The organism is Sphingobium algorifonticola (assembly GCF_004005485.1).
GTDB classification, from domain to species: Bacteria; Pseudomonadota; Alphaproteobacteria; order Sphingomonadales; family Sphingomonadaceae; genus Sphingobium; species Sphingobium algorifonticola.
On record NZ_RZUL01000003.1, the window covers coordinates 515420 to 571500 of the forward strand.

A 56081-nucleotide genomic window follows, 5' to 3' on the forward strand; every position below is an offset into this window, starting at 1 on the left:
GTCCAGGTACTTTGATACCACCGCATAGGAAGCGACTATCGCCAGTACTGCGCACAGGGTTCCACCGAGTATGTGGCGCAGAGTTACATATTCGAAATGGCCGATGCCCGACCGGTGTCGAGGACGTTTTGGCCGCGGATCGTTCATAGCGAAATGATAAGTTGAGATGATATAAATAGCGTTAATTTTTATGATGTTATGTGATTATTTGCTCGGTTTGCTTGGAACCTAGCCGAGGCTGGATCGCGCAATTGTCCATCATATCGATTGGCCGACATGAAGAAGTGAGATCGCTGTCTTCGCTGGGATTACCCCAGTGGGCTATCCGCTTTACTCTATCCCCTTCAGGGGAGAGGGTGGCGAGCGTAGCGATGTCGGGAAAGGGGGATGTACGGGGATGGATGCTGTGCTCCGTATCCGGTTACAGCCCCCTCTCCCCGGCCCTCTCCCCTGAAGGGGAGAGGGAGAAGTGGGTCAGCCGTGGAAATAGTCGTAGACTTGCTGGGCAACGGCCTTGGAGACGCCGGGCGCTTTCTGCAGGTCTTCCAGCGCCGCGCTTTTCACGGCTTTGGCCGTGCCGAAGTGCATCAGCAGCGCCTTCTTCCGCGCCGGACCAATGCCGGGGACTTCATCCAGCGAGCTGACTGTGATCGCCTTGCTGCGCTTGTCGCGATGCGCGCCGATCGCAAAGCGGTGCGCTTCGTCACGCAGGCGCTGGAGGTAGAACAGCACCGGATCATTGACCGGGAACATCATTTCGCGGCCATCGGGAAGATGGAAGACTTCGCGCCCGTCGCGGCCATGGTGCGGCCCCTTGGCGACACCGATCAGGGTGACGTCCTCGACGCCGATTTCCGCCAGCGCAGCTTTCGTTGCGCTCACCTGCCCCTTGCCGCCATCGACCAGCACGAGGTCCGGCCATTCGCCGCTGTCGCGATCGGGATCCTCACGTTGGGCGCGGCCGAAGCGCCGTTCGAACACTTCGCGCATCATGGCGAAATCGTCGCCTGGGGCGGTCTCCGGCCGTTTGATGTTGAACTTGCGATAGGCGGATTTGCGGAACCCCTCCGGCCCCGCGACGATCATGGCGCCCAGCGCGTTGGTGCCCTGAATATGGCTGTTGTCATAGACTTCGATGCGATCGGGCACGCCTTCCAACCCGAAGGCGTCGGCCATGTCGCGCAGCACCTTCGCCTGTGTCGTGGTCTCGGCGAGGCGGCGGTCGAGCGCCTCGACCGCGTTGCGCTGCGCCTGTTTGATGAGGCGGGTACGATCGCCGCGCTGAGGCATTTCGATGCGGACGCGGGAACCGATGCGCTCGGTGAGGGCCTGGGCGATCAGATCGCAATCGGCGGGCTGGCGGTCGGCGAGGATGAGTTTGGGGGGCGGCACTTCCTCGTAGAATTGCGCGAGGAAACTGCCGAGGACGTCGGCTTCGTCCACTTCCGCCGTGTGGATCGGGAAAAAGCTGCGGTGACCCCAGTTCTGGCCGCCGCGAATGAAGAAGGCCTGGATGCACATCGCGCCGTTCTTTGTCGCGAGCGCGAAGATGTCGGCGTCACCCAGTCCTTCGGCGTTGATCGCCTGGCTGCCCTGAATGAACGTCAGCGCCTTCAGACGGTCGCGGATGACGGCGGCCTGTTCGAAATCCATGGCGTCGGACGCGGCCTGCATCGATGCCCCCAGCTTCTGCTGCACCTTGGTGGATTTGCCGCCGAGGAAATCCTGCGCATCCTGCACCAGATCAGCGTAAGCCTCCGGCGTGATGCGATCGACGCAGGGGGCCGAGCAGCGCTTGATCTGATACAGCAGGCACGGGCGCGACCGGTTCGCGAAGAAACTGTCCGAGCAGGAGCGCAGCAGAAACAGCTTTTGCAGCGCGTTGATCGTGCGCGTGACCGATCCGGCGCTGGCGAACGGGCCGTAGTAGCGCCCCTTCGCCTTGCGCGCGCCGCGATGTTTCTGAATGCGGGGAAAGGCGTGATCCTCCCGCAGCAGGATGAAGGGGAAGCTTTTGTCGTCGCGCAGCAGGACATTATACGGCGGCCGGAACCGCTTGATGAGCTGCGCCTCCAGCAGCAGGGCCTCCGCCTCGCTGTTGGTGGTGACGATCGTCATCGACCGGGTCTGCGCCACCATGCGTTGCAGGCGGCGGGGCAGCCGGTCCACTTGCGTGTAGTTGGTGACGCGATTGCGCAGCGCGCGCGCCTTGCCGACATAGAGCACGTCGCCGCGTGCATCCTGCATCCGGTACACGCCGGGACGGGTCGGCAGCGTTTTCAGGACATTGCGGATGGCATCCACCCCCGCGTCGATATCCGGCGCACCGGCCCCGCGCACGGTGTAGCTGGCCTTGTCCTCGTTGAAGCGGTCGGGGGATTGGGGGGACGACATGAGGCGGAGATAGGGGAGTATGCAGGGGTTGCAAAGGTTGGATGGTGTTTTCGCTTCGCTGTTCCACCGGTATAGTAGTCGTTCTGAACCCTTGGCTATACCTCCCTAAATCTCAATCACTACTGTCGGAAAATATCCGCTAGCAGTTGGATGTCGGCATACCGGCAATGCCTTGGCAGGCCGTCGAACGGATGTGCCACCTGCGCCCCGCCTAAATCTCGACCTGGCTGCCCAGTTCGACCACGCGATTGGTGGGCAGGCGGAAAAATTCCATCGCGCTTTCCGCGTTGCGCAGCATCCAGGCAAAGATTTTCTCGCGCCAGATCGGCATGCCGGGCCGGGCGGAGGGGAGCAGCGTCTGCCGGGCGAGGAAGAAGCTGGTTTCCATCATCTTGAACGCCTGTCCGCACTGGGTGACATTCTTCAGCGCCGCGGGCACATCGGGTTCCTGCATGAAGCCATAGTGGAGGACAAGGCGGAAGAAGCCGCGACCCAGATCCTCCAACTTGGCGCGCTGCTCTTCTGGCACCGCCGGCACGCTGAGGATCTTGACCGTCAGCAGCACGACTCGCTCGTGCAGCACCTTGTTGTGCTTGAGGTTGTGGAGCAGCGCATGCGGCACGCCTTCGGGCGTCGAGGTCATGAACACCGCCGTGCCGGACACGCGCGCCGCACTGTTCGCGGCGGACGCGATGAATACCGGGATCGGCATCGCCGATTCGCGCATCCGCTCGATCATCAGCTTGCGGCCGCGCGACCAGGTGGTGAGCAATGTGAAGACGATGAAGCCAATGAACAGCGGGAACCAGCCGCCATAGGGTATCTTGGTCAGGTTCGCGGCGAGATAGGCGCCGTCGACGATGTAGAATATGCCCAGCAGCGGCACCGCCCACCAGCGGTTCCACTGCCACAAGCGGAACAGCAGCACCGTCAGCAGGACATTGTCGATGAACATCGCGCCGGTCACCGCAATGCCATAGGCCGCCGTCAGATTGGAGGATGTGCGGAAGGTCAGCACCAGCGCGATGACCATCACCATCAGCGCCCAGTTGATCGTGGGGATGTAGATCTGCCCCGCGGTGGACGCGCTGGTATGGGCGATCCGCAGACGCGGCATGAAGCCAAGCTGGATCGCCTGCTGCGTGACGGAGAAGGCGCCGGAGATCACAGCCTGCGAGGCGATGATCGCGGCCAACGTCGCGATGCCGATCAGCGGAAGCTGGAACCACTGCGGCGCCAGATTGTAGAACGGGCTGGACAGCGCCTCGGCGCCCTCGCGAAACAGCAGCGCGCCCTGCCCCAGATAGTTGAGCATCAGCGCCGGGAGAACGAAGAACAGCCACGAAATGCGAATCGGATTGCGCCCGAAATGGCCCATGTCGGCATAGAGCGCCTCCGCGCCCGTCACCGCCAGCACCACCGCGCCCAGCGCCAGAAAGGCCGGCAGCGGGCTGGAAACGAAGAACATGAACGCCCAATAGGGGTTGAACGCGACCAATATGCCGGGCGTCTGCCAGATGCTCAGTACACCCAGCGTTGCGATCACCGCGAAATAGGTCAGCATGATCGGGCCGAACAACGTCGCCACCCGGTTGGTCCCCGCGCTCTGTATCCAGAACAGGCCAAGCAGGATGCACACAGCGGCAGGGATGATGAGCGGCGTCAGCGCCGGATTGTAGACGGCCAGACCCTCAACAGCGGAAAGGACCGACACGGCAGGGGTAATCATCGAGTCGCCGTAGAACAGCGCCGTCGCGAACACGCCCAGCAGCACGATGCCCGATGTCCACCGCTTCGTCTTGGTCTGCCCGCTGATCAGCGCCAGCAGCGCCAGGCTCCCGCCTTCGCCCTTGTTGTCGGCGCGCATGATGATGGACACATATTTGAGCGTGACGACCAGCATCATGGACCAGAACATCAGGCTGATGACGCCAAGGATATGGTCGGGGCGCAGTGCGAGCGGATGGTGCCCGGCAAAGGTTTCGCGAAAGGCGTAGAGCGGGCTGGTGCCGATGTCGCCGAAGACGATGCCGATCGCCCCGATGACGAGCTTCAGCGTCGCGCTTTCGTGGCCATGATGACCGGCCGTCTCATCCGCCACTGTCCCGCCGGTGGCCGCCCTTTCGGCAGGCAGAGCGCCCGGCCCGGTGCCCTGATCGGACCCGCTGTCACCCATGGCGGTAGAGGGATGCTGTCATGCGAAGTCTGGCCCGGTTGCGGATGCGGAATGCCCGGTCTTGCCGGGAATGGCGCGGCGCGTATCACGCAGGGTGATGCAGTGCAACATCGCCCTGCCCTAGCCTATCCGTCACGATCCGCCAAGCGGCCCTTCGCCCTGCCCGCCAAGGCGGCTGTCGATCATCGCGACATTCTGTTCCAGTTCCGCGCGCAGCTGGCTGCCTGCGGGAAGGCGCGCAGCGAGCGGCGCCCATATCTTGCGCGCACCCTCCAATTGACCCGACTGTGCCAGCGCCATGCCATAGAAATAGGGCGCGGCCGGGGCCTGCGGGTCGATCGCCATGGCCTTGCGAAACGCATATTCGGCCGATGGCGACATCACCCCGTCACCATGCGCCACCAGCGCATTGCCAAGGCCCAGCCACAGGGTCGCGTTGTTCGGTTCCTGCTTCACCGCGGCGACCAGCACATTGGCGGCCTCCTGCGTCTTGCCCTGTCGCCCCAGCCCGTCGGACAGGACCAGCCATTGCCCGGCCTTGCCGAACCGCTCGCCGATCGCCTGCCGCTGCTTGGCCATGTCCTCATCGAACGGCGCGGCCTGCGCCTGCCCATTGCGGGGCGCCCCGGCCAGCGTCGGATTGCCCTGCCAAGCATAGCCCGCAATCCCGAACAGCAGCGCCGCGCCGACCAGTTCCCAGGTGCCGCGCGGTGACCGGCCCGGCCACAGCATCAGCCCCAGCGTCGCTGCCGCCAGCAGACCCGCGATTGCCCAGCCCATCAGACTTTCCCCTTCCGTCGCCTGATCCGCCCGCGCATCAGGACGAAGCCCAGCCCCAGCAGCAGCACCGGCGCGGCCCACAGCGGCCACAATATCGGCGCGGCGGTCGGCTCGTAACTCACCCAGTCGCCATAACGGTCGATCAGCCAGGTCCGTATCGCTTCCGGCTCCTCGCCCGCCGCGATCCTCTCGCGAATCTGCGACCGCATGTCGCCCGCCATGCTGGCGTTGCTGTCGGCGATCGACTGGCTCTGGCACGTCAGACACCGGATCGTCAGCATCAGGTCGCGCGCTTTCGCTTCCAGCCGTGGGTCGTCAAGCTGCCGGTCGGCATAAGGCGCAGGTGGCAGCGCGGTCTGCGCCACCAGCGGCGTTGCCAGCACCAGCAGGATCAGGGCGATCAGGCCACGCACCGTCACCGCGCCTCCGCCAGCTTGGCCAGTATCACCGGCACGTCCTCGGCGCGGATGTCACCGATATGCTGGTGGCGGATCACGCCCTTGCCGTCGATCACGAAGGTCTCGGGCACGCCGGACGATCCCATCGCGATCTGGAGGCTGGACCGCGCATCCAGGCCGATACGGCTGTAGGGATTGCCCCAGCGGCCGAGAAAGCGGTCGACATCGGGCCGCGCGTCGCGGATCGCCACCGCGTCGATCTGCGCCCCTGCCTGTTTCAGCGCCATCAGTTGCGGCGCTTCGGCGGCACAGGGTACGCACCAGCTTGCAAAGACGTTGAGCAGGCGCGGCTGGCCGGTGGCAAGGTCTGCACTCGACAGCGCGGGCCGGTCGCTCGCTGCGGCCGGCAGGGCGAATTGCGGCACCGGCTTGCCTACCATCTTGGACGTGATGAGGCGATCGTCGGGCTTGAGCAGCCCGCTCGCGAACAGCCCGAAGAACGCCAGGAACAGACCCAGCGGCAACCAGATTGCCCAGCGCTTCATGCCGCCGCCACGATGGCGGGCCGCCGCCGCAGCTTCTGTATCCAGCCGCGCCGCTCACGCCCCAGCAGCGCGAGCGCACCGCCGAGCGCGATCATCATCCCGCCCAGCCAGATCAACGTCACGAGCGGCTTCCACCAGATGCGGATCTGCCACCGGCCTTCACCGGCCTCCTGCCCCAGCACGACATAGAGCTGCCCGTCCCAGCGGGTCAGCAGCGCCGCTTCGGTCGTGTTGGTCGGCGGCGAAGTGAAGAAGCGCGCCTGGGGATGAATGGCGATCGGATCACCGCCGCGCCGCGACACCTGCATGTCGGCCTGCAACGCCGTCCAGTTGTCACCCGCGACCGTGCTGATGCCATCGAAGCGCAGCGTCCAGCCTGCCGTCGTGACCGTCTCGCCGGGCCGCGCGGCAACCAGCTTCTCGACCGTGAAGGCCGAATCCGCCGCCATGCCCGCCAGGCTGACCGCACATCCCAGATGGGCGATCACCATGCCATAAGTGAACAGGGGCGTGCGGCGCAGATTGCGCTTCCACAGCGGGGCGAGACTGCCCACCGCGACGCCCGCCGCGATCACGAGACCCAGGAACGGCAGCAGGCCGATCCGCCCCCATGCCAGCACGCTGACGGCAGCCAACGCCAGCAGCAGCACGGCAATCGGCACGATCATCCGCCCGGCCACCGCCTGCGCCTGATCCTTGCGCCATCGGGTCAGCGGGCCTGCCGCCATGAACATCACAAGCACAAGCGCCACCGGTCCGGCGATCCGGTCGAAATAGGGCGGGCCGACAGAAACCTTGTGCCCGAACGCCTCGGTCATCAGCGGATAGAGCGTGCCGATCAGGACGAGGCCGAGGATGACCGACAGCAGCAGATTGTTGACCACCAGCATCGTCTCGCGGCTCACCAGCTCGAACTGCGCGCCTTCGCGTACCGTGCCGATGCGCAGGCCGAACAGCGCCAGCGCGCCGCCGATATACAGCGCCAGCAGGCCGAGGATGAAGGTGCCCCGCTCCGGGTCGACCGCAAAGGCATGGACGCTGGTGAGGATACCCGACCGCACGAGGAAGGTGCCGACCATGGACATCGAGAAGGCGACCACCGCCAACATGATCGTCCACGCCCGCAGCGCGTCGCGCGTCGCCAGCACGGTGACGCTGTGAAGCAGCGCCGTCGCCGCCAGCCACGGCATCAGCGAGGCATTCTCCACCGGGTCCCAGAACCACCAGCCGCCCCAGCCCAGCTCATAATAAGCCCAGTAGCTGCCCGCCGTGATGCCGAGCGTCAGCAATATCCACGCCGCCAGCACCCATGGCCGCATCGCGCGGGCGAATGTCGCATCGACGTTGCGAGTCAGTAGCGCGCCGACCGCAAAGGAAAAGGCGACCGAAAGGCCGACATAGCCCAGGTACAGCGTCGGCGGATGAAAGGCGAGGCCAGGGTCTTGCAGCAGCGGGTTCAGCCCCTGCCCGTCCGGCGGCGCGGGATTGGCACGGGCAAAGGGATTGGAGGAGAACAGGAGGAACGCATAGAAGCCCAGGCTTATCATCGCCTGCGCACCCAGCGTCGCCATATGCGTGTCGCGCCGCAGCGCCCGCTCGAACAGGGCAACGGCCGCGCCCGCAATGCCCATCACCATCACCCACAGCAGCATGGAGCCTTCATGATTGCCCCATGTCCCTGCAAACTTGTACAGCCAGGGCTTCGCCGAATGGCTGTTGCTCGCCACCAGCGCGACCGACATGTCGGACCGCAGGAACAGCGTGACGAGCAGCGCGAAGGACAATGCCGTAAGCACCCCCTGCATCACGGCCGTGGGGCGCACCGCAGAGAGGAGATCGGGCTTGTCGGTCGTCAGCCCGAACCAGACCAGCGCGAGTTGCAGAAATGCCAGCGCCGCCGCCAGCCACAGCGCGGCCAGGCCTGCTTCCGCGATCATGCCTGCGCTCCCCCTGCAAAATACCCGTCATCCCGGCGTAGGCTGAGCCTTGGTGAAAGGGAAAAAGCAAAAATTGTCGTCATTCCCGCGAAGGCGGGAACCCATATTGCCATCCGCGACTTAGCCGCGTGACGTGAGTTGGGTTCCCGCCTTCGCGGGAATGACGGGCATGCACGGATGTTTGCCAATTCCGCAGATGTCTTGCGCAGGCCGGGATTGCGCTTTTTCCTCTGTCCTACATCCATGCAAAACCTTATTCCCCTTGGCATAGAGGAAACGTGCGAAAAAACACGCGCGCGAAAATTGCTCACTTCGCCACCGTCATTGTTCGCGCCATATCGTCGCGTGCCTTGTCATCATAGGTCATGCCTTCCAGTTCCGGCGGCATATAGCGTTCGTCATGCTTGGCCAGCAGGTTGGTGGCGACGAACGTGCCCTTGGCATCGAATGCGCCTTCGGCCACCACGCCGGTCCCTTCCTTGAACAGGTCCGGGGCGATGCCGCTGAACGTTGCGGGCACGGTCGCCTTGTTGTCGGTGACCGCAAAGCGGATCGTCACGCCGTCGGGCGCGCGGCGGATGCTGTCCTTCACCACCATGCCGCCCAGCCGGATCGCGCGGCCCGGCTCCATGCCCTTGGTCCGCGCATCGGTGGGCGTGTAGAAATAGGCGGCTTCGTCCTTCAGCGCCGACGCCGCCAGCAGCCCGGCACCGATCAGCGCGACGAGGGCGACGAGGGCGAGGACAAGCCTCTGGTGTTTCGCTTTCAGCGTCATGGCCATGATGTCAGCGATCCCGTTTCAGGCTGTCGGCCCGCTGCTCGGCCGCGCGCATCGCACGCCAGGCGGCGATGGAAAGGCCCAGCGTACCCGCAAAGGTCAGGGCATAAGCGGCAATCACGAACGGCCAGGGGTTCACGGTCGCATCATCCCCGCGCCAGCCGCTGCATCCGCGCCTCGACCTTGGTTTCGGCCAGGATCGCGCGCATCCGCATCAGCACGATCGCCCCGAACCACAGGGAAAAGCCCAGCACCGTCAGGCCCAGCGGCCACAATATCGCACCGTCGATGCTCGATCCGCGCAAGGTGATGCTCGGGCCCTGATGCAGCGTGTTCCACCACACGACGGACCGGTTGATGATCGGAATGTTGACTGCGCCGACCAGTCCGAAAATCGCCGTCACCCGGCTGACGCCGCCTGCATTGCCATTGCTCGCGCTCGCATTGCCCAAGGCGATGTAGCCCAGATAAAGGAAAAACAGCACCAGCATGGACGTCATCCGCCCGTCCCACTGCCAGTAGGTGCCCCAGGTCGGTCGCCCCCACAACGACCCGGTGACGAGGCAGATGGCCGTGAACAGCGCGCCCGGTGCGGCGATGGCGCGGCCTGCGATCGCCGCCAGCGGATGCCGCCAAACCAGCTGCATCACGGCGGCGATCGCGATGCCGGTCCAGCCGCCCATGCCCAGCCAGGCGGCGGGCACGTGGATATAGAGAATCCGCACCGTCTGCCCCTGAAGATAATCGGCGGGCGTCAGAAAAAGGCCGCAGGCACACCCCAAGACGATCAGAACAAGACCGCCCCAGAACAACCACGGCGTGACGGGCCGCGCAATCGAAAGGAACCGGGCAGGATTGGCGTAGGCATGCATTGGCATCGTCTTTACCCCCGCCCAAGCGCCAAGGCCAGTGGCCAGTTGCCCGAAGTGCACAATAAAGTTGGACATATACGGCGTCAGGCAAAACGGACATCGCGCGGCAACGCTCTGTTCCGTCGCGAGACATGATTTTTTGTTGCGGGGGTTTTTTGTTACAGGGAGGCGACAAACCGGCATCTAGCCCCTATATGCCGCCCGAACGATGCCCGCAGGGCGTCAACGCATTGGCAGCGGGTCCCTTAGCTTATGCTTACCACAAACCCTTTCGATGACGACAAGTTGCGGGAGGAATGCGGCATTTTCGGCATCTCCGGCGCCGAAACCGCCTCGGCGATCGTCGCGCTCGGCCTTCACGCGCTTCAGCACCGCGGTCAGGAAGCGGCGGGAATCACGAGCTGGGACGGGCATGACTTCCACACCCATCGCGCGATGGGCCATGTCGCGGGCAATTTCGATCGCGACGAAGTGATCCGGGCGCTTCCGGGCCATTCCGCCTGCGGCCATGTGCGCTACTCCACCACGGGTGAAACATCGCTGCGCAATGTTCAGCCGCTCTATGCCGAACTGGCATCGGGCGGCTTTGCCATTGCGCACAACGGCAATATCTCCAACGCGGGCAAGCTGCGGCGGGAGCTGGTGCGGCGCGGGTCAATCTTTCAGTCGACGTCGGACACCGAAGTCATCATCCATCTGGTGGCGACATCGACCTACCGGACGCTGCTCGACAAGTTCATCGACGCGCTCAAGCATGTCGAAGGCGCTTATTCCCTTATCTGCATGACACCCGAAGGCATGATCGCCTGCCGCGATCCGCTGGGCATCCGTCCGCTGGTCATGGGCATGCTGGGCGATTCGCCGATCTTCGCGTCGGAGACAGTCGCCCTCGATGTCGTCGGCGCGGACTATCTGCGCTCGATCGACCCCGGCGAGCTGGTGATCGTCACGAACAGCGGCGAAGTGCGCAGCCATCGCCCCTTCGGCGACGTCGCGCCCCGGCCCTGCATCTTCGAGCATGTCTATTTCTCCCGCCCGGATTCGATCGTGGACGGCAACAGCGTCTATTCGGTCCGCAAGGCGATCGGTGCGCAGCTGGCGATCGAAAATCCGGTCGATGCCGACTATGTCATTCCCGTGCCCGACAGCGGTGTTCCCGCCGCGATCGGCTATGCGCAACAATCGGGCATCCCGTTCGAACTTGGCATCATCCGGTCGCATTACGTCGGCCGCACGTTCATCCAGCCGAGCGACAAAGTGCGCCATCTGGGCGTGAAGCTGAAGCACAACGCCAATCGCGCGCTGATCGAAGGCAAAAAGATCGTCCTGATCGATGATTCGATCGTGCGCGGCACCACCAGCCTCAAGATCGTGCAGATGATGCGCGAGGCCGGCGCGGCGCAGGTCCACATGCGGATCGCCAGCCCGCCGACCAAGCACAGCTGCTATTATGGGGTCGATACGCCCGAGCGGACGAAGCTGCTGGCGCACAAGCTCGATGTCGGCGGCATGCAGGATTTCATTCATGCCGACAGCCTCGCCTTCATTTCGATCGACGGCCTCTACAAGGCGCTGGGCGAAGCGAAGCGGGCCGACATCCGTCCGCAATATTGCGACGCCTGCTTCACCGGCGACTATCCCACCACGCTGACCGACCAGGACGAAGCCGCCGTACGCGACCAGTTCGAACTGCTGGCGGAACGGGTGGTCTGACTATCACGATGGAATAGCCCCGTTCGGGCTGAGCGAAGTCGAAGCCTTCTGCCAAGCGCAGCGAGGCACTAGCCTTCGCGGCGCTCCGGCGGGCACTTCGACAAGCTCAGTGCGAACGGAACCTATATGTCTTCTCTTCCCCTCCCCCTCACCGGAAAACTCGCCCTCGTCACCGGGGCCAGCCGCGGCATCGGCGCGGCGACCGCGCGCACCCTCGCTGCCGCGGGCGCACATGTCATTCTGACCGCCCGCACCACCGGCGGGCTGGAAGAGGTGGAGGACAGCATTCACGCGGCCGGCGGCAACGCCACGATCGCCCCGCTGGACCTGACCGACGGCGACAGCATCGGGCGTCTCGCCAATGCAGTGGCCGGGCGCTGGCAGGCGCTGGACATTCTGGTGCTCAACGCCGCGATGCTGGGTAGCCTGGCCGCCGTGCCCGCGATCGATCCCAAGGAGTTTGCCAAGGTGCTGACCCTGAATGTCGGCGCGCAGCAGGCGCTGATCGCCGCCTTCGATCCGCTGCTGCGCGCCAGCAGTGACGCACGCGTCATCGCCGTCACCAGTTCGGTCGGCGGCACCGCGCGGCCCTATTGGGGGGCCTATGGCGCGTCGAAGGCGGCTCTGGAGATTCTGGTCAACAGCTATGGCGAGGAAGTGAAGAACATCAGCGCCATCCGCACGCACATCGTGGATCCTGGCGCGACCCGCACGGTGATGCGCGCGCGGGCCTATCCGGGGGAGGATCCCGCGACGCTGAAAGGCCCTGAAACGGTGGCAGACGCGATATTGGCGTTGGTGCAGAACGACGCGCCGAGCGGACATCGTATCAGGGTGGGTTAGGGTTGAAGGTTATGTCGGTTCCCCGGCGAAAGCCGGGGTCCAGGGCGACGGAGCGCAGCCCTGTTAGGCCCTGAGCCTCGGCTTTCGCCGGGAAACAGCGAAAAGCAAGTCGGCACCAGCCGACATGTTATCAGTCCTCGCTGCGACGCTCGCCGTTACGCCGGTCGGCCACGCGTCGTTCCGGGCCGGTATAGCTGTCGTCCTGCTTCTTGCGGCGCTCGCTCTCGCGCCGTTCCGCGGCACGCCGCTCGTCCCCGCTCTCCTGATCGGTGCTCATCCCTGTTCTCCCTGTCCCGTCCGCCGGGGATATGTCCCTTCGTGCGACAAGCCGAGCCAAGCACGGCCCGGAAGCTTCCAGTATATTGCAGAAAAATTAACATTTTGCCACTTTGTATACCGCAGCATGATCGCACGGGTGGCCGACCTAACCGCCGCGCAAAAGCGTAACCGCGGCATCCCGTTCGAACAGATACAGGCAGGCGCGGGCCGCCTGGCCGCGCAGTGAATCCAGCCCGCCATCCCGGTCGATCAACAGCCGGGCGTCGTCGCGCGCCGCATCGATCATATCGGCCAGATGTTCCGGCGTCGCCAGCTTCATCTCGGCATCGCCGGACTGGCGCGTCCCCAGCACTTCGCCCGCCCCGCGCAAGTCGAGATCGGCCTCGGCAATACGGAAACCATCGTTGGTCTCGCGCATCAGCGCCAACCGCGCCCGCGCAGTTTCCGACAGGGCATTGCCGCGCAGCAGCAGGCACACCGACGCCTTGTCGCCGCGCCCCACCCGCCCGCGCAACTGATGCAATTGCGCCAAGCCAAAGCGGTCCGCGCCCTCGATAATCATCAGCGTCGCATTGGGCACATCGACGCCTACTTCGATCACCGTGGTGGCCACCAGTATCTTGGTCACGTCGCGGGCGAAGCCGTCCATTACCGCGTCCTTGTCCGGCCCCTTCATCCGCCCGTGGACCAGCGCCACCGCATCGCCGAAGCGCATCCGCAGCGTCTCTGCGCGCACCTCCGCAGCGGTCTGGTCGCTCATCTCGCTTTCCTCGACCAGCGGGCACACCCAATAGGCCTGACCCCCGCCCGCAACATGCCGCCCCAGCGCCTCTATCACCTCATCGACCCGATCGATCGAGAGCACCCGCGTCTCGATCGGCTGGCGACCCGGCGGCATCTCGTCGAGGCGCGACACGTCCATTTCGCCATAATGCGTCAGCGTCAGGGTGCGCGGGATCGGGGTCGCCGTCATCACCAGCAGATGCGGCGCGCGTTCCGCCTTGGCCGCCAGCATCATCCGCTGCGCCACGCCGAAGCGATGCTGCTCGTCGATCACCGCCAGCGCGAGCGCCTTGTACTGCACGGCCTCCTGAAAGATGGCATGCGTGCCGACGAGGATGTCGATGCTCCCGTCCGCCAGCCCCATCAACGTCGATTCGCGTACCTTGCCCTTTTCGCGCCCCGTCAGGATCGCGATTGTCACCGGCAGGCCCGCCAGCATCTTCTGCAACGTCGCAAAATGCTGCCGCGCCAGTATCTCGGTCGGCGCGAGCATCGCCGCCTGCCTGCCTGCCTCCACGGCATTGAGCATCGCCATCAGCGCCACCAGCGTCTTGCCCGATCCCACATCGCCTTGCAGCAGGCGCAGCATCGGCGTGCCCTGCGCCATATCGCCGTCGATCTCCGCCGTCGCCCGCCGCTGCGCCCCTGTCGGCGCGAACGGCAGTTTCAGCATCGCGCGCAGCCGCCCGTCGCCCGCGATCGGCACACCGCGCCGCCTGCGCCCCGCCGCGCGCACCAGCATCAGCGCGAGTTGCCCGGCGAAAATCTCGTCATAGGCCATCCGCTCGCGCGCCAGCGCCTCGTCCGGCTGCCGGTGGACCATGTGCAGCGCATCGTGCCATCCGGGCCATTGCCGCTTGGCCAGCAGGCTCGGCTCGATCCATTCGGGCAGAACAGGCGCCCGCTCCAGCGCCTGCGTCACCAGGTCGCGCATCCGGTTGTTCGAAAGCCCTTCGGACAGGCGATAGACTGGCTCGCGTGCAGGCACGCTGGCGGCCTCCTCGACTGGCAACACATGGTCGGGATGCACCATCTGCAAGTCCTGCCCATAAAGCTCCAGCCTGCCGGACACGAACTTGCGTTCACCCAGCGGCAACAGCTTGCGCGGCCAGCCGCTGTTCTTCCCGAAATAGATCAGCGAAACATAATTGCCCGCCGCATCGGTCGCATGGACGCGAAACGGCGCCCGCATGCCGCCGCCGGCCTTGTAGTCGACGGGCGTCAGCACCGTGCCCACGATCCGCCCCGCCTGGCGCATGTCCAGCGCGTCCACGATCAGCCGGTCGATCCAGGCCACTGGCAGATGAAAGGCGACATCGACCGCGCGCGCCAGCCCCAACCGCTCCAGCGGACGCGCAAGCGCGGTGCCGACGCCTTTCAATGCCGATATTTCGGCAAACAGTGGATTGAGAATATCGGGGCGCATGACTATCTGGGCAGCACTATCGCAGCGGGCCGGGCTTATCAAACGCCCCGTCCGCCAATCCTCGTTATGCCTGAAGGGCCAGCATCATGCACCAAGACCCCCGCCTGCGCCGTATCGGCTTTCGCGCATCGCATCGCGGCACGAAGGAAGCGGACCTGATGATCGGCGGTTTCTTCGATGCCCATGGCGCGACATGGGATGAAGGCCAGCTTGCCTGGTTCGAGGCCCTGCTGGAGGAGCAGGATGTCGACATCATGGCGTGGGCGTTGGGCACACAGCCGGTGCCCGATCGCTATCAGGGGCCGATGATGGACGCGATGCGCAGGCTCGATTTCGTGCCGGTTGAGGATTGAACGATCCTCCCCTTCCAGGGGAGGATTTCCGAACAATAATGGAATGATGTGACCGACCTTCAGACAATCCTGCGCGCCACAGCGCCTCTCACGCTGTCGGGCGTTCCGGCGGGGTTCCAGCCCTGGCTGCTGGCGGACATTGCCCGCGCCGCATCCTCGCGCGCGGTGTTCATCGCGCCGGACGAGCAACTGATGCAAGCCGTGGCGGACAGCGCGCAGTTCTTCGCGCCCGATCTGGAGGTGATCCGCATCCCGGCATGGGACTGCCTGCCCTATGATCGCGCCTCGCCTTCGCTGCGCGCGGCATCCGACCGGCTGGCGGGGCTGCACGCCCTGCAACGCAAGCCGGGCAGCGCGCAGCTTGTCGTCACCACGATCAACGCGCTCACGCAACGGACACTGACGCCGTTCCGCGTCCGCCAGCTTGTTGCCCGCCTTGCCCCCGGCGAACGCCTCGCCATTTCAAAGCTGGCGGAGTTGCTCCAGGCGAACGGCTATGTCCGCACCGATACGGTGCATGATGCGGGCGAATATGCGATCCGCGGCGGCATTGTCGATCTGTTTCCCGGCGGCGAGGCCCAACCCCTGCGGCTGGACTTCTTCGGGGATGAGATCGAGACGCTCCGTCGCTTCGATCCGGGCGATCAGCGGACGACAGGCGCGGTCGACAGCTTCACCTTGCTCCCGGCCTCCGAAGTGCTGCTGGATGCCGAGACGATCAAGCGGTTCCGCAGCCGCTATCGCGAGATATTCGGCGCGACGGCGACAGGCGATCCGCTGTATCAGGCGGTCAGCGACGGGCGGCGGCTGGCGGGAATGGAGCATTGGTTGCCGCTGTTCGAGGAACGGCTGGTGCCGCTCACCGACCATCTGGGCGACGACGCGATCCTGATCCGCGACCATGGCGTGACAGCGGCGGCGGAGCAGCGGCTCGAATCGATCCGCGACTATCACGCCAACCGCATCGAGGCGCGCTCCTCCGATCCCGGCGCCTATCGTCCGCTCGACCCGGCCCAGCTTTATTTGAACGATGCGGAATGGCATGGCGCGATCGCGGCGCGCGCCATCCACATCACCAGCCCCTATCACGAACCCCAACGTACGACGGTGCTGGACTTCGGCGTTGACGGCCCGCGCGACTTCGCCCCTGAACGGGCGCAGAACGTCAACGTCTACGAAGCGGTAGCGAAGCACATCGCGAAGCTGGGCAAGGGCCGCAAGGTCGTCATCGCCAGCTATTCGCCCGGCGCACGCGAACGTCTATCCGGCCTGCTCGCCGATCACGGCGTCAAGCGAACGGCGGCGGCGGACAACTGGCAGGAGGCGCTGGGCCTCTCCGCCAGCGGTGCCATATCCCTGATCGTCCTGCCGCTCGACCATGGCTTTGCCGCGCCGGACGTGGCGGTGCTGACCGAGCAGGACATATTGGGCGATCGTCTCGTCCGCCGCGCCAAGCGCCGCAAGAGCGCCGACGCATTCCTCTCCGAACTGGCGACGCTGACACCCGGCGATCTTGTGGTCCATGCCGATCACGGCATCGGGCGCTATGATGGCATCATGTCGATCCCGGTCGGCAATGCCCCCCACGACTGCGTGGCCCTGGGCTATGCGGGCGGGGACAAGCTCTATGTCCCGGTCGAGAATCTCGATGTCCTCTCCCGCTACGGATCGGAGACCGACGGCGTCCCGCTCGACCGGCTTGGGGGCGAGGCATGGCAGCGGCGCAAGGCGAAAATGCGCGAGCGCATCCGCGAGATCGCGGGCGAACTGCTCAAGACCGCCGCCGCCAGGGCGCTGCGCCCCGCACCGATCGCCGAGCCGGACAGCGCAGGCTATCCAAGCTTCGTGGACCGCTTCCCTTATCAGGAGACGGACGATCAGGAACGCGCCATCGCCGATGTGCTGGCGGACCTTGCCGCCGGATCGCCGATGGACCGCCTTGTCTGCGGCGACGTGGGTTTCGGCAAGACCGAAGTCGCGCTGCGCGCCGCCTTCGTTGCGGCGATGGCGGGGATGCAGGTGGCGCTCATTTGCCCGACCACCCTTCTCGCGCGCCAGCATTTCAACAATTTCGAGGATCGGTTCCGCGGCTTTCCGCTGCGCGTCGGCCGCCTCTCCCGCCTCGTCCCCGCCGCCGAAGCGAAGGCGACCAAGGCGGGCCTCGCGGACGGGACGCTCGACATCGTGATCGGCACCCACGCACTGCTCACCAAGGGTCTAGCGTTCAAGCGTCTCGGCCTCGTCATCGTCGATGAAGAACAGCGGTTCGGCGTCGTCCACAAGGAACGTCTGAAAAGCCTCAAGACCGACGTGCATGTGCTGACGCTGACCGCGACGCCGATCCCCCGCACGCTGCAAATGGCAATGTCCGGCCTGCGCGAGCTGTCGGTGATCCAGACCCCGCCGGTCGATCGCCTGGCGGTGCGGACCTACATCATGCCGTGGGACCCCGTGGTCATCCGCGAGGCGCTGCTGCGCGAACATTATCGCGGCGGACAGAGCTTCTTCGTTGTGCCCCGCATCGCAGACCTGACCGAGATCGAAGCCTTCCTGCGCGAGGACGTGCCGGAGGTCCGCGCCGTCGTCGCCCATGGCCAGATGGCACCCGGCGAAGTCGAGGAGCGCATGTCCGCCTTTTACGACAAGCGGTATGATGTGCTGCTCTCCACCACCATCGTCGAAAGCGGGCTGGATATCCCCAGCGCCAACACCCTCATCATCCATCGCGCCGATCGCTTCGGGCTTGCCCAGCTCTACCAGTTGCGCGGGCGCGTCGGCCGCTCGAAGACTCGCGCCTACGCCTATATGACGACGGCCGCCGACCGGATCGTGACCGAGACGGCGGACAAAAGGCTCAAGGTGCTCTCCGACCTCGATACGCTGGGCGCAGGATTTCAGCTCGCCAGTCACGATCTCGATATTCGCGGCGCAGGCAATCTGGTCGGCGACGAGCAATCAGGCCACATCCGCGAAGTGGGCTTTGAACTCTACCAGTCGATGCTGGAGGAGGCGATCCTCGACGCCAAGGCAGGCGGTATCGTGGCGGAGCGGGCGCGCGAGGCCTTCTCCCCTCAGATCACGATCGACGCGCCGATCATGATCCCCGAAGATTACGTGCCGGATCTCGACCTGCGCATGGGTCTGTATCGCCGGATCAACGATCTGGACGACCGGCAGGGTATCGAATCCTTCGCCGCCGAACTCATCGACCGCTTCGGCAAGCTGCCTGCGCCGACGCAGAATCTGCTCAAGCTCATCGAGATCAAGCAGAACTGCCTCAAGGCCAACATCGCCAAGATGGATGTGGGCGGCAAAGGCGCGCTGGTGAGTTTCTTCGGCGACAGCTTCCCCAATCCCGCGGGCCTCATTGTCTATGTGCAACGGCTGGACGGCACAGCGAAGCTGCGGCCGGACAGCAAGCTGGTCATCACCCGCGTATGGGCCGATCCGCAGGCGCGGCTCAACGCGGCATTGCAATTGTCCAAGGGCCTGGCGAAAGTCGCGGCCTGACCCGCACAGGAAAGGGGCCGGACGCTAGGACGCCCGACCCCTTTCTGTTCAACGTCTGACTGTTACGGTTTCATTCGGCAGATCAGGTCGTAGCCGGACGCCAGCCACGGCGCTGACCCATATTGCCGCCGAAATCATAGACTGGGGCATGCCGCGGTACCGTCTGCGGCACAGCATTGACCGGCGTAACCGTCGTCGGCTGCGTGACCGCCATGCCGCCGTTGCGCATCAGGAAATGCGCTCGCCGCAGGCGGTTCTTCCGCGTACGGAATGGATTGTCCGCGGTCGGCGCCGCAGCGACCATTGCTTCCAGATCGGCATGCTGATGGCCGACAACCGGGGATGCTGTGCTGCGACGTGCAGCGACCGGCGTCGGTGCCACCGCGACCGGCGAGGGCACACGATCCGTCGTAATGGCGCTTTCGATGACAGGTTCCTCACGGACACCATGCTGCACCGACGCACGGTGGATCACCGGATCGGAATCCGCGCGCAGACGACGACGACGCATCGTTGCCAGTAGTGCTGCACCGCCCAGCAGGACAATGCCGCCACCCATCAGACCCCATTCCAGCGCACTGTTGTCCGCCGGATCTGCGGGAACGGCATTCGAGGCCGGAAGAGCTGCCGGGGTGCTTTCGACCGGCGCAGGGACGGCACTCGTCGATACGGCCGAGGGTGTCGCGGCGGCAGGCGCGGCAGTAGTCGCAGCGACCGGTGCAGCATCGGCAGCGGCAGGGGCGTCGGTCGGCGCGGCACGTTCTGCGCGCAGTATTTCACGGCGCACCGGCGCAGGCGGCGCAGCTTCCGCTATTGGCGCCGCCACGACCGGCGGCGCTTCCGGCAGCGGCTGTACGACCGGCGACTGCGGCTTCAAGATCGGTGCGGCGACATCCGGCGCAGTGCTCGCGACGGGCGGCGGTGCCGCATTGACCGCAGGCGCGGCTGGCTGTGTCGCGGCGACAGGCGGGGGCGCGGACGGTGCCGCAACCTGAGCCAGCAGCGGGGTTGAACCAAGCGCGAGAACAGCGGCAATCGCGGCCCTCGCGGGGCGAACGGTGATGTGTTTCCTCATAGCAACCCACCAACGACGCATTGCGCGCATAAGTTTTGCGGCACCGCAGCAATTCAGGACAAGGCGTTGGACTTCAGCGGTCGGTTGTTTCGACGAGAGACCCGTTCATCCGCCGTTTATCCTTGTGACGATCGCGCGATGCCCCATCCTGCGCCGCCAGCCGACGCGCGATCAACGCACAGGCGATGAGCTGAAACTGGTGAAACAGCATGAGCGGCACCAGGAGCATCCCGACCTGTGCCGCAGGAAACAGCGCCCCTGCCATCGGCACACCGGACGCCAGGCTTTTCTTCGACCCGCAGAACAGCAGGACGATGCGGTCCGCGCGGGAGAAGCCCAGGGCAATCCCCGCGCGCCAGCTTGCGGCAAGCACCAATGCAAGAAGACCCGCGCAGATGAGGCTCAGCATGGCCAGGGTCACGAGCGACAGTCGTTGCCATAACCCATCGACTACCGCGGCGCTGAACGCGGTATAGACGATCAGCAGGATCGCCGCGCGGTCGAGACGTCCGACGAACCGCTTGTGCCGCTCTACAAGACTGCCGATCAAAGGCCGCGCCAGATGTCCGGCGACGAAGGGCAGCAGCAATTGCAGCGCAATCGTTTCGGCCGAATGCCATATGCTCCCCTGCCCCACGGAGGACGAAGCCATCGTCAGGCCCACCAGCAAAGGCGTCAGGACGATCCCGGCAAAATTGGAGAAAGACGCCGCGCAGACCGCCCCCGCCAGATTGCCGCGGGCAATCGACGTAAAGGCAATCGACGATTGCACGGTGGAAGGAAGCAGGGTCAGAAACAGCATACCGCCTGCCAGCACCGGATCGCCAACGGCCATATCCGCGCCGAATGTGCGCATCGCGGTGGCTATGCCGATGCCCAGCAACGGAAACAGACCGAAGGTGACAAGCAGCACGGCACCCTGAAGCCGCCAGTTGCTGGCGCCCGCGGCGATCGCGGCGCGCGACAACCTGGCCCCATGCAGGAAGAACAGCATCACGATACCGGCGTCGGCAAGCCTGTCGGTGATCCGCGCATGCTCACCCTCAACCGGCAGCCATGACGCCAGCACCACCATAGCGATCAGGAGCAGCACGAACGGATCGAGGACGGCCCGCAGCGTCTTCATGCCGGATCGGTTGCATCCGTCGCCGATGCGCCCGGCGCGGCGGCTGTTTCGATAGCGCGCGCGGCGGCATCGATCCGGCGTAGCATCGCCACGAAGCGCGCCAATTCGGCGGCGTCGAACTGTGCGAACATCCCCTGCTCCAGCGCCAGCGCGCGCGGCGCGACCTGCGCATACAGGTCCCGCCCCGCCGCCGTCAGCACCAGCAGATGGGATCTCTTGTCGGCGGGATTGGGGGCACGGGCCAGCAGGTCCCGGTCAACCAGCGCGATGGCCGCACGGCTGACCGTCACCTTGTCCATGCGCGTCCGTTCGCTGATCGCCTGTTGCGTGATCCCGTCGTTCTCGGCCGTAACCGCGATCATCCGCCATTCGGGGATCTTGAGGGCGAACTGCGCCTCATAGGCGCGTGCGACGATATCGCTGACCAGATTCGATGTGTAGGACAGTCGATAGGGGATGAAAGCGTCAAGGCGAAGCGTGGCGGGCATGATTCTGTGGTAACAGGTGCGACCATCCCCGCAACCCGCCCATGCATGATTTTTGTCCTTCGCGATGCCGCTACGACACGGCCGCATGCCGCACGACGTGTTCCAGTGACCGCAACACGGGCGTTGTCATTGCCGCAAAGCTGTGATTGAGGAGAGGCAAAATATCTGAGAGGCGTCGTTCATGACCTATATTGCCCCGACCACCGAACAGCTGTTCGTCCTCAAACACGTTGTAGACATCGACGCGCTGACGCAGCATCCGCGCTTTGCGGCGACCGACGGCGACATGGTCGATGCGATCGTGGAGGGCATCGCCCAGTTCGCACAGGCGGAATATGCGCCCATCGCCAAGGTCGGCGATACCGTCGGCGCGCGCTGGGACCAGGGTGTCGTGCGAATGCCGGAGGGGTATCGCGCGGCCTATGATGCGCTGGTCGCCAACGGCTGGGGCACGATCGACGGGCCGCAGGCGTTCGGCGGTCAGGGCATGCCGTTCGCGCTGACCACCGTGGTGATGGAGGACCTGGGCAGTGCGAATGCCGGGTTCAGCCTCGTCAACATGCTGACGATGGGTGCGATCGAGGCGCTCGATCATCATGGTTCGCCGCAGCAGCAGGCGCGCTGGCTGCCGAAACTGATCACCGGGGAATGGCCCGGCACCATGAACCTCACCGAACCGCAGGCAGGATCGGACGTCGGCGCCTTGCGTACCACCGCGACGCCGGTCGGCGACGGCACGTACCGGATCAAGGGCACGAAAATCTACATCACCTTCGGCGATCATGACCTGTCGGACAATATCGTGCATCTGGTGCTGGCGCGTACGCCCGGCGCACCGGCCGGGACCAAGGGCATATCGCTGTTCATCGTGCCCAAATACCGGCTGGATGCCAATGGCAATCCCGGCGCGTTCAACGATGTGCGCTGCGTCTCGATCGAGCACAAGCTGGGGATGCATGCCTCCCCCACCTGCGTCTTGTCGTTCGGCGACAATGACGATTGCATCGGTGAACTGATCGGCGCGGAAATGGGCGGCATGCGCGCCATGTTCACCATGATGAACAATGCCCGCCTGAATGTGGGCAACCAGGGCGTGCAGATCGCCGAAGCGGCGACCCAGATGGCGCTGGCCTATGCCCGCGATCGCATCCAGACGCCGCGCGCCGACGGCAGCTCCGGTGCCAGCCCCGTGGCGATTATCGAACATCCCGATGTGCGCCGCATGCTCCTGCGCATGATCGCGCAGACGCAGGCGGGGCGCGCCCTCGTCTATTATGCCGCCGGGCAGGTGGATCGCACGCGGACGGGCGATGCGGCGGCCAAGGTGCGGCTCGACCTGCTCACGCCGCTGGCCAAGGCGCATGGTACCGACATTGGCTGCGAAGTCGCCTCCATCGGCGTGCAGGTTCACGGCGGTATGGGCTTTATCGAGGAAACCGGCGCCGCCCGCCACTATCGCGATGTGCGGATCACGCCGATCTACGAAGGGACGAACGGCATTCAGGCGGCCGATCTCGTCGGTCGCAAGCTGTCGGGCGATGGCGGCGCGGGGCTGGCGGCACTCATCGCCGACATGCGTGCCGAAGCGCAGGATGCCCGCCTGCGTGCGCTGATTGATGCGGCGGACGCGGTGGGGCAATGGATGCTTGCAACGGCGTCGGTCAACGACCGGCTGGCGGGCAGCTATCCGTTTCTCACGCTGCTATCCACGGCGGTCTGTGGCTGGCTGATGGAACGACAGGGCCGGATCGCGGCAACAATGCTCGCGCAGGGCGAAGGCGACCCCGCTTTCCTGCGGGGCAAGCAATCGGCGGCCGCCTTCTATCTCAGCCATATCGTGCCCGAAGCCATGGGCTTGAAGGACAGCGCGATGGCAGGCGCTAACCTGCTGTACGACGCGGCCCTGTAACCAATGCCGTAACGGTGGCTTCCGCCCGAATGGCGGGCGATGTCGCCAGGCTGTCGTCGGCTAAGCCTCAGAGCGTCGGGCGCACCTGCACGGGCGGTACTGCAAGCGTGGCCGTCCGCTGTGCCTGACGATCGACCCATACGCCCCAGAAATTGGCGACCGTCGCCCAGTTGCCTGTCGCGGCACCCAGCGCCGCTTTCGCACCGGGCAGGTCGCCCGACCGCGCCAGCGCCACGCCCATGCGGCTGTTGACCCGCGCGACATCCACGCCGCCCTTCGACAGCGCAAGGCGATATTGCTCCACGGCCTGCGGATACTGGCCGAGCGAGAAATAGGCGTCGCCCGCAGCTGCAGCCGGTGAACCATCCTTGGCGGCAGCCGCCTTCTTCACCTGCGCGGGCAAGGCTGCGATGTCTTTCTTCGCCTTGACGGAGATCGATTTGAGCAGCGCGGCACTGACCGGCTCGGCCGTGGTCAGCTTGCCGCTGGCGCGCGCCGCCTCGATAACCGACATCGCTTCGGCCTCGAACCCGCTGCGGGCAGCGAGCGTGGCATAGGCCTGCACATCGCGTTCGCTTGCGATCGCGCCCGTCGCGGATTGCAGGCGATACAGATCAAGCTGCGCCTGCGGATCGAGCCCCGGCGCGGCCAGGAAATTGACGATACCCGACCGCCAGTTACCTGCGCTCGGATAGGCGACGAGCTTCTGCTGCGTCCATTTCGCGACATCGGCCCATTTGCCGCCCTGATAGGCAAGCGCGATCGCACGGTCGAACCACGCTTCGGGCACCGCTTGTCCGCTCGCGCGCTGCTCGGCGACGGCGGCCTCCAGAAAAGCCAGGCCTTCGGTCGTTTTCTTGCGCTTGATATGTGCATCCGCGAGCAGAACCGTGCTCTCGACCGGCTTGTACCCCATCTGGCGCGCATAATTGACCTGGGCGATCGCATCATTCTGCTCGCCCAGATAATAGGAATAATAGCCCGCAAGATACCGCAGATAGGGCACCTGCGATTCCGGCGTCGCGCCGCTTTCCAGTATATCGGTCAGCGCGCGGCGAATAGCCTGGGGATCGTTGCGGCGCATCGCATAGTCGAACTTCAGCGAAGCAGCGACATATTTTTCCAGCGGATTGGCGGGTTGCAGGGCGGCAATGCGGGCGTTGGCGCTCGCCATGTCGCCGCCGGACAGTGCGGCCTTTGCGGCACTTGCGGCGACCCGAAAGCCGTCCGCCATGGCTACATCCGTTTCCTTGTCCTTGATCTTTTTCGCCCCATGGGCCGGTATGAGAGCTGTGACCGCAACCAGCAGGGCCGCACCGATAGCAAGACCCCGTCCTGCATGTCCAAAGCGACCGATCCCCATATATGCTCCCGATATCATGCTGTATGTTGCGCGCGTTACTGCCTGCTAGTCGCTGCCCGCCAGACGCACAAGGCCTTGTCGATCAAGCGTTTGATCCTGGGCAAGGGCGATGGCGCGGCCTTGTGCGAGAAGGCCACGCCATCGCCGGACCCTCGTCAGGCAGCCGCCTTTTTCGACAGCCACAGCAGCCAGAAGCTTGCAATTTCCTTGCGCGGCCCTGCACTCACCGCCTCGAATGCCGTCTTGGCACCGGCGGTGTCGCCTGCCATCGCCAGTGCGATGCCCAGGCGGGTGTTGACTTCATTGGCGTCGACCGACCCCTTTTGAAGCGCCACCCGGTACAGTTCGGCAGCCTTGGCATAGTCGCCATAGCCCTGATAGGCGCCTGCCGTGAACGCCGCGGTACGACCGTTCGCAGCCTTTGCGGACTCAGCCGCCGCTGATGGCAGCGACGCCTTGTCCGAAGCGATCTTGGACGTCGCCTGGGTGTAGAAATCATTCAGCTTGCCCGGCGCGAGCTTGCCGTTCGAGCGGCCCTGGTCGATTACCGACTTCACTTCGCCAAACAGCGCCAGCTTGGATGCCGTGTCTGCATATTCGGCATAGTCATATTCGCTCTGCAACGCGCCGGTCTGGTACATCAGGCGCATCACGTCGAGGTTTTCGCCCGCGCTCATCGACCGGTTACGATCCTGGAACGTACGCAGCAACTGCCGCCAGTTGTTGCCCGTTGGGTCGGTTTCCACCTGCATCACGGCCCATTGCGGCGCTTCCGCTGATCCCGAGGTATAGGCAATCGAGAAGCCACGATTGAGCCAAGCCGGGGGAACGGCGCGCCCCGCCGCCTTCTCCAGCTCGATCGCTTTCTTGAGCGGCGCAAGGCCCTGTTGCGCGATCGGCTTGGCCGCAGGCGAGAGCTGCCCGCCGCCGCCACTCATGGCGATCGCCTTCTGGAAATGCGCTTCGGCCACCAGCAGATAGGATGACGACCCTTCGAAGCCCAGCTCGGCCGCTTTCTGCAGATAGATCAAGGCATCGTCATAATCTTTCGCGTCATAGGCCAGCTTGCCCGCGAAATAATTGAACTTCGGCAAGTCTTCCTGGGCAGCCGCGCCGCTGGCGAGCATCGCCTTCAAGCCATCGCGCTGCATCTTCTGGTCGTTGAGGCCGATGCCCGCGCCCAGGCGGAAATTGCCCGCGGTGAACTTGTCATCCGGCGTCGTGGCGGCGGCTTCGGCAGCGGGCAAGGCCGCAACCATCGCCGCGAAATCCTTCGCCTGATTGGCCTTGTCGACGGGCTGTGCGGCGGCGATGAAAGGCTTGCTCAGATCGCGCTTGGGCGCGGCCGGTGCCTTTTCCTTCTTGTCCCTTTGCGCGAAGGCGGGCGTCGCAGTCATGGCAAGGGCGGCGGTGCCGAGCATCAGGGCAGCGGCCAGCTTCGAAACGGCCAGACGGGATAGGGAACGCATAGAAACTCTCTCCTTCGAACAAGTGCAATCGTAGCAGGCGGCAGCCGACAGAACTGCAACCCCGGCGTCCATGCCTTGTTCCCGACTTCGGGACAGTCGGACTAGGCAAGGCGAAGTGAATAGCCGTTGAACAGCGATATAGAAGGCGAAAACGGCTCTGTCATGACCCATATGCCCGCGATCCCCGGATGATTGCAAAACGCGCGCGCGCACGCCTGCGCGAGGGGTGACAGCGGGCTCCCGCTGGGCTAGGGTCTCAACCGACACAGAAATGTAACCATCACCCGAAAAAGAGAACAGCATTGACCGACGAGACCCTCCTCGCCGACCCTTCGGACATCAGCCCGATCAGCATCGTCGACGAGATGAAGACGAGCTATCTCGACTATGCCATGTCCGTGATCGTCAGCCGCGCGCTGCCGGACGTGCGCGACGGCCTGAAGCCGGTGCATCGCCGTATCCTCTACGCCGCCCATGAAGCGGGCTATGTGGCCGGGCGCCCGTATCGCAAATGCAGCCGCATCGTCGGCGACGTGATGGGTAAATATCACCCGCATGGTGACAGCGCGATCTACATGGCCCTCGCCCGTCTGGCGCAGGACTGGTCGATGCGGGTTCCGCTGATCGACGGTCAGGGCAATTTCGGGTCGATGGACCCCGACATGCCGGCCGCCATGCGCTACACCGAAGCGCGCCTTGCCAAGGTTGCCAACAGCCTGCTCGACGATCTCGACAAGGATACGGTCGACTTCACGCCGAACTACGACGCTTCGGAAAGCGAGCCGCAGGTGCTGCCGGCGCGTTTCCCCAATCTGCTGGTCAACGGCGCGGGCGGCATCGCGGTCGGCATGGCGACCAACATTCCGCCGCACAATCTGGGCGAAGTCATCAACGCTTGCCTCGCCTATATCGATGCGGCGATGACCGAAGGCCATCCGGGCGTGACGATCGACGATCTCATAGAGATCATCCCCGGCCCGGATTTCCCCACCGGTGCGCTCATTCTCGGTCAGTCGGGGGCGCGGCGCGCCTATCATGAAGGGCGTGGCTCGATCATCATGCGCTCTCGCCATGTGGTGGAGGAAGGGCGCGGAGACCGGCGGTCGATCGTGCTCACTGAAATCCCCTACCAGACCGGCAAGAACAATCTGGTCGAAAAGATCGCCGAAGCCGCCAAGGACAAGCGGATCGAAGGCGTCAGCGACATTCGCGACGAATCGAGCCGCCTTGGCGTCCGTATCGTCATCGACCTGAAGCGCGACGCGACACCCGAAGTAGTGCTCAATCAGCTGTGGCGGCACACGCCTGCGCAGGCGAGCTTCCCGGCGAACATGCTGGCGATTCGCGGCGGCCGGCCGGAAACGCTGAACCTGCTGGATATCATCAGCGCGTTCGTCGGCTTCCGTGAGGAAGTCATCACCCGTCGCACCAAGTTCGAGCTGAACAAGGCGCGCGAACGGGCACATCTGTTGCTGGGTCTGGTCGTCGCGGTCACCAATCTCGATGAAGTCGTGCGCATCATCCGCGGCTCTTCCAGCCCCGCCGAAGCGCGCGAAAAGCTGCTGGCGCGCGAATGGCCCGCAGAGCAGGTCGCGCCCTATATCCGCCTGGTGGAGGCGATCGAGACCGAGATCAGCGGCGACGTCTATCGCCTTTCAGAGCTTCAGGTTCGCGCCATTCTCGACCTGCGCCTGCATCGTCTGACGGCGCTGGGCCGGGACGAGATCGGCAACGAGCTGGCCGGTCTTGCCACCGCCATCGCGGAATATCTGTCCATTCTGGACGATCGGGCGAAGCTCTATGCCGTGATGCGCGAGGAGCTGGTGCATGTGCGCGACGAGTTTGCAACGCCGCGCCGCACCACGATCACCGCGGCCGCCGACGGCATCGACGATGAGGACCTGATCGAGCGCGAGGAGATGGTCGTCACCGTCACGCATCAGGGCTATATCAAGCGCACCCCGCTGGAAACCTTCCGTGCGCAGGGTCGCGGCGGCAAGGGCCGCAGCGGCATGGCGACGAAGGACGAGGATGCAGTGACGAACCTGTTCGTCACCTCCACGCATACGCCGGTGCTGTTCTTCTCCACGCTGGGCAAGGTGTATCGCATGAAAGTGTGGCGCCTGCCCGAAGGCGGTCCGGCCACGCGCGGGCGGCCGATGGTCAACCTGCTGCCACTTGCAACGGGGGAGACGATATCGACGGTCCTCCCGCTGCCGGAGGATGAGGCGGAGTGGGGCAAGCTGCACGTCATGTTCGCGACCGCGAAGGGATCGGTGCGCCGCAACAGCATGGATGCCTTCACCAACGTGCCGGGCAATGGCAAGATCGCGATGAAGTTCGAAGGCGAGGATGCGGACGACCGGCTGATCGGCGTGGTCCTGATGGCGGAAGGCGACGACATTCTGCTCGCCACGCGGCAGGGCAAGGCGATTCGCTTCCCCGGCGAGGATGTGCGCGAGTTCCAGAGCCGCAATTCCACCGGCGTGCGCGGCATCCGGCTGGCGACGGGCGACGAGGTGATCTCGCTGTCCGTGTTGCATCGCGCGGGCATCGCCGATCAGGAGGAACGCGACGACTATCTGCGCTTCGCCCCCTGGAAAGCCGAAAAGGAAGGCGCGCCCAATATGCATGCCGATCGCTTTGCCGAATTGCAGGCAAAGGAACAGTTCATCCTGACGGTCTGCGCGAACGGCTATGGCAAGCTGTCATCCGCCTACGAATATCGCCGCACCAATCGCGGCGGACAGGGCATCACCAATATCGACAATATCGCCCGCAACGGTCCGGTGGTGGCCAGCTTCCCGGTGGTGCACGGCGATCATCTGATGCTCGTCACCGATCAGGCGAAACTGATCCGCATGGGCCTGTCGTCGATGCGCGTCATCGGCCGCAATTCCGCCGGCGTCCGCCTCTTCCACGTCGCCGACAACGAGCATGTCGTCAGCGCCGCACGGATCGAGGACAATGACGAGGAGGATGGCGTGGTCGAGAGCGAGGCACTGCCGCCCATTGAATAAGGGGCAGTACAAGGGCGTCGCTATTTCCGTGCCCCTGCGCAAGCAGGGGTCCAGGGACGCAATTGCCATACCGCGCGGCCCTGGACCTTGGCTTCTGCCGGCTACCAGCATTTCATCGGTCGACGAGGGCCAACGGTCAAGAACGCTGACGCAAAAGCGTAACCGCCGGGTCATCGCACCGTCATGCATCGCGCCTATCAGACCCAATCGCTCAGCCGAACCGGGAACCTGACCACATGGCCCTTTCGACCCCCGCCGCCCTGCCCGAACCCGCTGCCAATGCCGCCGCCACAGTCGATCCGGTCCGCCATGGCGCGGCATCGGGCCGTGCCGTCGGCGCCGCGATGGTGCAGCACGGGCAGCTTACGCCCAAGGGCCTGCTGGAACGGGCCTTCGCCTTTGCGTTTCGCGGGCTGGTCTATGCGCAGATATGGGAAGATCCGCTGGTCGACATGGACGCGCTGGAAATCGGGCCCGGCAGCGATATCATCACCATCGCCAGTGGCGGCTGCAACATGCTGTCCTATCTCACGGCGCGGCCCAACAGCATTACCGCGGTCGATCTGAACACCGCCCATGTCGCCCTTGGTCGGCTCAAACTGGCTGCGGCGCGCCACTTGCCGGACCATGCCGCCTTCCACCGCTTTTTCGCGCAGGCGGGTCGCAAGGAAAACATCGCCGCCTACCGCACTTATGTGGCGCCCCATCTGGACGAAGTGACGCGCCGCTACTGGGAAGGGCGCGGGCTTTCCGGGCGTCGCCGGATCAGTGCCTTCGCGCGCAATTTCTACACCAACGGCCTGCTCGGTCAGTTCATCGGCGGCGCGCATCTCATCGCGAAGCTCTACCGCATCAACCCGCGCGAAATCCTCGCCGCGAACTCGCTCGAGGAACAGCGGGAAATCTTCGAAACGCGCATGGCGCCGATTTTCGACAAGAAGTTCATTCGCTGGCTGACGCAACAGCCGGCATCGCTGTTCGGCCTCGGCATCCCGCCTGCGCAGTTCGACGCACTGTGCGAGGGCGACGCGCAGAGCATGAACGCCGTGCTACGCCAGCGCCTCGAAAAGCTGGCGTGCGATTTTGACATTCGCCAGAATTATTTCGCATGGCAGGCCTTCGGCCGCAGCTATGGCGATGCCGCCAATGACGATGCGCCGATGGGGTCGCTCCCCCCCTATCTCCAGGCGGACAAGCATGCGGCGGTGCGCGAGGGCGTGGCGCGCGCGCAGATCCTGCACCGCAATTTCACCGATCATCTGCGGTCGCTGCCGGACGGTGCGCTGGATCGCTACGTCCTGCTCGACGCGCAGGACTGGATGACCGACGCGCAACTCACCGATCTCTGGACAGAGATCACCCGCACCGCCCGGCCCGGCTCCCGCGTCATTTTCCGCACGGCCGCGCGCCCCAGCCTGCTGCCCGGCCGCCTTCCCGATACGCTTCTCGACCGCTGGCATTATGAGGCCACGCGCTCGGACGAAGGCACGCGGCAGGATCGGTCGGCGATCTATGGCGGCTTCCATCTTTACGTGCTGAAGGATTGAAGATGCTCGATCGCGCGCGGGGCATCGTGCCTGACCACGCGGAACAGATGGACGCGATCTACCGGTATCAGCGGCATATCTATGACATCACGCGCAAATATTATCTTCTCGGCCGTGATCGGCTGATCCGCACACTGGATGCCGCGCCGGGCATGTCGGTGCTCGAAGTCGGCTGCGGCACGGGCCGCAATCTTATCGCAGTGGCGCGGCATTGGCCGCAGGCGCATTGTTTCGGCTTCGACATCAGCCCGGCGATGCTTGACACTGCCCGCGCGTCGGTTGCCCGCCATGGCCTTGCCGATCGCATTGCCCTGCGCCATGGCGACGCGACGGATTTTGCCGCACGGCGGCTTTGGGGGCACGACCGGTTTGACCGGATCGTCATGTCCTATACGCTGTCGATGATCCCCGGCTGGGAACTGGCCGTGGACGAAGCGGTGCGTGCGCTGGCTGCTGGCGGGTCGTTGCATATCGTCGATTTCGGTCAGCAGGAACGATTGCCGCCCGTGTTCCGCAAGCTCCTGTTCGCCTGGCTTGCGCGCTTCGACGTCGCCCCGCGCGGCGACATGCAGCCGGTGCTGGAAGATATTGCCGCGCGGCACGGCCTCACACTCGCCTTCACACCGCTTTATCGCGGCTATGCCTGGCGCGCGGTTCTTAAAAGGCCGGTTGGGCCTTAACGACGCTTATTCATGCGGCCGTAGCCCCTGGTTGAGCATTTCCACCACCTGCGCGATCGGCTCGGTTACGGTCACGCTGCGATTTTCGCCGAAGCGGATACGGGTTCCGTCCGTGACTGACGAAACGAACGTCACCTGAGCGGCATTGACGGCGGTTTCGGCACGATCGGCCCCGATGAACGTCACGATCATTGGCATCCTCCTTGTGGTTTCCCATGCAGAATAGCGCGGAAAAAGGAATAGGCCAGCGCCGCATCACGTCGGCTCGAATCGAGATGAAAACACCGCCGCCAACAGTGCGAAGGTCGCGGCGACCCAGAGAGCGCCGAGACCAAACGCCGTATGTGCCATGGCACCGAACATTGCACCGGTCGCAAGGCCGAGCCAGAGCAACGCAAAGGGGCACCAATCCCAGCGGGCCTCACCCATCATCGCACTGGCCATGTGCTGCCCCATTTTCACCAATGTGCCAGTCATGTAGGTAAGGCCGATCTGTACGTCGCCATCGCGAGCGAATACGGCATTTTCTGCGCCCATCGCCAGCGCCATGCCCGCAGCGGCGGCTAAGGGCCAGCCCAACGAACCGCCCAGCGCCGCTGTCGCCAGCAATGTCGCCACCAACAGCAAGACGCTTGCCCGGCGGCGACGGGCAATCCGCCCGACCAGCGACCCCATAATCACGCCCCCCACGAACAGCACAATCAGAGATGCTGCGCGCAGGGCGGCATCTGTGTGATCGATGAGACCCACGGCCATGCGGGTGGTGTTGCCACTCATGAAGGAAACGAAGAAGCCGCCCAACGCCATAAAGCCGACCGCGTCGACATAACCTGCCAATGCCGATAGCGCGATAGCGAACAGGCGAACCCGTGGCGTCTGCCGGATCATGCGCCTGTCATGAAGACCATGACATCACGTCTTCTAAACCACCCCATAAGCCAGCATGGCGTCGGCCACTTTCTTGAACCCGGCGATATTGGCGCCCTTCACATAGTCGATATAGCCGCCGCCCTGATCACCATAGGCGACGCAACTGCTGTGGATGCCTTCCATGATATCGAGCAGCAATTGCTGCAATTCGGCTTCCTTCCAGGACCGGCGCTCGCTGTTCTGGCTCATTTCCAGGCCTGATACCGCGACGCCACCGGCGTTGGCGGCCTTGCCCGGCGCGAACAGGATCTTTGCATCCTTGAACACATGCACGCCTTCCAGATTGGTGGGCATGTTCGCGCCTTCGGCCACCGCCTGGCAGCCATTCTTCACCAGCATCCGCGCGTCATCGCCCAGCAGCTCGTTCTGCGTGGCGCAGGGGAGCGCGACGTCGCACGGCACGCCCCAGGGCGTCTTGCCCTCCACGAACGTGGCGCCCTTGAACTCGGCCGCGTAATCGGCAATCCGCCCGCGCCGCTTGGTCTTGTGCGCCTTCACCCAGTTGATCTTGTCCTGCGTGATGCCGTCGGGATCGTGGATGAACCCCTGGCTATCGGACAAGGTGAGCACCTTCCCGCCCAGTTGCACGATCTTCTCGGCCGCATGCGTCGCGACATTGCCGGAACCGGAAATGACCGCACTCTTGCCGGTCAGATCCTCGCCCTTGGTCTTGAGCATGTTGGCAAGGAAATAAACCGCGCCATATCCGGTCGCTTCGGTGCGGATCAGCGACCCGCCATATTCCAGACCCTTGCCCGTCAACACGCCGGTGAACTGGTTGGTGATGCGCTTGTACTGGCCGAACATATAGCCGATCTCGCGCGCGCCGACGCCGATGTCACCGGCGGGCACGTCCACGTCCGCACCGACATGGCGATAAAGCTCGGTCATGAAGCTCTGGCAGAAGCGCATGACTTCATGGTCGCTCTTGCCCTTGGGGTTGAAGTTTGCGCCGCCCTTGCCGCCGCCCATCGGCAGGCCGGTCAGCGCATTCTTGAACGTCTGCTCGAACGCGAGGAACTTCAGCACGCTTTCGGTAACGGAGGGGTGAAAGCGGATACCGCCCTTGTACGGGCCGATGGCGTTGTTGTTCTGTACGCGCCAGCCCCGGTTGACGCGGATATTGTGCTGGTCATCCTCCCAGCAGACGCGGAACGACACGATCCGGTCCGGTTCGGCGATCCGGCGCAATATCTGATAATGATGATATTGCTCCTTGTCGGCGATGAAGTCGTAAATATCCTCTGCAACTTCCTGCACGGCCTGGACGAACTCGTCCTGGCCAGGATTGCGTTTGCGTACGCCTGCGATGAAAGTCGGCAGGTCAACGTGATCGGAAACGGCCATCTTGCTCTCCCCCGGGTCGGTGATACCAGATGCGGCCCCTGCGGCCCGATCCGAGTCGGGCCATCATAGTTGCGCGATTGTATCAGCAAACGGGCGAGAGGCACGGAGTTTTGAAATCGGAAGCAGCTTCGATCGGCGCTATCTCTCCCTCTCCCCTGAAGGGGAGAGGGGGTAAGAGACTTATTCCACGTCCAGCACCCTGGCGATTGCCGCCGAAACATGCGCCATGTCCGCCATGCCATCGACGCGGCTGACGATCCCGCGCGCTTCGTAGATGGGCAGGATCGGTGCCGTCTTGGCACGATATTCCGCCATGCGCGTGCGGACGGTTTCCTCATTGTCGTCCGGCCGCCGTTTGAAATCGGTGCCCCCGCATTTGTCGCAAACGCCATCCACCTTTGGCAACTTGAAGCTGTCGTGATAGCCCGCGCCGCATGTGCCGCAGGTGAAGCGACCGGTGATACGCGTGACGAGCGCATCCTCATCGACTTCCAGTTCGATGACATGGTGCAGCGTCCGGCCTCGATCGGCGAGAATAGCATCGAGCGCGTCCGCCTGCGCCGCCGTGCGCGGATAGCCGTCGAAGATCACGCCGGTTTCCGCAGACAGAGCATCAAGCGCCTCGCCGATGATGCCCGATACGATGTCGTCGGACACAAGCTGCCCGGCATCCATCACGGCCTTCGCCTTGATGCCGGTCGGGGTGCCCGCCTTCACGGCGGCGCGCAGCATGTCGCCGGTCGAAAGCTGGATCATGCCGCGCTGATCGACCAGCAGGCTGGCCTGAGTACCCTTGCCGGCACCCGGCGGGCCAAGCAATATGATGTTCATGCGCGCGCGTCTCCCCCTGTTTTCTGGCGCGATTATGCTCCGCCTGTGTTAGCGGATGCGCCCTTTCAGCTTCGCCTTCTTGATAAGGTCGCCATATTGATGCGCCAGCAGATGGCTTTGAATCTGCGTTACCGTGTCCACCGTTACGTTGACGACGATCAGAAGGCTAGTCCCGCCCAGATAGAAGGGGATGCCGGCCGATGCGATCAGATATTCCGGGATAAGGCAGATGAGCGCCAGATAGGCCGCGCCGATCACCGTAATGCGCGTCAGCACATAATCGAGATAGACTTCGGTGTTCTTGCCCGGCCGGATGCCCGGAATGAAGCCGCCGTTGCGCTTGAGGTTGTCGGCGGTTTCCTCGGGATTGAACACCACCGCGGTGTAGAAGAACGAGAAGAATATGATGCCAAGGCCATAGAGCGCCATGTAGACCGGGCTGCCATGCGCCAGATACTGGTTCAGTGTCAGCACGAAATCGCCCATGCGGCTTTCGCCCGCCACGGTCTGACCCGCGAACTGCGATATGGTGAGCGGCATCAGCAGCAGCGATGAGGCGAAGATCGGCGGGATCACGCCCGCTGTGTTCACCTTCAGCGGCAGATGGCTGCGATCCGCCTGCATGATGCCCTGTCGCGTCTGCCGCTTGGGATACTGGATCAGCACCCGGCGCTGCGCCCGCTCCATGAAGCAGATGAAGGCAATCAGGCCCAGACACAGGATGATGATGCCCATGATGAGCAGGCCGGAAATCGAGCCTTCGCGACCCGACGCAAACAGGTTCGTCAGCGTCACCGGAAGCTGCGCCACGATGCCCGCCATAATGATGAGCGACGTGCCATTGCCGATGCCGCGGCTGGTGATCTGCTCGCCCAGCCACATCAGGAACATCGTGCCCCCGATCAGCGAGATGACGGCAGCCACGCGAAACAGCATGCCGGGATCGACCACGGCCTGCTGGCCTGCCTGCGCGCCAAAGCTTTCCAGCCCGACGGCAATGAAATAGCCCTGCACCGCCGTCAGCCCGACAGTGCCGTAGCGCGTATACTGGTTCAGCTTCTTGCGCCCGCTTTCGCCTTCCTTCTTGATCGCGGCAAGCTGCGGCGAGAGCGAAGCGGATAGCTGCACCACGATCGACGCGGTGATGTAAGGCATGACGCCGAGCGCGATAAGGCTCATGCGCTCCAGGCTGCCGCCCGAAAATGTATTGAAAATGTCGAGCACGCCGCCGCGTGTCTGGTCATACAGCGATGCCAGCACGGTGGGGTCGACACCCGGCAGCGGAACGAAGCTGAGGAAGCGGAACACGATCAGGGCGCCTACGGTAAACCACAGGCGCTTCTTCAGGTCCGTCGCCTGGCTGAACTTCGCGAAGCTGATATTGGATGCAAGCTGGTCGGCTTTCGATGCCATGCGCTTTTCAAACCTTCAAATCTTGTGCAACGGGCCTTGAAGAAGGCACCGGACTCGCAAATCCCTTAGCGGCGGAGTGCGGTCCTGTCATCCATCATAGCTAACCGTCATGCTGAACTTGTTTCAGAATCCATCAGCTCTAAGCCAGCGCAGGTGCGCAAAGGAAGAGAAAATGGATCCTGACTTTCGTCAGGATGACGAAGCAGAAAACACATAACCCCGCCAACCCATTATCGGGCAGCGGGGTCATGCGTTCAACCCTTGGCAGGGATCACTTCTTGCCTTCAGCCTTGGCAGCGGCCTTGGCCGAACCCTTCTTGGCCTTCGCCTTTTCGGCAGCCGAGACGGTTTCGAGCACGTCAACCTTGCCACCGGCCTTTTCGACGGCGGCGATTGCCGATGCCGATGCGCCCGCGACCGAGAAGCTGAGGCCCGTCGCCGTCAGTTCGCCCTTGGCGAGCAGGCGTACGCCGTCCTTGCCACCGCGCGAAATGTTCGCGGCGCGCAGCGCGGCCTGATCGATGACGGCCTTGGCGTCGAGCTTGCCCGCGTCGATCGCCTTCTGCACCGAACCCAGGTTCACTTCCGCGAAATCCTTCGCGAAGATATTGTTGAAGCCGCGCTTCGGGATACGCATGTGGAGCGGCATCTGACCGCCCTCGAACCCGTTGATCGCGACGCCCGAACGCGCCTTTGCGCCCTTCTGGCCACGCCCTGCGGTCTTGCCCTTGCCGGAGCCGATGCCGCGTCCCACGCGCATCCGGCCCTTGCGGGCACCGTCATTGTCCTTGATATCGTTCAGTTTCATGTGCTTGCACTCGCTTTCGCTTTTGTCGCGCCAATAAGCCCCTTCCCTTCAGGGGAGGGGTAGGGGGTGGGGGCTGTCCTGCAACAACAGAACCAGCAATCGGGGCAATTTACATGCCCTACCCCAACCCCTCCCCTGAAGGGGAGGGGCTTTAGAAGCTATTACTCTACAACTTCCACCATATGCGGCAGCTTCTTGATCGCGCCGCGGACTTCCGCGGTGTCCTCAAGTTCCACCACACGGTGCATCTTGCCGAGGCCCAGGCCGATCAGAATCTTCTTCTGGTCGGCGGGGCGGCGGATCGGCGAGCCGATCTGCTTGATCTTGATGGTTGCCATATCGCTTACTCCGCAATCGCTTCGGCGTCGGCCTGGGCGACTTCGACGCTGGCGCCACCGCGACGCAGCAGGTCGGCGACCTTCTTGCCGCGACGCTGCGCCACCGACTTGGGGCTGGTCTGTTCGCCCAGCGCCTCGAACGTGGCCCGGATCATGTTGTACGGGTTCGACGTGCCGTTGGACTTGGTGACGACATCCGCCACGCCCAGGCTTTCGAACACCGCGCGCATCGGGCCACCGGCGATGATACCCGTACCGGCCGGGGCCGAACGCAGCGTCACCTTGCCTGCGCCGAAATGACCAAGGCCGTCATGGTGCAGCGTACGCCCTTCCTTCAGCGGAACGCGAACCATCGCCTTCTTCGCGGCGGCGGTTGCCTTGCTGATCGCTTCGGGCACTTCGCGGGCCTTGCCGTGGCCGAAGCCCGCACGACCCTTGCCGTCGCCCACGACCACCAGCGCCGCAAAGCCGAAACGCTTGCCGCCCTTCACGGTCTTGGACACGCGGTTGATGTGCACCAGCTTCTCGATCAGTTCTTCGCCCTGATCCTCGTCGCGGTTGCCGCCACGACGGTCGTCGCGACGACCGCCACGGTTGCGGTCATTGCCGCCACGATTGCCGCCGGGGCCACCTGCCCCACGGCCGCGACGCGGGCCGCGGCCTTCGGTCGGTGCGGCTTCGGGCGCGTCGACTGCCGCTTCGATGTTGTTTTCGTCAGCCATCATCAGAACTCCAGACCACCTTCACGGGCGGCATCGGCCAGCGCCTTCACGCGGCCATGAAACAGAAAGCCCCCGCGGTCGAACACGACCTTGGTCACGCCCGCCTTGGTCGCCGCAGCGGCAATGCGCTTGCCGACTTCGGCGGCGGCTTCCTTGGTGCAGCCGATCTTGCCGCGCACATCCTTTTCCAGGGTCGATGCCGCAGCGACCGTGTGGCCCTGTGCGTCGTCGATGACCTGCGCATAGATATGCTGGCCTGAACGGTGGATGCTGAGGCGCGGACGCGGGTTCTGGCCCGAACGCGCCTTGAGTGCGGTGCGGACGCGCTGACGGCGCCGATCGAAGAGAGAGAGTTTCGCCATGGCTTACTTCTTCTTGCCTTCTTTGCGGAAGATGAACTCGCCCGCATATTTGATGCCCTTGCCCTTATAGGGTTCCGGCTTGCGCCAGCGGCGGATTTCTGCGGCGACCTGGCCAACCTGCTGCTTGTCGTTGCCCGTGATGTTGATCGTCGTGTTATCCGGCGTGGCAATGGTGATGCCTTCGGGAATGGCGAAATCGACATCATGGCTGTAGCCGAGCTGCAACTTCAGCGTCTTGCCCTGCGCATTGGCGCGATAGCCGACGCCGGTGATCAGCAGCTGCTTCGTAAAGCCTTCGCTGACGCCGGTGATCAGGTTCTGGACCAGCGTGCGCTGCATGCCCCAGAATGCACGGGCCGCCTTCGTCTTGTTGGCAGGCTGCACCGAAATGCCATCGTTTTCCAGCGTGTAGCTGATTTCGTCGCGCAGCGGCATCGCCAGGGTGCCCTTGGGGCCCTTGACGGAGAGCTGCCCGCCTTCGATGGTCGCCGTCACCCCTGCGGGGATCGCGACCGGCTTTTTACCGATGCGACTCATCAGAACACCTCCGCCAGCACTTCGCCGCCGACATTCTGTTCGCGCGCTTCCGCGTCGGACAGAACACCCTTCGGCGTCGAGACAATCGTGATGCCCAGGCCGTTGCGAACGACCGGCAGGTCCTTCGAACCGGAATAGACCCGGCGGCCCGGCTTCGAGACGCGCGCGACATGCTTGATCGCGGGCTGGCCCTCGAAATATTTCAGCTCGATGCGCAGGCCGGGATGCTTGCCCAGATCTTCTTCGGAATAGCCACGGATGTAGCCTTCCCGCTGCAACACATCGAGAACGCGCGCACGCAGCTTGCTGGCGGGGGACATCACGCTGTCCTTCTTCGCCTGCTGGCCGTTGCGGATGCGGGTGAGCATATCACCCAAAGGATCGGTCAATGCCATGAGATGATATCCTTACCAGCTCGACTTGGTGACGCCGGGGATCAGGCCCTTGTTGGCCAGATCGCGCAGCTGAATGCGGCAGAGCCGGAACTTGCGATAATAAGCGCGCGGACGACCCGTCACTTCGCAACGGTTGCGAACCCGCGTCGGGTTCCCGTTGCGGGGGATCTCGGCCATCTTCAGGCGTGCGATAAGACGCTCGCCATCATCTGCGCTGGTGTCGGCGGCAATCGCCTTCAGCCGGGCATATTTGCCGGCATATTTCTTCACCAGCTTCTTACGCCGTTCGTTCTTGTTGATGGAACTCAGTTTCGCCATGACTTAAGTTCTCTTCCTTTCTCTGGCAGGTCCGCTCACGCGGCCTGCTTTGCCTCTTCAACCGGGAACGGGAAACCGAACAGGCGCAGCAGCTCGCGCGCCTCGTCGTCCGTCTTCGCGGTCGTGGTGACGATGATGTCCATGCCGCGCACCTTTTCGATGCGGTCATAGTTGATTTCCGGGAAAATGATCTGTTCCTTGATCCCGAAGGCATAGTTGCCACGGCCGTCGAAGGACTTCGGGTTCAGACCACGGAAATCGCGGATGCGGGGCATGGCGATGGTCACCATGCGATCCAGAAACTCGTACATGCGTTCACGGCGCAGCGTTACCTTCGCACCGATCGGCATGCCTTCGCGCAGCTTGAACTGGGCGATCGACTTCTTGGCCTTGGTAATCACCGGCTTCTGGCCCGCGATCAGCTCCATTTCCTCGGCGGCCGCAGTGACCTTCTTCTTGTCCTGCGTCGCTTCGCCCACACCCATGTTCAGAACGATCTTCTCGATCTTCGGAACTTCCATGTGGTTCTTGTAGCCGAACTTCTCGGTCATCGCCTTGATGATGGTCTCATCATAGAGCGCCTTCATCCGCGGCGTATATTTTTCATCAGCCATCGATGCTCTCCCCGGACTTCACGGCCACGCGGACCTTCTTGCCGTCCTTGGTCTCGAAACGCACACGGGTGGGCTTGCCATCCGCGCCGGCGATCGCGACGTTCGAAATATGCAGCGGCGCGGGCTTGCGATCTATGCCGCCCTGCGGGTTCGCCTGGTCGGGCTTGCGATGCCTCGCATGAACGTTGATGCCTTCCACCAGCACCTTGTCGTCCTTCGGGAACATCTGGAGCACGGTGCCGGTACGGCCCTTGTCCTTGCCCGCGAGCACGATGACCTTGTCGCCCTTCTTGATGCGTGCGGCGCTCATTACAGCACCTCCGGCGCAAGGCTGATGATCTTCATGTGCTTGCGCGCGCGCAGCTCACGGACCACGGGGCCGAAGATACGGGTGCCGATCGGCTCCTCGTTCTTGTTCACCAGCACGGCGGCGTTGCCGTCGAAACGGATCACGCTGCCGTCGGGACGACGGATGTCCTTGGCGGTGCGCACGATGACGGCACGGTGCACGTCACCCTTTTTCACGCGACCCTTGGGCTGCGCTTCCTTCACGGAGACGACGATGATGTCGCCCACGCTGGCAAAGCGCCGCTTGGAGCCGCCAAGCACCTTGATGCACTGGACGCGCTTGGCACCCGAATTATCGGCCACCTCAAGATTTGACTGCATCTGGATCATGGATCCGGTTCCTTCTTACTTGGCTTTCCGGGGCATTGTATAGACTTAGCCTCGGGAGTTCCGTGTTCGTGTCAGCTTACGAAGCGACTTCGGGCGACTTGTGCGTATCGACCCGCTCGATGACCTTCCAGGTCTTGAGCTTGGAGATAGGCGCGGTCTCCTCGATGCGAACGGTTTCACCTTCGTGATAGGCGTTCGCTTCGTCGTGAGCGTGATACTTCTTCGAACGGCGAATGATCTTGCCGTAGAGCGGGTGCTTCACCTTGCGCTCCACGCGGACCACCACCGTCTTGTCGGTCTTGTCGGAAACGATCGTTCCCGTAAGCACGCGCTTGGGCATAATGCGTTCCTTCCTTACTTCGCCGCGGCAGCCGAGCGCGAACGCTCGTTCTGCAACGTCATGATCTGTGCGATCGAGCGACGGACTTCGCGAACGCGGCTGGGCTTTTCCAGCTGGTTCGTGGCCGCCTGAAAGCGCAGGTTGAACTGCTCGCGCTTCAGATTGCCGAGTTCGGTCGACAACTCGTCGTCGGTCTTGGTCTTGAGGTCAGCTACGTTTGCCATGTCCTCAGGCTCCCAGATGCGAGGTGTCACCCAGACGGGCAACGACCTTGGTCTTGATGGGCAGCTTCATCGCAGCGCGCGAGAAAGCCTCTGCGGCCAGCGGGCCGGGCACGCCGTCCAGCTCGAACAGGATGCGACCCGGCTTCACGCGGGCGGCCCAATATTCGATCGAACCCTTGCCCTTGCCCTGGCGGACTTCGGCAGGCTTCTTCGACACCGGCACATCCGGGAAGATGCGGATCCACAAACGACCCTGACGGCGGATGTGGCGGGTGATCGCACGGCGGGCCGCTTCGATCTGACGCGCGGTCAGACGATCGGGTTCCATGGCCTTGAGGCCATAGGAGCCGAAGTTCAGGTCCGTGCCACCCTTGGCCTCGCCCTTGATCCGGCCCTTGAAGGCCTTGCGAAACTTCATTTTCTTCGGTTGCAGCATGATGCTCTACCTTGTCCTTAGCGGGCCGGGCGCACGCCGGAGGTCTGAGCCTCCAGCATGAGCCGGTCCGTTGCCATCGGGTCATGGCCCAGGATTTCGCCCTTGAAGATCCATACCTTCACGCCGCACACGCCATAAGCGGTGTGTGCCGTCGCTTCGGCATAGTCGACGTTGCCGCGCAGCGTGTGCAGCGGAACGCGGCCTTCGCGATACCATTCGACGCGCGCGATTTCCGCGCCGCCAAGACGGCCACCGCAAGTGATCTTGATGCCTTCGGCACCAAGACGCAGCGCCGACTGCACCGCGCGCTTCATGGCGCGACGGAAAGCGATGCGGCGCTCGAGCTGGTCGGCGACGCCCTGGGCAACCAGGCGGCTGTCGATTTCAGGCTTGCGGATTTCGACGATGTTGAGGCTGACGTCGGACGAGGTGAACTCGCCCAGCTTCTTGCGCAGCTTCTCGATGTCGGCACCCTTCTTACCGATGATGACACCGGGACGCGCAGCATAGATCGACACGCGGCACAGCTTGGCCGGGCGTTCGATCACCACCTTCGAGATCGCGGCCTGCGGCAGGGTCTTGAAGATGAATGTGCGGATCTTGATGTCTTCCATCAGCAGACGGCCATAGTCCGCGCCTTCGGCGAACCAGCGGCTGTCCCATGTACGGTTGATCTGGAGACGCAGACCGATCGGATTGCTCTTGTGACCCATAGCTTTACGCCTCTGCCTCTTCTGCCTGCTCGCGGACGACGATACGCACCCGGCTGAACGGCTTCAGGATGCGGGTGGACTTGCCACGACCGCGCGTGTGGAACCGCTTCATCGTCAGCGCCTTGCCGACCGATGCTTCGGCGACGACCAGTGCGTCGACATCCAGATTATGGTTGTTTTCGGCGTTCGCGATGGCCGAAGCCAGCACCTTGCGCACATCCACAGCCATGGCCTTGGTCGAGAAGGCCAGGACGTTCATGGCGTCCTCGACCTTGCGACCACGGATCAGCGCGGCGACCAGGTTCAGCTTCTGGGCGGAACCACGGATCGTCGTGCCGACGGCCAGCGCCTCATTGTCGGCCACCCGACGGGGAGACTTTTCCTTGCCCATTAGCGTTTGCCCTTCTTGTCGGCGGCATGGCCGGGGAAGTAGCGCGTCGGCGCGAACTCGCCCAGCTTGTGGCCGACCATTTCCTCGTTCACCGAAACGGGAACATGCTTGCGGCCGTTGTAGACGTTGAACGTCAGGCCAACGAACTGCGGCAGGATCGTCGAGCGGCGCGACCAGGTCTTGATCGGCGCGCGCGCGTTGGTTTCCTGCGCGGTTTCCGCCTTCTTCAGAAGGCTGAGGTCCACGAACGGACCTTTCCAGACGGAACGAGCCATCGCTTACCTCTTCTTCTTCGCATGACGCGACCGGATGATCATCTTGTCGGTCGACTTGTTGTGGCGAGTGCGTGCACCCTTGGTCGGCTTGCCCCATGGCGTCACCGGATGGCGACCGCCCGAGGTCCGGCCTTCACCACCGCCGTGCGGATGGTCGACCGGGTTCTTTGCAACACCGCGCGTCAGCGGACGGCGGCCCAGCCAGCGGTTGCGGCCAGCCTTCGCCAGGTTGGTGTTGGCGTTGTCCGGGTTGGAGACGGCGCCCACGGTGCCCATGCATTCCGCACGGATGTACCGCTGTTCGCCCGAGTTGAGGCGCACCATCACCATGCCGCGATCGCGGCCGACAAGCTGCGCGTAGGTCCCGGCGGACCGTGCGAGCTGACCGCCCTTGCCCGGCTTCATCTCCACATTGTGGATGATGGTGCCGACCGGCATCTGGCCCAGTTCCATGGCGTTGCCAGGCTTCACGTCGGTCTTCTTCGCGGCGATCACCTTGTCACCGGGCGCAAGGCGCTGCGGCGCGAGGATATAGGCCTGCTCCCCATCGGGATAGCTGACCAGCGCGATGAACGCGGTGCGGTTGGGGTCATATTCCAGACGCTCGACCGTGCCTTCCACGTCCCACTTGCGACGCTTGAAGTCGATGATGCGATAGCGCTGCTTGTGGCCGCCCGCGATGCCGCGGCTGGTCACATGACCCTTGTTGTTGCGGCCGCCCGTCTTGCGCTTGCCTTCGGTCAGCGCCTTGACCGGCTTGCCCTTGTGCAGCGCGGACCGATCGACGAGGATCAGGCCGCGGCGTGCGGGGCTGGTCGGATTATAATGCTTGAGTGCCATCTATCCCGCCTCAAATACCGGTGGTGACGTCAATTTGCTTACTGTCGGCAGTAAGCGTGACGATCGCCTTCTTGAAATCGGAACGCTTGTAGGGCTTGCCCTTCCAGCGTTTCACCTTGCCCTTCTGGACGATGGTGTTCACGGCCTTCACCGTCACGCCGAACAGCGCCTCGATGGCGGCCTTGATCTCAGGCTTGGAGGCATCGTTGGCGACCTTGAAAACAACGGCGTTGTTCTCGGACAACAGCGTCGCCTTTTCGGTGATGTGCGGCGCGACGACGACGTCGTAATGACGGTTGTCGACGGCGATCTTGGCGGGCTTTTTAGCCATGGAAACGGGCCTCCAGCTTTTCGACCGCCGCGCGGGTCAGGACCAGCGAGTCGGCACGGAGAATGTCGTAGACATTGGCACCCACGGCGGGGAGCACATTGACGCCGACGATATTGGACGATGCACGGGCGAAGCTGACGTTGATCGCGTCGCCGTCGATGAACAGCGCCTTGCCCAGGCCCAGACCGGCGAGCTTGCCGACCAGTTCCTGCGTCTTGCCGTCCTTGACGTCGAGATTGTCGAGCACCGTCAGCGTGCCGGCCTTCGCCTTGGCGGAGAGCGCCATCTTCAGGCCCAGCGCGCGAACCTTCTTGTTCAGCGAGGGATTGAAGTCACGCACGCGCGGGCCATGGGCCTTGCCGCCGCCGATGAAGATCGGGGCCGCACGATCGCCGTGACGGGCGGTGCCGCCGCCCTTCTGGCGACCGAACTTCTTGCCGGTGCGGGCGACATCTGAACGCTCACGCGCACCGCGGGCGGTGCCGCGGCGCTTTTCGAGCTGCCAGGTGACAACGCGATGGAGAATGTCGGCGCGCGGCTCCAGGCCGAACACATCGTCATTCAGCTCAAGATCGCCAGCGGCTTTCGCGTCGAGGGTCTGTACCTTGACCTTCATGGTTTAGCCCTCCTGGCCTTCGGTGGCTTCCACGGCCCCGGCGTCTTCGGCCGGGGTATTCGCGGGAGCATCATTGCTGTTGGCAGCCTGCTTCAGGCTGGCGGGATAGGGCACGTCGGCAGGACGGGGCACCTTGACCGCATCCTTGACCGTCAGCCAGGTGCCCTTGGCACCCGGCACGCTGCCCTTGACGAACAGCAGGCCACGCTCGACGTCGGTGCGCACGATTTCCAGATTCTGCTGGGTGCGCTCGCGGTCGCCCATATGGCCGGCCATCTTCTTGTTCTTGAACACGCGGCCCGGATCCTGACGGTTGCCCGTCGAACCATGCGCACGGTGGCTGATCGACACACCATGCGTGGCGCGCATACCGCCGAAGCCCCAACGCTTCATGGCACCGGCAAAACCCTTGCCCTGCGTGTGGCCGCTCACATCGACGAGCTGACCGGCAATGAAATGATCGGCCGCGATTTCCGCGCCGACATCCAGCAGCGCGTCTTCGGCCACGCGGAACTCGCAAATGCGCGCCTTCGGCTCCACTTCCGCCTTGGCGAAGTGCCCGCGCTGCGGCTTGGCGACATTCTTGGCCTTGGCGACACCGGCGCCAAGCTGCACGGCAACATAGCCGTCACGATCTGTTTCGCGGCGGGCGATGACCTGATTGCCTTCAAGCGCCAGGACAGTGACGGGCACATGGCGGCCATCATCCTGGAACAGGCGGGTCATCCCCACTTTCTTCGCGATCACGCCAGTACGCATGATCCATACTCCCAATAGAGGCCCGTCGGAATTGGCGGGCGTATCCAACGAAAAGACCCCGCAGGATTTTCATCCTGTGGGGCCAACCCAAATGCTGAAGATCACCCCGTCCGGGTTGGATGCTTCCGCAAGACGGAAGCGACGGGGGACCAGGACCGCAGCAAAGCTGCGCGGTATCCCTTTGTCGGCTTTTAAGCCAATTTGATCTCGACGTTCACGCCGGCAGCCAGATCGAGCTTCATCAGCGCGTCGACCGTCTGCGGCGTCGGCTGCACAATGTCAAGCATGCGCTTGTATGTGCGAACTTCGAACTGCTCACGCGACTTCTTGTCGACGTGCGGACCACGGTTGACCGTGAACTTCTCGATGCGCGTCGGCAGAGGAATAGGACCGCGAATAAGTGCACCCGTGCGGCGCGCGGTGTCTGCGATGTCGCCCGTTGCCTGGTCGAGCACGCGATGATCGAACGCCTTGAGGCGAATGCGGATATTGCTGTCCATGTCCTGTACCGATGCGAAAGAGCCAAAATCAAAAAAATTGCCTCGTCACGGCCAGGCCGCAACGAGGAAATAGCAAGCCGCGCGAATCACCAGACCCGCGCGGCTGCTGTCCTATATTACTTGGAGATCGTGCCGACAACCCCTGCGCCAACGGTACGACCGCCTTCGCGAATGGCGAAGCGCAGGCCCGCGTCCATCGCGATCGGCGCGATGAGCTTCACGCCCAGCTTCACGTTGTCGCCCGGCATCACCATTTCGGTGCCTGCGGGCAGGATCACTTCGCCGGTCACGTCCGTCGTGCGGAAGTAGAACTGCGGGCGATAGTTGGCAAAGAACGGCGTGTGACGGCCGCCTTCTTCCTTCGACAGCACATAGACTTCGGCGTCGAACTCGGTGTGCGGCGTAACCGAACCGGGCTTGGCCAGAACCTGGCCACGCTCCACGTCTTCACGACCCACGCCGCGCACCAGCGCGCCGATGTTGTCGCCGGCGCGACCTTCGTCGAGCAGCTTGCGGAACATTTCCACGCCCGTGACAGTGGTCTTGCGGGTATCCTTGATGCCGACGATTTCGACTTCTTCGCCGACCTTGACGATGCCGGTTTCGACACGGCCGGTCACGACGGTGCCGCGACCCGAGATCGAGAACACGTCTTCGATCGGCATCAGGAACGGCTTGTCGACGGGACGCTCGGGCTGCGGGATCCAGCTGTCGACGGCCGCCATCAGCTTCAGAACGGCGTCATGGCCGATTTCAGGCGTCTTGTCCTGCAGCGCGGCGACGGCCGAACCCGGGATGATGGGGATGTTGTCGCCATCGAAATCGTAGCTGCTGAGCAGCTCGCGGATTTCCAGCTCGACCAGTTCCAGGATTTCCGCGTCGTCGACCAGGTCGACCTTGTTCATGAACACGACGAGCTGGGGAACGCCGACCTGCTTGGCGAGCAGGATGTGCTCGCGGGTCTGCGGCATCGGGCCATCGGTTGCCGACACGACCAGGATCGCGCCGTCCATCTGCGCCGCACCCGTGATCATGTTCTTCACATAGTCGGCGTGGCCGGGGCAATCGACGTGCGCATAGTGGCGCGCTTCGGTTTCATATTCGACGTGCGCGGTCGAAATGGTGATGCCGCGCTCACGCTCTTCGGGCGCCTTGTCGATGTTGTCATAGCTGGTGAAGGTCGCGCCGCCGGTTTCGGCCAGCACCTTGGTGATCGCTGCGGTCAGCGAGGTCTTGCCATGGTCGACGTGACCGATGGTGCCGATGTTGCAGTGCGGCTTCGTCCGCTCAAACTTAGCTTTCGCCATTTCTCTCTACCTTCTTGTCCAAATAGCTTGGTCTGACCGCTTGGGCGCGCGCCCGCTCCCTTGTGCGAAGGCGCGTCCATAGCAGCATATTTACAGATTGCCAGCCCTGACGACCGGGATTTTTGCGATCGTCAGGGCAATTTTATCAGGCGAGCTTCGCCTTCACTTCGTCTGCCACATTCTGCGGCACTTCTTCATAGTGCGAGAACTGCATGCTGTACTGCGCGCGGCCCTGCGTGAACGAGCGAAGCTGGTTCACATAGCCGAACATGTTGGCCAGCGGCACCATCGCCTCGACCACCTGGGCATTGCCCCGGCTGTCGGTGCCCTGGATCTGGCCACGACGGCTGTTCATGTCGCCGATCACGTCGCCCAGATAATCTTCGGGGGTGACGACCTCGACCTTCATGATCGGTTCGAGCAGCTTGATGCCCGCCTTCTGCGCCGCTTCGCGCATCGCGCCACGGGCACAGATTTCGAACGCCAGCGCCGAGGAGTCGACGTCATGATAGGCCCCGTCGTAAAGCACGGCGGTGAAATCGATGATCGGGAAGCCGATCAGCGATCCGGTCGCCGCGATTTCGCGAATGCCCTTCTCGACCGAGGGGATATATTCCTTCGGAATATTGCCGCCCTTGACTTCATCCTTGAAGATGATGCCCTGGCCACGTTCGCCCGGCTCGACCGTGAACTTGATGCGCCCGAACTGGCCCGAACCACCCGACTGCTTCTTATGCGTATAGTCGATGTCGACCTTTTTCGCGAGATATTCGCGATAGGCGACCTGCGGCGCACCGACATTGGCCTCGACCTTGAACTCGCGCTTCATGCGGTCAACCAGGATTTCGAGGTGAAGCTCACCCATGCCCTTGATGATCGTCTGACCGCTTTCGGCGTCGGACGACACCCGGAACGACGGGTCTTCGCGGGCAAGGCGGTTGAGCGCGATACCCATCTTTTCCTGGTCGGCCTTCGTCTTGGGTTCCACGGACAGCTCGATGACCGGCTCGGGGAACTCCATCCGCTCCAGGATGATCGGCGCGTTGGAAGCGCACAGCGTATCGCCGGTGGTCGTTTCCTTGAGGCCCGCCAGCGCCACGATATCGCCCGCATAGGCTTCCTGAATGTCCTCGCGGCTGTTGGCATGCATCAGCAGCATGCGGCCGACCTTTTCCTTCTTGTCCTTCACCGAGTTGGTGACGGACGAGGCGGTTTCCAGCTTGCCCGAATAGATGCGGGCAAAGGTCAGCGTGCCGACGAACGGGTCGTTCATGATCTTGAACGCCAGTGCGGAGAACGGTGCGTCGTCCGAAGGCGCGCGGCTGTCCTTGGTCTCGCCGTCGAGCTTCAGACCTTCGACCGGGGGAATGTCGAGCGGGCTGGGCAGATAATCCACCACCGCGTCGAGCAGCGGCTGAACACCCTTGTTCTTGAAGGCAGAACCGCACAGCACCGGCACGAACGAGAAGTTCAGCGTGCCCTTGCGGATCAGCTTAGTCAGCGTTTCCGCGTCCGGCTCATTGCCTTCCAGATAGGCTTCCATGACGTCGTCGTCCTGCTCGACCGCCATTTCGATCAGTTCCGAACGCGCGGTGGCCGCAGCGTCCTTCAGATCGTCGGGGATCGGCGTATAGTCGAACTTCGCGCCCAGGCTTTCGTCCTGCCAGATGATCGCGCGATCGCGCACCAGATCGACCAGACCCTTGAAGCCGCCTTCGATACCGATCGGCAGATAGAGGACCAGCGGACGCGCGCCCAGGCGATCCTTGATCATTTCGACGCACCGCTCGAAGTTCGCGCCGGTGCGATCCAGCTTGTTGACGAAGCACATGCGCGGCACATGATATTTTTCGGCCTGACGCCACACCGTTTCGGACTGCGGCTCCACCCCGGCAACGCCGTCGAAACAGGCGACCGCGCCATCGAGCACGCGCAGCGAACGCTCGACTTCGATCGTGAAGTCGACGTGGCCGGGGGTGTCGATGATGTTGATGCGGTGGTCGTTCCAGAAGCATGTCGTGGCAGCGGACGTGATCGTGATCCCGCGTTCCTGCTCCTGCTCCATCCAGTCCATCGTCGCGGCGCCGTCATGCACTTCGCCGATCTTGTAGGACTTGCCGGTGTAATACAGAATACGCTCGGTCGTCGTCGTCTTCCCGGCGTCGATATGCGCCATGATGCCGATGTTGCGATATTTTTCGAGCGGATGGCTGCGGGCCATGATCTTTACTCCATTGCCGGTTTAGGGCGGACCAATAATGAAACTCTTGTTCCGTTCGGCCTTTCGACAAGCTCAGCAGAGCTTGTCGAAGCCTTCCCCTGAACGGAGTGAAGGGCCTTCGCCATGCTCAGGCGCAACCTTCGACAAGCTCAGGACGAACGGTAATAAGGGGGCGAAGGTAGATACCCTCGCCCCCATATGTAGGTGCTTACCAGCGATAATGCGAGAAGGCGCGGTTGGCTTCGGCCATCCGGTGCGTGTCTTCCCGCTTCTTCACGGCATTGCCACGGTTGTTCGCGGCATCGAGCAGTTCGCCCGAAAGACGCGCGGCCATCGTGGTTTCGCTGCGGTTGCGCGCAGCGGTGATGAGCCAGCGGATCGCCAGCGCCTGGGCACGCTCGGGGCGCACTTCGACGGGAACCTGATAGGTCGCACCACCGACGCGGCGGCTGCGCACTTCGATGCCGGGCTTCACATTGTTCAGCGCGTCATGGAACATGGCGATCGGGTCCTTCTTGGCTTTCGCCTCGACGGTTTCCAGCGCGCCATAGACGATGCCTTCGGCGACGGCCTTCTTGCCGTCTTCCATGACACTGTTCATGAACTTGGAGAGGATCTGATCGCCATATTTGGGATCGGGAAGGATGATGCGCTTTTCAGGGCGACGACGACGTGACATGGTTTCTGTCTCCCTTACTTAGGACGCTTGGCGCCATATTTGGAACGGCTCTGCTTGCGGTCCTTGACACCCTGGGTATCGAGAACGCCGCGCAGAACGTGGTAACGCACACCGGGAAGGTCGCGCACACGGCCGCCACGGATCAGCACGACGCTGTGCTCCTGAAGGTTGTGGCCTTCACCGGGGATGTACGTGATGACTTCGCGCTGGTTGACCAGGCGCACCTTGGCCACCTTGCGCAGCGCCGAGTTCGGCTTCTTCGGGGTCGTCGTGTAGACGCGGGTGCACACGCCGCGCTTTTGCGGGTTCGCATCCATGGCAGGGACCTTGGATTTGGCCTTCTGCGGTTCGCGGCCCTTGCGGACCAGCTGGTTAATCGTTGGCATGAAGCCCTTCACCTTTTCAAAGTTACTCTGCCGGCCCTGCCACCCTGCGCCTGTGGGACCGGCCCACAAAACCTTGCCATTGTTTCCAACAGCAAAGGCCCCGGCGGTCGAAAGACCCCTGGAGCCGCAAGAGCATCCGGCAATGTTCAGCTCTGTATTTACCACCCGGAGAAGGCAGTCGGGAAAGCGATTCTCCCGTCCGCAGCCGTCAGGCAGGCGCGCCCTATACTAGCGAGGGGGTAACGGGTCAAGCGGCTGTCGCCTGCCCCGTCCTGACCTGCCCCGTCCTGCCCGTCCTGCCCTGCCCCAACTGTTCCCGCAAAGCCCCATGCGATACGGCTATCCCGATGCGTCCGCGGACGCTATGCCAGGCCCATGCCCGATCCGACCGGCTTTTCCGTCCTTGATCTTGCGCCGTTTCGCGGCGGCCGGGGCGCGTTGCGGCTGGGCCTGAGGCCGCTGCCCGAGGCAAAGTGGCGCGACCAAGGCACCGTCTTGCCATCGCGCGTTGCGGCGAAAGTACCGATCTTCGACACCGTACCGGAAAGTCTGATCGTACTGCCGCAAGCCGCGCCTGCCGTGGCCGAACTCTCCAGGCTGGTCGGTACGGACACGCCGGATCTACGCGCCGCCGCCATGGCAACCTATGAGGACCTGCTGATCCTCTTGCCCCGCGATGGCGTACATGTGCTGGTGGCAGGCGCCCTCGCCTTTCCGACCGACTGGCATCTCGACCGGAAGATCGGCCATCCGCTGGCCGCCATCCATGCGCCCATCCCCACCTATGCCGAAAAGCTTAGCCCCGCCGTCGATCACGTCTTCGCTACCCTGACGCCCGAACGCATGTTGTTGCGCACCAACTGGAATGTGCTGGAGACGGACGACTTGCGCTATCTGCCGGATCGCCCCGCGATCGATCGTTTCGATAACGTTACAAATGACAATGCGGGCGACACATTATATGTCCGGGTCGAGCGGCAGACCTTGCGGCGATTGCCCCGGAGCGGCGCGGCGGTCTTCACCATCGGCGTCTATATCGAGCCGCTGCGCGCGCTCACCCCCGCGCTGGTGCAGGACCTGTCTCAAGCCGTCCACTCCGTGCCGCAGGAGGAAGCGATCCGCCGCGGCACACCGGGCTATCGCGATGCCCTTGCCGCCTATGCCGACGCATGCGCCGTTCCAACAGAAAATTGAAGAAACCGAAGTTTTCTGGGGGTTTCAACGCCGCAACTTATGCAACTTAAGCCCGTTTCAAAAGCCGTCTTTCCCATCCCGGCAAGAGCGGCTAGGGCCGGAGGCATGACTGCGGCGCTTAACGTGACTCGTTCCATTCTCGGCCAGCCGTGGCGATGGCGCGGACTTGGCACCGACGGCCGTGACGCGGCGTTCACGCCCGACGATCTGGTGACCCAGCTTCTGCTGGCGCGCGGATGCCAGCGGGATGATGTTGCCGCGCATCGCGAGCCTACGATACGCGCCTTCATGCCCGATCCCGGCCTGTTCCAGGATATGGAGCGGGCCGCCGCCCGCATCGCCGACGCTGTGCAGGCGGGCGAAGCCGTCACCATTTTCGGCGATTATGATGTCGATGGCGCGACCAGTGCCGCCTTGCTGATCCGCCTGCTGCGCGATCTCGGGCTGTCAGCCTGCGCCTATATTCCCGATCGGCTTATGGAAGGCTACGGCCCGTCGGGCGAGGCGCTGGTGCGGCTGGGCGCGGAAGGATCGTCCCTGATCGTCACCGTCGATTGCGGCGCGCAGGCGTTCGAAGCGCTGGCGATGGCCCGCGCGGCCGGAATCGACGTTATCGTTGTCGATCATCATCAGTGCGCCTCCACGCTCCCTGCGGCTTATGCCCTGGTCAATCCCAACCGGCTCGACGAAAGCGTCGCGGGTGCCGCGTTCGGCCATCTGGCGGCCGTCGGGGTTGCCTTCCTGCTGGGCGCGGCGCTCATCCGCACATTGCGCGCGCGCGGCTGGTTCGCCACCCGATCCGAGCCCCGTCTGCTGGACTTGCTCGACATCGTTGCGCTCGGCACCGTTGCCGATGTGGCGCAATTGCGTGGTCTCAACCGGGCATTTGTGGCGCAGGGGCTGAAGGTTCTGGCGCAGCGCCGCAACATCGGTCTCGCCGCCCTTGTCGAGACGAGCGGGCTCAAGCGCACGCCACTGTGCCACGATCTGGGCTTTGCGCTCGGCCCGCGCATCAATGCGGGCGGGCGTGTGGGCCAGTCGGATCTGGGTGTTCGTCTGCTCACGACGCAGGATCCGGACGAAGCGCGCACCCTCGCGGAGGAACTCGATCGCCTGAACGGCGAACGCCGCGTCATCGAAGGGGATGTCCAGGCGCAGGCGGAGGCCATCGCCGCCCGTGAAGAGGGGCGCGCCGTCGCGGTGATCGCAGGCGAAGGCTGGCACCCGGGCGTGATCGGGATCGTTGCCGGGCGTATGAAGGAAAAGCTTGGCCGCCCGGCCATCGTCATCGCGCTGGACGAAACCGGGACCGGCAAAGGGTCGGGCCGCTCGATCGCAGGCGTCGATCTGGGGGCGGCGGTGCTCGCCGCGAAGGACAGCGGCCTGCTGATCGCGGGCGGGGGGCATGCGATGGCGGCGGGGCTTACCGTGGCGCCAGGCGGAATCGATGCGCTGGCCGACTTTCTCGACGCGCGCCTGTCCGCCGATGTCGCCCGCGCCATGGACGGCCGGGCGCTGCTGATCGACGCGGTGCTCAGCCCGCGCGGCGTCAATCCGGACTTCGTAAACGCCATAGAGGAAGGTGGCCCCTATGGCACCGGCTGGCCCGCGCCGCGCATCGCCACCGGCCCCGTGCGGGTGGTCAAGGCGGACATTGTTGGCACTGGCCATGTCCGTGCGATCGTTGCGGGGGACGACGGCGCATCGATCAAGACCGTCGCCTTCCGCCAGGCCGAAACCGGCCTTGGTCAAGCCCTTCTGGCCGCCCCCCGGGATCGGCGTCTGTGGATCGCGGGCCGCGCGAAGATTGATGATTGGGGCAGCCGCGCCGCCGCCGAACTGCATGTCGAGGACGCTGCCTGGTGCCCATGATCGCCATCGCGCGCAGGGATTTGGACCGCGGACGATTTCAGGGTTGACCCGTGAAAACGAAAACCCTAATGCGGCCTCCGCTTCAGGCAACGCCGCTCTCCGGCATGCCCGTTGGCCCCTTCGTCTAGCGGTTAGGACGCGGCCCTTTCACGGCTGAAACACGGGTTCGATTCCCGTAGGGGTCACCACTTGATTTAGTGGTTTCGAAGTATCTCTGGATATCGGCAGTCACGCCTGCAAACCGCCGGAATTGCGCAGACTTTTCTGCCCTCTTTTCGACGCTGAGACAGCGGAAACGTTTTGTGTCTCGGCGATGTGCGGACGACGCCCACTTTTCTCTTTACCCTCGATTTCCCTGTACCGAAAGCCTATCGGGCACATCCCTTCATACACCCTCACGTCATGGATCTGCTCAGGCAGACTCTGCGCCGATCATCATAGCGGGAAGAGCGGGCAAAGGCGTGGTCTCCAAGACTGCAGGCAAGCTGTCGATCGGGCCGAGTTTTTCGATCCTGCAGAAGCCATACTACAGCAGAACACACGCGGTGCGACGCACAATGCCTAGGTAGCGGGACGCCAGTGCCGCATTAGGACCAAGATATTGATTTTTCAGTTTTTTAAAACCTGTACCGGCTTAGCTTCGGAAACCACCGGACGACCAAAAAATCATTCCCACTCAATCGTGCCGGGTGGTTTGCTGGTATAGTCGTATACCACGCGGTTGATGCCCTTCACCTCGTTGATGATGCGGGTCGCCACGCGGCTGAGGAAGGCGGCGTCAAACGGGTAGATGTCGGCGGTCATCCCGTCGGTCGATGTGACGGCGCGCAGCGCGCAGACGCTGTCATAGGTGCGCAGGTCGCCCATCACGCCCACGGTGCGCACGGGCAACAGCACGGCGAATGCCTGCCAGATCGCGTCGTACAGGCCAGCGTTGCGGATTTCCTCCAGATAGATGGCGTCGGCCTTGCGCAATATGTCGCACCGTTCCTTCGTCACTTCGCCGGGGATGCGGATCGCGAGGCCCGGTCCGGGAAATGGATGGCGCCCCACGAAAATGTCGGGAAGTCCCAGTTCCCGGCCCAGCGCCCGCACTTCGTCCTTGAACAATTCGCGCAGCGGCTCGACCAGTTGCATGTTCATGCGTTCGGGCAGACCGCCAACATTGTGGTGGCTCTTGATCGTGACGCTCGGCCCGCCGGTGAAGGACACGCTTTCGATCACGTCGGGATAGAGCGTTCCCTGCGCCAGGAAATCCGCGCCGCCGACCTTGCGCGCCTCCGCCTCGAACAGTTCGATAAACGCGCCGCCGATGAACTTGCGCTTCTTCTCCGGGTCGGTGAGGCCCGCCAGCCCTTCGAGAAACTGTGCCTCGGCGTTCACATGGACCAGGTTGATGCCGTAATGCTCGCGGAAGAGCGTCACGACCTGCTCCGCCTCGTTCAGGCGCATCAGGCCATGATCGACGAACACGCAGGTCAACTGGTCGCCGATCGCCTCGTGGATGAGCACCGCGGCAACGGCCGAGTCGACGCCGCCGGACAGGCCGCAGATGACCCGCCCCGGACCGACCTGCGCCCGGATTTCGGCGATCTTCGTCGCGCGGAACTCCGCCATCGTCCAGTCACCGGTCAGGCCACACACATGCCGCGCGAAATTGGCGATCAGCCTGCCGCCATCGGGGGTATGGACGACTTCGGGGTGGAACTGCATGGCGTAGAAGCGTTTCGCTTCATTGGCGACGACGGCATAGGGCGCACCCTCGCTCGTTGCGACGACTTCGAACCCGTCGGCAAGCTGCGTCACCTTGTCGCCATGGCTCATCCATACCTGATGCCGCTCGCCTGGCTGCCACAGCCCGTCGAACAGCGCGCAGTCCTTGTCGACCGTAATGAACGCGCGGCCGAACTCGCCGCTCTCGCCGCCTTCGACCTGGCCGCCGAGTTGCTGCATCATCGTCTGCTGGCCATAACAGATACCGAGCACCGGCACCCCTGCATCAAAGATCGCCTGGGGCGCGCGCGGGCTGTCCTGCCACATGACCGAGGATGGGCCACCCGAGAGGATGACGCCCTTGGGCTGCATCCGCGCAAAGGCGTCCGCCGCACTGTTGAAGGGGGCGATTTCGCTGTACACCCCGGCTTCGCGGACACGCCGGGCGATGAGTTGCGTAACCTGGCTGCCGAAATCAACGATCAGGATGGATTCGGCGGCAATGGAGTCGGAGGGCTGGACTGTCA

General features: G+C 63.8%; 57 protein-coding genes and 1 tRNA gene (1 of these 58 cut by a window edge). 11 read left to right on the forward strand and 47 right to left on the reverse strand.

Going from position 1 to position 56081, the window contains the following annotated elements; all coding sequences use genetic code 11:
* Positions 1-474 precede the first annotated feature (474 nt).
* From uvrC to ccmC, 9 genes are all read right to left on the reverse strand, one after another.
* Entirely contained in the window at positions 475-2394 is a 1920-nt protein-coding gene (gene uvrC, locus ENE74_RS11555; protein ID WP_127691066.1) for an excinuclease ABC subunit UvrC, read from the reverse strand.
* Positions 2395-2605: 211 nt separating this feature from the next.
* The gene (locus tag ENE74_RS11560) at positions 2606-4570 is read right to left on the reverse strand and encodes a potassium transporter Kup (RefSeq protein WP_127691067.1); all 1965 of its coding nucleotides are present in this window, start codon (positions 4568-4570) and stop codon (positions 2606-2608) included.
* A 132-nt stretch (positions 4571-4702) separates the two neighbouring features.
* Positions 4703-5353 carry a tetratricopeptide repeat protein gene (locus ENE74_RS11565; protein ID WP_420902590.1) on the reverse strand — a complete coding sequence of 217 codons (651 nt, stop codon included), beginning with the start codon at positions 5351-5353 and terminating at the stop codon, positions 4703-4705.
* Complete coding sequence (locus tag ENE74_RS11570; RefSeq protein WP_127691199.1) at positions 5350-5763, reverse strand: cytochrome c-type biogenesis protein; 414 nt, start codon at positions 5761-5763, stop codon at positions 5350-5352. The genes ENE74_RS11565 and ENE74_RS11570 overlap by 4 nt, the downstream gene beginning before the upstream one ends.
* 2 nt (positions 5764-5765) lie before the next feature.
* The gene (locus tag ENE74_RS11575; protein ID WP_127691069.1) at positions 5766-6293 is read right to left on the reverse strand and encodes a DsbE family thiol:disulfide interchange protein; all 528 of its coding nucleotides are present in this window, start codon (positions 6291-6293) and stop codon (positions 5766-5768) included.
* The gene (locus ENE74_RS11580; protein WP_127691070.1) at positions 6290-8230 is read right to left on the reverse strand and encodes a heme lyase CcmF/NrfE family subunit; all 1941 of its coding nucleotides are present in this window, start codon (positions 8228-8230) and stop codon (positions 6290-6292) included. Before ENE74_RS11580 ends, ENE74_RS11575 begins: the two co-directional genes overlap by 4 nt.
* Before the next feature lie 307 nt (positions 8231-8537).
* On the reverse strand, positions 8538-8999 hold the full coding sequence (ccmE, locus tag ENE74_RS11585) for a cytochrome c maturation protein CcmE (RefSeq protein WP_127691200.1): 462 nt from the start codon (positions 8997-8999) through the stop codon (positions 8538-8540).
* A 16-nt stretch (positions 9000-9015) separates the two neighbouring features.
* Entirely contained in the window at positions 9016-9147 is a 132-nt protein-coding gene (locus tag ENE74_RS18665; protein ID WP_277601369.1) for a hypothetical protein, read from the reverse strand.
* A 7-nt stretch (positions 9148-9154) separates the two neighbouring features.
* Complete coding sequence (ccmC, locus tag ENE74_RS11590; protein WP_127691201.1) at positions 9155-9880, reverse strand: heme ABC transporter permease CcmC; 726 nt, start codon at positions 9878-9880, stop codon at positions 9155-9157.
* A gap of 252 nt (positions 9881-10132) precedes the next feature.
* Here ccmC and purF point away from each other — a divergent pair, with 252 nt between their 5' ends.
* Positions 10133-11593, forward strand: a complete 1461-nt coding sequence (gene purF / locus ENE74_RS11595; RefSeq protein ID WP_127691071.1) for an amidophosphoribosyltransferase — start codon at positions 10133-10135, stop codon at positions 11591-11593.
* Between the two features lie 126 nt (positions 11594-11719).
* Entirely contained in the window at positions 11720-12436 is a 717-nt protein-coding gene (locus ENE74_RS11600) for an SDR family NAD(P)-dependent oxidoreductase (RefSeq protein WP_127691072.1), read from the forward strand.
* A gap of 130 nt (positions 12437-12566) precedes the next feature.
* Here the strand turns inward: ENE74_RS11600 and ENE74_RS18255 are convergent, their stop codons facing one another.
* Complete coding sequence (locus tag ENE74_RS18255; protein WP_164847457.1) at positions 12567-12713, reverse strand: hypothetical protein; 147 nt, start codon at positions 12711-12713, stop codon at positions 12567-12569.
* A 147-nt stretch (positions 12714-12860) separates the two neighbouring features.
* On the reverse strand, positions 12861-14924 hold the full coding sequence (recG, locus tag ENE74_RS11605; protein ID WP_127691073.1) for an ATP-dependent DNA helicase RecG: 2064 nt from the start codon (positions 14922-14924) through the stop codon (positions 12861-12863).
* Positions 14925-15010: 86 nt separating this feature from the next.
* On the opposite strand from recG, the gene ENE74_RS11610 reads away from it, so the two are divergent.
* Both ENE74_RS11610 and mfd read left to right on the forward strand, forming a co-directional pair.
* Positions 15011-15277, forward strand: a complete 267-nt coding sequence (locus ENE74_RS11610; protein ID WP_127691074.1) for an FAD assembly factor SdhE — start codon at positions 15011-15013, stop codon at positions 15275-15277.
* A gap of 48 nt (positions 15278-15325) precedes the next feature.
* Positions 15326-18787 (forward strand): transcription-repair coupling factor, encoded by a 3462-nt coding sequence (mfd, locus tag ENE74_RS11615; protein ID WP_127691075.1) that lies wholly within the window; start codon positions 15326-15328, stop codon positions 18785-18787.
* Between the two features lie 82 nt (positions 18788-18869).
* On the opposite strand, the gene ENE74_RS11620 is transcribed toward mfd, so the two are convergent.
* The 3 genes from ENE74_RS11620 to ENE74_RS11630 form a co-directional block, all read right to left on the reverse strand.
* Positions 18870-19862: a hypothetical protein gene (locus tag ENE74_RS11620; protein WP_127691076.1), complete on the reverse strand. Its 993-nt coding sequence runs from the start codon at positions 19860-19862 to the stop codon at positions 18870-18872.
* Between the two features lie 73 nt (positions 19863-19935).
* Positions 19936-20988 (reverse strand): bile acid:sodium symporter family protein, encoded by a 1053-nt coding sequence (locus tag ENE74_RS11625; RefSeq protein WP_127691077.1) that lies wholly within the window; start codon positions 20986-20988, stop codon positions 19936-19938.
* Complete coding sequence (locus tag ENE74_RS11630; protein WP_127691078.1) at positions 20985-21476, reverse strand: MarR family winged helix-turn-helix transcriptional regulator; 492 nt, start codon at positions 21474-21476, stop codon at positions 20985-20987. Before ENE74_RS11630 ends, ENE74_RS11625 begins: the two co-directional genes overlap by 4 nt.
* Before the next feature lie 181 nt (positions 21477-21657).
* Here ENE74_RS11630 and ENE74_RS11635 point away from each other — a divergent pair, with 181 nt between their 5' ends.
* The gene (locus tag ENE74_RS11635) at positions 21658-23385 is read left to right on the forward strand and encodes an acyl-CoA dehydrogenase (RefSeq protein ID WP_127691079.1); all 1728 of its coding nucleotides are present in this window, start codon (positions 21658-21660) and stop codon (positions 23383-23385) included.
* A gap of 67 nt (positions 23386-23452) precedes the next feature.
* On the opposite strand, the gene ENE74_RS11640 is transcribed toward ENE74_RS11635, so the two are convergent.
* The gene (locus ENE74_RS11640) at positions 23453-24748 is read right to left on the reverse strand and encodes a hypothetical protein (RefSeq protein ID WP_127691202.1); all 1296 of its coding nucleotides are present in this window, start codon (positions 24746-24748) and stop codon (positions 23453-23455) included.
* Between the two features lie 155 nt (positions 24749-24903).
* Positions 24904-26217, reverse strand: a complete 1314-nt coding sequence (locus ENE74_RS11645) for a hypothetical protein (RefSeq protein ID WP_127691080.1) — start codon at positions 26215-26217, stop codon at positions 24904-24906.
* A gap of 302 nt (positions 26218-26519) precedes the next feature.
* Between ENE74_RS11645 and gyrA the strand changes: the two genes are divergently transcribed.
* The 3 genes from gyrA (at position 26520) to ENE74_RS11660 (ending at position 31464) form a co-directional block, all read left to right on the forward strand.
* Positions 26520-29237 (forward strand): DNA gyrase subunit A, encoded by a 2718-nt coding sequence (gene gyrA, locus ENE74_RS11650; protein ID WP_127691081.1) that lies wholly within the window; start codon positions 26520-26522, stop codon positions 29235-29237.
* Positions 29238-29581: 344 nt separating this feature from the next.
* Entirely contained in the window at positions 29582-30784 is a 1203-nt protein-coding gene (locus ENE74_RS11655; protein ID WP_241241972.1) for a BtaA family protein, read from the forward strand.
* 2 nt (positions 30785-30786) lie between these two features.
* Positions 30787-31464 carry a class I SAM-dependent methyltransferase gene (locus ENE74_RS11660; RefSeq protein ID WP_127691083.1) on the forward strand — a complete coding sequence of 226 codons (678 nt, stop codon included), beginning with the start codon at positions 30787-30789 and terminating at the stop codon, positions 31462-31464.
* 6 nt (positions 31465-31470) lie between these two features.
* On the opposite strand, the gene ENE74_RS11665 is transcribed toward ENE74_RS11660, so the two are convergent.
* The 30 genes from ENE74_RS11665 to rpsL form a co-directional block, all read right to left on the reverse strand.
* Positions 31471-31656, reverse strand: coding sequence for a hypothetical protein (locus ENE74_RS11665; RefSeq protein WP_127691084.1), 186 nt, complete (start codon positions 31654-31656; stop codon positions 31471-31473).
* A 63-nt stretch (positions 31657-31719) separates the two neighbouring features.
* Entirely contained in the window at positions 31720-32352 is a 633-nt protein-coding gene (locus tag ENE74_RS11670; RefSeq protein WP_127691085.1) for a YoaK family protein, read from the reverse strand.
* A 33-nt stretch (positions 32353-32385) separates the two neighbouring features.
* Positions 32386-33741, reverse strand: coding sequence for an NADP-specific glutamate dehydrogenase (gdhA, locus tag ENE74_RS11675; RefSeq protein WP_127691086.1), 1356 nt, complete (start codon positions 33739-33741; stop codon positions 32386-32388).
* A 180-nt stretch (positions 33742-33921) separates the two neighbouring features.
* On the reverse strand, positions 33922-34572 hold the full coding sequence (locus ENE74_RS11680; RefSeq protein WP_127691087.1) for an adenylate kinase: 651 nt from the start codon (positions 34570-34572) through the stop codon (positions 33922-33924).
* A gap of 48 nt (positions 34573-34620) precedes the next feature.
* Complete coding sequence (gene secY, locus ENE74_RS11685; RefSeq protein WP_127691088.1) at positions 34621-35985, reverse strand: preprotein translocase subunit SecY; 1365 nt, start codon at positions 35983-35985, stop codon at positions 34621-34623.
* Between the two features lie 271 nt (positions 35986-36256).
* Positions 36257-36793 (reverse strand): 50S ribosomal protein L15, encoded by a 537-nt coding sequence (gene rplO / locus ENE74_RS11690; RefSeq protein WP_127691089.1) that lies wholly within the window; start codon positions 36791-36793, stop codon positions 36257-36259.
* Positions 36794-36954: 161 nt separating this feature from the next.
* A complete protein-coding gene (rpmD, locus tag ENE74_RS11695; protein ID WP_127691090.1) occupies positions 36955-37131 on the reverse strand; it encodes a 50S ribosomal protein L30 in 177 nt (58 codons plus the stop codon).
* Between the two features lie 5 nt (positions 37132-37136).
* The gene (gene rpsE / locus ENE74_RS11700) at positions 37137-37853 is read right to left on the reverse strand and encodes a 30S ribosomal protein S5 (RefSeq protein ID WP_127691203.1); all 717 of its coding nucleotides are present in this window, start codon (positions 37851-37853) and stop codon (positions 37137-37139) included.
* Between the two features lie 2 nt (positions 37854-37855).
* The gene (rplR, locus tag ENE74_RS11705) at positions 37856-38215 is read right to left on the reverse strand and encodes a 50S ribosomal protein L18 (protein ID WP_127691091.1); all 360 of its coding nucleotides are present in this window, start codon (positions 38213-38215) and stop codon (positions 37856-37858) included.
* A 3-nt stretch (positions 38216-38218) separates the two neighbouring features.
* Positions 38219-38752, reverse strand: coding sequence for a 50S ribosomal protein L6 (gene rplF / locus ENE74_RS11710; RefSeq protein WP_127691092.1), 534 nt, complete (start codon positions 38750-38752; stop codon positions 38219-38221).
* Complete coding sequence (gene rpsH, locus ENE74_RS11715) at positions 38752-39147, reverse strand: 30S ribosomal protein S8 (protein WP_127691093.1); 396 nt, start codon at positions 39145-39147, stop codon at positions 38752-38754. Before rpsH ends, rplF begins: the two co-directional genes overlap by 1 nt.
* A gap of 12 nt (positions 39148-39159) precedes the next feature.
* Positions 39160-39465, reverse strand: a complete 306-nt coding sequence (gene rpsN / locus ENE74_RS11720; RefSeq protein WP_127691094.1) for a 30S ribosomal protein S14 — start codon at positions 39463-39465, stop codon at positions 39160-39162.
* Positions 39466-39500: 35 nt separating this feature from the next.
* Positions 39501-40079: a 50S ribosomal protein L5 gene (rplE, locus tag ENE74_RS11725; RefSeq protein ID WP_127691095.1), complete on the reverse strand. Its 579-nt coding sequence runs from the start codon at positions 40077-40079 to the stop codon at positions 39501-39503.
* A complete protein-coding gene (gene rplX, locus ENE74_RS11730; protein WP_127691096.1) occupies positions 40072-40389 on the reverse strand; it encodes a 50S ribosomal protein L24 in 318 nt (105 codons plus the stop codon). Before rplX ends, rplE begins: the two co-directional genes overlap by 8 nt.
* On the reverse strand, positions 40389-40757 hold the full coding sequence (gene rplN, locus ENE74_RS11735; RefSeq protein ID WP_127691097.1) for a 50S ribosomal protein L14: 369 nt from the start codon (positions 40755-40757) through the stop codon (positions 40389-40391). The genes rplX and rplN overlap by 1 nt, the downstream gene beginning before the upstream one ends.
* A 76-nt stretch (positions 40758-40833) precedes the next feature.
* A complete protein-coding gene (rpsQ, locus tag ENE74_RS11740) occupies positions 40834-41097 on the reverse strand; it encodes a 30S ribosomal protein S17 (RefSeq protein WP_104953173.1) in 264 nt (87 codons plus the stop codon).
* Positions 41098-41111: 14 nt separating this feature from the next.
* Positions 41112-41321 (reverse strand): 50S ribosomal protein L29, encoded by a 210-nt coding sequence (rpmC, locus tag ENE74_RS11745; RefSeq protein WP_127691098.1) that lies wholly within the window; start codon positions 41319-41321, stop codon positions 41112-41114.
* Between the two features lie 4 nt (positions 41322-41325).
* Positions 41326-41757: a 50S ribosomal protein L16 gene (gene rplP, locus ENE74_RS11750; protein ID WP_127691099.1), complete on the reverse strand. Its 432-nt coding sequence runs from the start codon at positions 41755-41757 to the stop codon at positions 41326-41328.
* A gap of 17 nt (positions 41758-41774) precedes the next feature.
* Positions 41775-42470, reverse strand: a complete 696-nt coding sequence (rpsC, locus tag ENE74_RS11755; protein ID WP_127691100.1) for a 30S ribosomal protein S3 — start codon at positions 42468-42470, stop codon at positions 41775-41777.
* A gap of 4 nt (positions 42471-42474) precedes the next feature.
* Positions 42475-42861 carry a 50S ribosomal protein L22 gene (gene rplV, locus ENE74_RS11760; protein WP_127691101.1) on the reverse strand — a complete coding sequence of 129 codons (387 nt, stop codon included), beginning with the start codon at positions 42859-42861 and terminating at the stop codon, positions 42475-42477.
* Positions 42861-43136 carry a 30S ribosomal protein S19 gene (gene rpsS, locus ENE74_RS11765; protein WP_104953168.1) on the reverse strand — a complete coding sequence of 92 codons (276 nt, stop codon included), beginning with the start codon at positions 43134-43136 and terminating at the stop codon, positions 42861-42863. Before rpsS ends, rplV begins: the two co-directional genes overlap by 1 nt.
* 3 nt (positions 43137-43139) lie before the next feature.
* Complete coding sequence (gene rplB, locus ENE74_RS11770) at positions 43140-43976, reverse strand: 50S ribosomal protein L2 (RefSeq protein ID WP_127691102.1); 837 nt, start codon at positions 43974-43976, stop codon at positions 43140-43142.
* 10 nt (positions 43977-43986) lie between these two features.
* A complete protein-coding gene (locus tag ENE74_RS11775; protein ID WP_127691103.1) occupies positions 43987-44307 on the reverse strand; it encodes a 50S ribosomal protein L23 in 321 nt (106 codons plus the stop codon).
* Entirely contained in the window at positions 44300-44923 is a 624-nt protein-coding gene (gene rplD / locus ENE74_RS11780; protein WP_127691104.1) for a 50S ribosomal protein L4, read from the reverse strand. Before rplD ends, ENE74_RS11775 begins: the two co-directional genes overlap by 8 nt.
* 3 nt (positions 44924-44926) lie before the next feature.
* On the reverse strand, positions 44927-45682 hold the full coding sequence (rplC, locus tag ENE74_RS11785; RefSeq protein ID WP_127691105.1) for a 50S ribosomal protein L3: 756 nt from the start codon (positions 45680-45682) through the stop codon (positions 44927-44929).
* 191 nt (positions 45683-45873) lie between these two features.
* A complete protein-coding gene (gene rpsJ, locus ENE74_RS11790; RefSeq protein WP_006960299.1) occupies positions 45874-46182 on the reverse strand; it encodes a 30S ribosomal protein S10 in 309 nt (102 codons plus the stop codon).
* A gap of 116 nt (positions 46183-46298) precedes the next feature.
* Positions 46299-47489 (reverse strand): elongation factor Tu, encoded by a 1191-nt coding sequence (tuf, locus tag ENE74_RS11795; protein WP_127691106.1) that lies wholly within the window; start codon positions 47487-47489, stop codon positions 46299-46301.
* 145 nt (positions 47490-47634) lie between these two features.
* A complete protein-coding gene (gene fusA / locus ENE74_RS11800; protein WP_127691107.1) occupies positions 47635-49710 on the reverse strand; it encodes an elongation factor G in 2076 nt (691 codons plus the stop codon).
* A gap of 208 nt (positions 49711-49918) precedes the next feature.
* Positions 49919-50389 (reverse strand): 30S ribosomal protein S7, encoded by a 471-nt coding sequence (rpsG, locus tag ENE74_RS11805; RefSeq protein WP_127691108.1) that lies wholly within the window; start codon positions 50387-50389, stop codon positions 49919-49921.
* 14 nt (positions 50390-50403) lie between these two features.
* Positions 50404-50775 carry a 30S ribosomal protein S12 gene (gene rpsL, locus ENE74_RS11810; protein WP_026002556.1) on the reverse strand — a complete coding sequence of 124 codons (372 nt, stop codon included), beginning with the start codon at positions 50773-50775 and terminating at the stop codon, positions 50404-50406.
* 375 nt (positions 50776-51150) lie between these two features.
* On the opposite strand from rpsL, the gene ENE74_RS11815 reads away from it, so the two are divergent.
* The 3 genes from ENE74_RS11815 (at position 51151) to ENE74_RS11825 (ending at position 54029) form a co-directional block, all read left to right on the forward strand.
* Positions 51151-51969 carry a heme-dependent oxidative N-demethylase family protein gene (locus ENE74_RS11815; RefSeq protein WP_127691109.1) on the forward strand — a complete coding sequence of 273 codons (819 nt, stop codon included), beginning with the start codon at positions 51151-51153 and terminating at the stop codon, positions 51967-51969.
* Positions 51970-52074: 105 nt separating this feature from the next.
* The gene (recJ, locus tag ENE74_RS11820; protein WP_127691110.1) at positions 52075-53841 is read left to right on the forward strand and encodes a single-stranded-DNA-specific exonuclease RecJ; all 1767 of its coding nucleotides are present in this window, start codon (positions 52075-52077) and stop codon (positions 53839-53841) included.
* 113 nt (positions 53842-53954) lie between these two features.
* Positions 53955-54029, forward strand: a tRNA-Glu gene (locus ENE74_RS11825).
* Between the two features lie 478 nt (positions 54030-54507).
* On the opposite strand, the gene guaA is transcribed toward ENE74_RS11825, so the two are convergent.
* Positions 54508-56081, reverse strand: the 3' portion of a protein-coding gene (gene guaA, locus ENE74_RS11830; RefSeq protein ID WP_127691111.1) for a glutamine-hydrolyzing GMP synthase. Its footprint extends 1 nt past the window's final position; only the last 1574 of its 1575 coding nucleotides appear in the window; the start codon is cut by the window's right edge — 2 of its three bases fall inside, at positions 56080-56081; the stop codon is at positions 54508-54510.

Excerpts from the sequence above, each read along its gene's own strand:
- ENE74_RS11620 (WP_127691076.1), bottom strand. The coding sequence starts at position 19,862 with ATGAGGAAACACATCACCGTTCGCCCCGCGAGGGCCGCGATTGCCGCT.
- ENE74_RS11670 (WP_127691085.1), bottom strand. The coding sequence starts at position 32,352 with ATGATCCGGCAGACGCCACGGGTTCGCCTGTTCGCTATCGCGCTATCG.
- rplD (WP_127691104.1), bottom strand. The coding sequence starts at position 44,923 with ATGAAGGTCAAGGTACAGACCCTCGACGCGAAAGCCGCTGGCGATCTT.
- tuf (WP_127691106.1), bottom strand. The coding sequence starts at position 47,489 with ATGGCGAAAGCTAAGTTTGAGCGGACGAAGCCGCACTGCAACATCGGC.
- rplX (WP_127691096.1), bottom strand. The coding sequence starts at position 40,389 with ATGAGCGCCGCACGCATCAAGAAGGGCGACAAGGTCATCGTGCTCGCG.
- rpsS (WP_104953168.1), bottom strand. The coding sequence starts at position 43,136 with ATGGCTCGTTCCGTCTGGAAAGGTCCGTTCGTGGACCTCAGCCTTCTG.
- ENE74_RS18255 (WP_164847457.1), bottom strand. The coding sequence starts at position 12,713 with ATGAGCACCGATCAGGAGAGCGGGGACGAGCGGCGTGCCGCGGAACGG.
- rplF (WP_127691092.1), bottom strand. The coding sequence starts at position 38,752 with ATGAGTCGCATCGGTAAAAAGCCGGTCGCGATCCCCGCAGGGGTGACG.
- rpmC (WP_127691098.1), bottom strand. The coding sequence starts at position 41,321 with ATGGCAAACGTAGCTGACCTCAAGACCAAGACCGACGACGAGTTGTCG.
- ENE74_RS11610 (WP_127691074.1), top strand. The coding sequence starts at position 15,011 with ATGCACCAAGACCCCCGCCTGCGCCGTATCGGCTTTCGCGCATCGCAT.
- ENE74_RS11580 (WP_127691070.1), bottom strand. The coding sequence starts at position 8,230 with ATGATCGCGGAAGCAGGCCTGGCCGCGCTGTGGCTGGCGGCGGCGCTG.
- rpsN (WP_127691094.1), bottom strand. The coding sequence starts at position 39,465 with ATGGCGAAACTGAGTTCCATCAACAAGAACGAACGGCGTAAGAAGCTG.
- rpsC (WP_127691100.1), bottom strand. The coding sequence starts at position 42,470 with ATGGGTCACAAGAGCAATCCGATCGGTCTGCGTCTCCAGATCAACCGT.
- rplV (WP_127691101.1), bottom strand. The coding sequence starts at position 42,861 with ATGGGCAAGGAAAAGTCTCCCCGTCGGGTGGCCGACAATGAGGCGCTG.
- ENE74_RS11775 (WP_127691103.1), bottom strand. The coding sequence starts at position 44,307 with ATGGCTAAAAAGCCCGCCAAGATCGCCGTCGACAACCGTCATTACGAC.
- rpsL (WP_026002556.1), bottom strand. The coding sequence starts at position 50,775 with ATGCCAACGATTAACCAGCTGGTCCGCAAGGGCCGCGAACCGCAGAAG.
- ENE74_RS11635 (WP_127691079.1), top strand. The coding sequence starts at position 21,658 with ATGACCTATATTGCCCCGACCACCGAACAGCTGTTCGTCCTCAAACAC.
- rplE (WP_127691095.1), bottom strand. The coding sequence starts at position 40,079 with ATGGCTGATGAAAAATATACGCCGCGGATGAAGGCGCTCTATGATGAG.
- rpmD (WP_127691090.1), bottom strand. The coding sequence starts at position 37,131 with ATGGCAACCATCAAGATCAAGCAGATCGGCTCGCCGATCCGCCGCCCC.
- ENE74_RS11655 (WP_241241972.1), top strand. The coding sequence starts at position 29,582 with ATGGTGCAGCACGGGCAGCTTACGCCCAAGGGCCTGCTGGAACGGGCC.
- ENE74_RS11625 (WP_127691077.1), bottom strand. The coding sequence starts at position 20,988 with ATGAAGACGCTGCGGGCCGTCCTCGATCCGTTCGTGCTGCTCCTGATC.
- ccmC (WP_127691201.1), bottom strand. The coding sequence starts at position 9,880 with ATGCATGCCTACGCCAATCCTGCCCGGTTCCTTTCGATTGCGCGGCCC.
- ENE74_RS11660 (WP_127691083.1), top strand. The coding sequence starts at position 30,787 with ATGCTCGATCGCGCGCGGGGCATCGTGCCTGACCACGCGGAACAGATG.
- gdhA (WP_127691086.1), bottom strand. The coding sequence starts at position 33,741 with ATGGCCGTTTCCGATCACGTTGACCTGCCGACTTTCATCGCAGGCGTA.
- recJ (WP_127691110.1), top strand. The coding sequence starts at position 52,075 with ATGACTGCGGCGCTTAACGTGACTCGTTCCATTCTCGGCCAGCCGTGG.
- rplP (WP_127691099.1), bottom strand. The coding sequence starts at position 41,757 with ATGCTGCAACCGAAGAAAATGAAGTTTCGCAAGGCCTTCAAGGGCCGG.
- rplC (WP_127691105.1), bottom strand. The coding sequence starts at position 45,682 with ATGCGTACTGGCGTGATCGCGAAGAAAGTGGGGATGACCCGCCTGTTC.
- rplN (WP_127691097.1), bottom strand. The coding sequence starts at position 40,757 with ATGATCCAGATGCAGTCAAATCTTGAGGTGGCCGATAATTCGGGTGCC.
- ENE74_RS11630 (WP_127691078.1), bottom strand. The coding sequence starts at position 21,476 with ATGCCCGCCACGCTTCGCCTTGACGCTTTCATCCCCTATCGACTGTCC.
- ENE74_RS11560 (WP_127691067.1), bottom strand. The coding sequence starts at position 4,570 with ATGGGTGACAGCGGGTCCGATCAGGGCACCGGGCCGGGCGCTCTGCCT.
- rpsH (WP_127691093.1), bottom strand. The coding sequence starts at position 39,147 with ATGGCATTGACCGATCCTTTGGGTGATATGCTCACCCGCATCCGCAAC.
- rpsQ (WP_104953173.1), bottom strand. The coding sequence starts at position 41,097 with ATGCCCAAGCGCGTGCTTACGGGAACGATCGTTTCCGACAAGACCGAC.
- rpsJ (WP_006960299.1), bottom strand. The coding sequence starts at position 46,182 with ATGGACAGCAATATCCGCATTCGCCTCAAGGCGTTCGATCATCGCGTG.
- ENE74_RS11645 (WP_127691080.1), bottom strand. The coding sequence starts at position 26,217 with ATGCGTTCCCTATCCCGTCTGGCCGTTTCGAAGCTGGCCGCTGCCCTG.
- fusA (WP_127691107.1), bottom strand. The coding sequence starts at position 49,710 with ATGGCCCGCAGCCATCCGCTCGAAAAATATCGCAACATCGGCATCATG.
- rplR (WP_127691091.1), bottom strand. The coding sequence starts at position 38,215 with ATGGCGAAACTCTCTCTCTTCGATCGGCGCCGTCAGCGCGTCCGCACC.
- purF (WP_127691071.1), top strand. The coding sequence starts at position 10,133 with ATGCTTACCACAAACCCTTTCGATGACGACAAGTTGCGGGAGGAATGC.
- secY (WP_127691088.1), bottom strand. The coding sequence starts at position 35,985 with ATGGCATCGAAAGCCGACCAGCTTGCATCCAATATCAGCTTCGCGAAG.
- recG (WP_127691073.1), bottom strand. The coding sequence starts at position 14,924 with ATGCGCCCCGATATTCTCAATCCACTGTTTGCCGAAATATCGGCATTG.
- ENE74_RS11640 (WP_127691202.1), bottom strand. The coding sequence starts at position 24,748 with ATGGGGATCGGTCGCTTTGGACATGCAGGACGGGGTCTTGCTATCGGT.
- uvrC (WP_127691066.1), bottom strand. The coding sequence starts at position 2,394 with ATGTCGTCCCCCCAATCCCCCGACCGCTTCAACGAGGACAAGGCCAGC.
- ENE74_RS11600 (WP_127691072.1), top strand. The coding sequence starts at position 11,720 with ATGTCTTCTCTTCCCCTCCCCCTCACCGGAAAACTCGCCCTCGTCACC.
- rpsE (WP_127691203.1), bottom strand. The coding sequence starts at position 37,853 with ATGGCTGACGAAAACAACATCGAAGCGGCAGTCGACGCGCCCGAAGCC.
- ENE74_RS11665 (WP_127691084.1), bottom strand. The coding sequence starts at position 31,656 with ATGATCGTGACGTTCATCGGGGCCGATCGTGCCGAAACCGCCGTCAAT.
- ENE74_RS11680 (WP_127691087.1), bottom strand. The coding sequence starts at position 34,572 with ATGAACATCATATTGCTTGGCCCGCCGGGTGCCGGCAAGGGTACTCAG.
- rplO (WP_127691089.1), bottom strand. The coding sequence starts at position 36,793 with ATGAAACTGAACGATATCAAGGACAATGACGGTGCCCGCAAGGGCCGG.
- ENE74_RS11575 (WP_127691069.1), bottom strand. The coding sequence starts at position 6,293 with ATGAAGCGCTGGGCAATCTGGTTGCCGCTGGGTCTGTTCCTGGCGTTC.
- ENE74_RS11815 (WP_127691109.1), top strand. The coding sequence starts at position 51,151 with ATGCCCGATCCGACCGGCTTTTCCGTCCTTGATCTTGCGCCGTTTCGC.
- rpsG (WP_127691108.1), bottom strand. The coding sequence starts at position 50,389 with ATGTCACGTCGTCGTCGCCCTGAAAAGCGCATCATCCTTCCCGATCCC.
- rplB (WP_127691102.1), bottom strand. The coding sequence starts at position 43,976 with ATGGCACTCAAGCATTATAATCCGACCAGCCCCGCACGCCGCGGCCTG.